The 45,083-nt window shown below is 66.5% G+C and carries 47 protein-coding genes (1 of these 47 cut by a window edge); 24 read left to right on the top strand and 23 right to left on the bottom strand.

Annotation, left to right across the window (positions count from 1 at the left end; all coding sequences use genetic code 11):
* From ilvC to apbC, 7 genes are all read right to left on the bottom strand, one after another.
* Positions 1-307 carry the 5' end (the start) of a ketol-acid reductoisomerase gene (ilvC, locus tag F623_RS0112120; protein ID WP_018862774.1) on the bottom strand. Its footprint begins 710 nt before the window's first position, so only the first 307 of its 1,017 coding nucleotides appear in the window; the start codon lies at positions 305-307; the stop codon falls past the left edge of the window.
* A 92-nt stretch (positions 308-399) separates the two neighbouring features.
* Entirely contained in the window at positions 400-894 is a 495-nt protein-coding gene (gene ilvN / locus F623_RS0112125; protein ID WP_012983148.1) for an acetolactate synthase small subunit, read from the bottom strand.
* Between the two features lie 22 nt (positions 895-916).
* Complete coding sequence (ilvB, locus tag F623_RS0112130; protein WP_018862775.1) at positions 917-2,635, bottom strand: biosynthetic-type acetolactate synthase large subunit; 1,719 nt, start codon at positions 2,633-2,635, stop codon at positions 917-919.
* A 155-nt stretch (positions 2,636-2,790) separates the two neighbouring features.
* The gene (locus F623_RS0112135; RefSeq protein ID WP_018862776.1) at positions 2,791-3,000 is read right to left on the bottom strand and encodes a hypothetical protein; all 210 of its coding nucleotides are present in this window, start codon (positions 2,998-3,000) and stop codon (positions 2,791-2,793) included.
* 110 nt (positions 3,001-3,110) lie between these two features.
* Complete coding sequence (locus tag F623_RS0112140) at positions 3,111-4,016, bottom strand: carbamate kinase (RefSeq protein ID WP_018862777.1); 906 nt, start codon at positions 4,014-4,016, stop codon at positions 3,111-3,113.
* 39 nt (positions 4,017-4,055) lie between these two features.
* Positions 4,056-4,622 carry a dCTP deaminase gene (gene dcd / locus F623_RS0112145; protein ID WP_012983152.1) on the bottom strand — a complete coding sequence of 189 codons (567 nt, stop codon included), beginning with the start codon at positions 4,620-4,622 and terminating at the stop codon, positions 4,056-4,058.
* 28 nt (positions 4,623-4,650) lie between these two features.
* Entirely contained in the window at positions 4,651-5,742 is a 1,092-nt protein-coding gene (gene apbC / locus F623_RS0112150) for an iron-sulfur cluster carrier protein ApbC (protein WP_018862778.1), read from the bottom strand.
* Between the two features lie 461 nt (positions 5,743-6,203).
* Here apbC and metG point away from each other — a divergent pair, with 461 nt between their 5' ends.
* From metG to F623_RS0112195, 9 genes are all read left to right on the top strand, one after another.
* Complete coding sequence (gene metG, locus F623_RS0112155; protein ID WP_018862779.1) at positions 6,204-8,240, top strand: methionine--tRNA ligase; 2,037 nt, start codon at positions 6,204-6,206, stop codon at positions 8,238-8,240.
* A gap of 69 nt (positions 8,241-8,309) precedes the next feature.
* Complete coding sequence (gene mtnB, locus F623_RS0112160; protein ID WP_018862780.1) at positions 8,310-8,930, top strand: methylthioribulose 1-phosphate dehydratase; 621 nt, start codon at positions 8,310-8,312, stop codon at positions 8,928-8,930.
* Positions 8,927-9,622, top strand: a complete 696-nt coding sequence (locus F623_RS0112165) for a hypothetical protein (RefSeq protein WP_018862781.1) — start codon at positions 8,927-8,929, stop codon at positions 9,620-9,622. The genes mtnB and F623_RS0112165 overlap by 4 nt, the downstream gene beginning before the upstream one ends.
* A gap of 220 nt (positions 9,623-9,842) precedes the next feature.
* Entirely contained in the window at positions 9,843-10,421 is a 579-nt protein-coding gene (rsxA, locus tag F623_RS0112170; RefSeq protein ID WP_018862782.1) for an electron transport complex subunit RsxA, read from the top strand.
* Entirely contained in the window at positions 10,418-11,002 is a 585-nt protein-coding gene (gene rsxB / locus F623_RS0112175; protein WP_018862783.1) for an electron transport complex subunit RsxB, read from the top strand. Before rsxA ends, rsxB begins: the two co-directional genes overlap by 4 nt.
* Before the next feature lie 32 nt (positions 11,003-11,034).
* Positions 11,035-12,660, top strand: coding sequence for an electron transport complex subunit RsxC (gene rsxC, locus F623_RS0112180; RefSeq protein WP_018862784.1), 1,626 nt, complete (start codon positions 11,035-11,037; stop codon positions 12,658-12,660).
* On the top strand, positions 12,660-13,721 hold the full coding sequence (rsxD, locus tag F623_RS0112185; RefSeq protein ID WP_018862785.1) for an electron transport complex subunit RsxD: 1,062 nt from the start codon (positions 12,660-12,662) through the stop codon (positions 13,719-13,721). Before rsxC ends, rsxD begins: the two co-directional genes overlap by 1 nt.
* Positions 13,714-14,412 carry an electron transport complex subunit RsxG gene (gene rsxG / locus F623_RS0112190; protein WP_018862786.1) on the top strand — a complete coding sequence of 233 codons (699 nt, stop codon included), beginning with the start codon at positions 13,714-13,716 and terminating at the stop codon, positions 14,410-14,412. The genes rsxD and rsxG overlap by 8 nt, the downstream gene beginning before the upstream one ends.
* Positions 14,409-15,101, top strand: a complete 693-nt coding sequence (locus F623_RS0112195) for an electron transport complex subunit E (protein ID WP_018862787.1) — start codon at positions 14,409-14,411, stop codon at positions 15,099-15,101. Before rsxG ends, F623_RS0112195 begins: the two co-directional genes overlap by 4 nt.
* A 106-nt stretch (positions 15,102-15,207) precedes the next feature.
* Here F623_RS0112195 and F623_RS0112200 read toward each other — a convergent pair whose 3' ends face one another.
* The 5 genes from F623_RS0112200 to F623_RS0112220 form a co-directional block, all read right to left on the bottom strand.
* A complete protein-coding gene (locus tag F623_RS0112200; RefSeq protein ID WP_018862788.1) occupies positions 15,208-15,420 on the bottom strand; it encodes a YjfB family protein in 213 nt (70 codons plus the stop codon).
* Positions 15,421-15,512: 92 nt separating this feature from the next.
* Positions 15,513-16,121 (bottom strand): class I SAM-dependent methyltransferase, encoded by a 609-nt coding sequence (locus F623_RS0112205; protein ID WP_018862789.1) that lies wholly within the window; start codon positions 16,119-16,121, stop codon positions 15,513-15,515.
* A 274-nt stretch (positions 16,122-16,395) separates the two neighbouring features.
* Positions 16,396-17,049 (bottom strand): GTP cyclohydrolase I FolE, encoded by a 654-nt coding sequence (gene folE / locus F623_RS0112210; protein WP_018862790.1) that lies wholly within the window; start codon positions 17,047-17,049, stop codon positions 16,396-16,398.
* A 283-nt stretch (positions 17,050-17,332) separates the two neighbouring features.
* Positions 17,333-18,133: a DUF3429 domain-containing protein gene (locus tag F623_RS0112215; protein ID WP_196799775.1), complete on the bottom strand. Its 801-nt coding sequence runs from the start codon at positions 18,131-18,133 to the stop codon at positions 17,333-17,335.
* Positions 18,134-18,150: 17 nt separating this feature from the next.
* Complete coding sequence (locus F623_RS0112220) at positions 18,151-18,609, bottom strand: glutathione peroxidase (RefSeq protein WP_018868741.1); 459 nt, start codon at positions 18,607-18,609, stop codon at positions 18,151-18,153.
* 244 nt (positions 18,610-18,853) lie between these two features.
* Here F623_RS0112220 and F623_RS0112225 point away from each other — a divergent pair, with 244 nt between their 5' ends.
* From F623_RS0112225 to F623_RS0112260, 7 genes are all read left to right on the top strand, one after another.
* Positions 18,854-20,239 carry an NAD(P)/FAD-dependent oxidoreductase gene (locus F623_RS0112225; RefSeq protein WP_018868742.1) on the top strand — a complete coding sequence of 462 codons (1,386 nt, stop codon included), beginning with the start codon at positions 18,854-18,856 and terminating at the stop codon, positions 20,237-20,239.
* 9 nt (positions 20,240-20,248) lie between these two features.
* Positions 20,249-21,019 (top strand): DUF1365 domain-containing protein, encoded by a 771-nt coding sequence (locus F623_RS0112230; RefSeq protein WP_018868743.1) that lies wholly within the window; start codon positions 20,249-20,251, stop codon positions 21,017-21,019.
* Positions 21,019-22,242: a cyclopropane-fatty-acyl-phospholipid synthase family protein gene (locus tag F623_RS0112235; RefSeq protein ID WP_018868744.1), complete on the top strand. Its 1,224-nt coding sequence runs from the start codon at positions 21,019-21,021 to the stop codon at positions 22,240-22,242. Before F623_RS0112230 ends, F623_RS0112235 begins: the two co-directional genes overlap by 1 nt.
* Positions 22,243-22,449: 207 nt before the next feature.
* Positions 22,450-22,902, top strand: coding sequence for a GNAT family N-acetyltransferase (locus tag F623_RS0112240; protein WP_018862796.1), 453 nt, complete (start codon positions 22,450-22,452; stop codon positions 22,900-22,902).
* Positions 22,903-22,996: 94 nt separating this feature from the next.
* Complete coding sequence (locus tag F623_RS0112245) at positions 22,997-23,299, top strand: nucleotidyltransferase domain-containing protein (RefSeq protein ID WP_018862797.1); 303 nt, start codon at positions 22,997-22,999, stop codon at positions 23,297-23,299.
* 860 nt (positions 23,300-24,159) lie between these two features.
* Positions 24,160-24,642, top strand: coding sequence for a hypothetical protein (locus tag F623_RS0112255; RefSeq protein ID WP_018862798.1), 483 nt, complete (start codon positions 24,160-24,162; stop codon positions 24,640-24,642).
* Positions 24,643-24,703: 61 nt separating this feature from the next.
* On the top strand, positions 24,704-25,444 hold the full coding sequence (locus F623_RS0112260; protein WP_026278792.1) for a secretin N-terminal domain-containing protein: 741 nt from the start codon (positions 24,704-24,706) through the stop codon (positions 25,442-25,444).
* A gap of 340 nt (positions 25,445-25,784) precedes the next feature.
* Here the strand turns inward: F623_RS0112260 and F623_RS0112265 are convergent, their stop codons facing one another.
* The 6 genes from F623_RS0112265 to F623_RS0112290 form a co-directional block, all read right to left on the bottom strand.
* Positions 25,785-26,873: a porin gene (locus F623_RS0112265; protein ID WP_018862800.1), complete on the bottom strand. Its 1,089-nt coding sequence runs from the start codon at positions 26,871-26,873 to the stop codon at positions 25,785-25,787.
* Between the two features lie 557 nt (positions 26,874-27,430).
* Positions 27,431-28,624, bottom strand: coding sequence for an FAD-dependent monooxygenase (locus F623_RS0112270; RefSeq protein ID WP_018868745.1), 1,194 nt, complete (start codon positions 28,622-28,624; stop codon positions 27,431-27,433).
* Positions 28,621-29,880, bottom strand: coding sequence for an FAD-dependent monooxygenase (locus F623_RS0112275; protein WP_018868746.1), 1,260 nt, complete (start codon positions 29,878-29,880; stop codon positions 28,621-28,623). Before F623_RS0112275 ends, F623_RS0112270 begins: the two co-directional genes overlap by 4 nt.
* Before the next feature lie 204 nt (positions 29,881-30,084).
* A complete protein-coding gene (gene pepP, locus F623_RS0112280; RefSeq protein WP_018868747.1) occupies positions 30,085-31,449 on the bottom strand; it encodes a Xaa-Pro aminopeptidase in 1,365 nt (454 codons plus the stop codon).
* Positions 31,446-32,048: a UPF0149 family protein gene (locus tag F623_RS0112285; RefSeq protein WP_018868748.1), complete on the bottom strand. Its 603-nt coding sequence runs from the start codon at positions 32,046-32,048 to the stop codon at positions 31,446-31,448. The genes pepP and F623_RS0112285 overlap by 4 nt, the downstream gene beginning before the upstream one ends.
* Entirely contained in the window at positions 32,048-32,335 is a 288-nt protein-coding gene (locus F623_RS0112290; RefSeq protein WP_018868749.1) for a hypothetical protein, read from the bottom strand. The genes F623_RS0112285 and F623_RS0112290 overlap by 1 nt, the downstream gene beginning before the upstream one ends.
* A 245-nt stretch (positions 32,336-32,580) precedes the next feature.
* Between F623_RS0112290 and zapB the strand changes: the two genes are divergently transcribed.
* A complete protein-coding gene (zapB, locus tag F623_RS0112295; RefSeq protein ID WP_018868750.1) occupies positions 32,581-32,805 on the top strand; it encodes a cell division protein ZapB in 225 nt (74 codons plus the stop codon).
* Positions 32,802-33,104 (top strand): cell division protein ZapA, encoded by a 303-nt coding sequence (locus tag F623_RS0112300; RefSeq protein WP_018868751.1) that lies wholly within the window; start codon positions 32,802-32,804, stop codon positions 33,102-33,104. Before zapB ends, F623_RS0112300 begins: the two co-directional genes overlap by 4 nt.
* A gap of 79 nt (positions 33,105-33,183) precedes the next feature.
* On the opposite strand, the gene lolA is transcribed toward F623_RS0112300, so the two are convergent.
* From lolA to F623_RS0112315, 3 genes are all read right to left on the bottom strand, one after another.
* Positions 33,184-33,843 (bottom strand): outer membrane lipoprotein chaperone LolA, encoded by a 660-nt coding sequence (gene lolA / locus F623_RS0112305; protein ID WP_018868752.1) that lies wholly within the window; start codon positions 33,841-33,843, stop codon positions 33,184-33,186.
* Positions 33,844-33,961: 118 nt separating this feature from the next.
* Positions 33,962-36,331, bottom strand: a complete 2,370-nt coding sequence (locus F623_RS0112310; protein ID WP_018868753.1) for a DNA translocase FtsK — start codon at positions 36,329-36,331, stop codon at positions 33,962-33,964.
* A 147-nt stretch (positions 36,332-36,478) separates the two neighbouring features.
* Complete coding sequence (locus F623_RS0112315; RefSeq protein WP_018868754.1) at positions 36,479-37,717, bottom strand: methyltransferase domain-containing protein; 1,239 nt, start codon at positions 37,715-37,717, stop codon at positions 36,479-36,481.
* 63 nt (positions 37,718-37,780) lie between these two features.
* Between F623_RS0112315 and F623_RS0112320 the strand changes: the two genes are divergently transcribed.
* The 3 genes from F623_RS0112320 to F623_RS0112330 are packed head-to-tail and all read left to right on the top strand — an operon-like array spanning position 37,781 to position 39,632.
* Positions 37,781-38,908, top strand: a complete 1,128-nt coding sequence (locus F623_RS0112320) for a transporter substrate-binding domain-containing protein (protein WP_018868755.1) — start codon at positions 37,781-37,783, stop codon at positions 38,906-38,908.
* A gap of 26 nt (positions 38,909-38,934) precedes the next feature.
* Complete coding sequence (locus F623_RS0112325; RefSeq protein ID WP_018862809.1) at positions 38,935-39,261, top strand: hypothetical protein; 327 nt, start codon at positions 38,935-38,937, stop codon at positions 39,259-39,261.
* 20 nt (positions 39,262-39,281) lie between these two features.
* Positions 39,282-39,632 (top strand): hypothetical protein, encoded by a 351-nt coding sequence (locus F623_RS0112330; RefSeq protein WP_018862810.1) that lies wholly within the window; start codon positions 39,282-39,284, stop codon positions 39,630-39,632.
* A 35-nt stretch (positions 39,633-39,667) separates the two neighbouring features.
* Here the strand turns inward: F623_RS0112330 and F623_RS0112335 are convergent, their stop codons facing one another.
* Complete coding sequence (locus F623_RS0112335; protein WP_018862811.1) at positions 39,668-41,461, bottom strand: potassium/proton antiporter; 1,794 nt, start codon at positions 41,459-41,461, stop codon at positions 39,668-39,670.
* A 188-nt stretch (positions 41,462-41,649) separates the two neighbouring features.
* Between F623_RS0112335 and lexA the strand changes: the two genes are divergently transcribed.
* The 3 genes from lexA (at position 41,650) to F623_RS0112350 (ending at position 44,519) form a co-directional block, all read left to right on the top strand.
* Positions 41,650-42,267: a transcriptional repressor LexA gene (lexA, locus tag F623_RS0112340; RefSeq protein ID WP_018862812.1), complete on the top strand. Its 618-nt coding sequence runs from the start codon at positions 41,650-41,652 to the stop codon at positions 42,265-42,267.
* Positions 42,268-42,271: 4 nt separating this feature from the next.
* Positions 42,272-42,895, top strand: coding sequence for a translesion DNA synthesis-associated protein ImuA (gene imuA, locus F623_RS0112345; RefSeq protein WP_018862813.1), 624 nt, complete (start codon positions 42,272-42,274; stop codon positions 42,893-42,895).
* A 157-nt stretch (positions 42,896-43,052) separates the two neighbouring features.
* Positions 43,053-44,519: a DNA polymerase Y family protein gene (locus F623_RS0112350; RefSeq protein WP_018862814.1), complete on the top strand. Its 1,467-nt coding sequence runs from the start codon at positions 43,053-43,055 to the stop codon at positions 44,517-44,519.
* Between the two features lie 4 nt (positions 44,520-44,523).
* Here the strand turns inward: F623_RS0112350 and F623_RS0112355 are convergent.
* The coding region (locus tag F623_RS0112355; RefSeq protein ID WP_019572185.1) for an NAD-dependent epimerase/dehydratase family protein at positions 44,524-45,083 on the bottom strand (560 nt) is incomplete at its 5' end.

Below are 45,083 nucleotides of genomic sequence, written 5' to 3' on the forward strand. Positions count from 1 at the left end.
GGGTCGCGCCCTGCTTCAGGTTGGGCTCCAGCACGTCACGGTACAGGGCCGCCTGGTACTCGTCCGGGGCCAACACCATGATCAGATCGGCACCGGCGGTCGCGGCATCGACATCGGCAACCTTCAGACCGGCCTCCTCGGCCTTGGCGCGCGAGCCGGAGCCCTCGCGCAGGCCCACGGTCACGTCCACACCGGAGTCCTTCAGGTTGTTCGCATGGGCGTGGCCCTGCGAGCCATAGCCGATGATCGCGACCTTCATGCCCTGGATGATGGAGAGGTCGGCGTCTTTGTCGTAGTACAGATTCATGGCAGTCATTTCCTTGGCAACAGGCCCCGCCAGGGGGCCGATGACGAATCAAAAAGCCCGTGCCTGGCCGGCACGAACAAAAGCGAAGGCGATTACAGTTGCAGCGCGACGTCGCCGCGGGCGATGCCCATCACACCCGAGCGCACGACCTCCAGCACCGGGAACGGCGAGACCGCCTCGAGGAAGGCATCCAGCTTGGAGCCTTCGCCGGTGATCTCGATCACGTAGGTCTGCTGGGTCACGTCGATGATGCGACCGCGGAAGATATCGGTCAGGCGCTTGACCTCTTCCCGATCGGCCGCCTCGCCGACACGCACCTTGATCAGGGCCATCTCGCGCTCGATGTGCGGGTGAGCGGTCATGTCCAGCAGCTTGATCACGTCGACCAGCTTGTTCAGCTGCTTGGTGATCTGCTCGACGATCTCGTCGGAACCACTGGTCACGATGGTCATGCGCGACAGCGACGGGTCGTCGGTCGGCGCGACGGTCAGCGATTCGATGTTGTAGCCACGCGCGGAGAACAGGCCGGCCACCCGCGAGAGGGCACCGGATTCGTTTTCCAGCAGGACACTGATGATATGACGCATACGGCTCTTCCCTGTACCCGGTTCAGACCAGGATCATTTCGTTCTGGCCGGCGCCGGCCGGGATCATCGGATAGACGTTCTCGGACTGGTCGGTGATGAAGTCCAAAAACACCAGGCGCTCCTTCTGCGCGAGGGCCTCCTTGATTGCGCCCTCGACATCGCCCGGCTGGTCGATGCGCATGCCCACATGGCCATACGCCTCGGCCAGCTTCACGAAATCGGGCAGCGCATCCATGTAGGACATCGCGTAGCGCCCCTGGTAGAAGAACTCCTGCCACTGCCGGACCATGCCCAGATAGCGGTTGTTCAGGTTCAGGATCTTGATCGGCAACTGGTACTGGTAGCAGGTCGACAGCTCCTGGATGCACATCTGGATGCTGGCCTCGCCGGTGATGCAGCCGACCGTCGCATCCGGATGGGCGAACTGCACGCCCATCGCGAACGGCAGGCCTACGCCCATCGTCCCCAGACCGCCCGAATTGATCCAGCGGTTGGGCTTGTCGAAGCCGTAGAACTGGGCGGCCCACATCTGGTGCTGGCCGACGTCCGAGGTCACAAAGGCTTCGCCCTGGGTCAGCTCCCAGAACTTCTGTACCACGTACTGCGGCTTGATCAGCTCGGAATCGCGGTCGTACTTCAGGCAGTCCTGCGACTGCCACTCGCGGATCTGCTTCCACCAGGCGTCCAGCGCCTCCGGGTCCGGCTTCGCGTTGGCGGCGTCCAGCGCCTTGATCAGCGCACGCAGCACCGGCTCCACCTCGCCGACGATGGGCACGTCGACCTTCACGTTCTTGGAGATCGAGGACGGGTCTACATCGACATGAACGATCTTCGCGTGCGGGCAGAACTTCTCGATGTTGCCGGTCACGCGGTCGTCAAAGCGCGCGCCGATCGCGATCAGCACGTCGGCGTGGTGCATGGCCATGTTGGCCTCGTAGGTCCCGTGCATGCCCAGCATGCCGAGGAACTGCTTGTCCGACGACGGATAGCCGCCAAGCCCCATCAACGTGTTGGTGATCGGGTAGCCGAGCTTGCGGGTAAATTCGGTCAGCGCCTCGGAGCCCTTGCCCAGGATCACGCCCCCGCCGGTGTAGATCATCGGCTGCTTCGCCGACAGGATCAGGTCCACCGCCTTGTCGATCTGGCCGGTATAGCCGCCAGAGGTCGGGTTGTACGAGCGCATGTGGATGGACTCGGGATACTCGAACTCGCAGCTCGCCGCCGTCACATCCTTCGGGATATCCACGACCACCGGTCCGGGGCGGCCGGTGGTCGCCACGTAGAAGGCCTTCTTGATCGTGGTCGCCAGGTCCTTCACGTCCTTGACCAGGAAGTTGTGCTTCACGCAGGGTCGGGTAATCCCCACGGTATCCACTTCCTGGAAAGCATCGTTGCCGATCAGGCTGGTCGGCACCTGGCCGGTGAAGACGACCAGCGGCACCGAGTCCATGTAGGCATCGGCGATCCCGGTAATCGCATTGGTCGCGCCGGGACCGGATGTGACCAGCGCGACACCCGGCTTGTCGGAGGACTTGGCATAGCCCTCGGCCGCGTGCACCGCGCCCTGCTCGTGTCGCACCAGTACGTGCGAAACCTTGTCCTGGCGATACAGCGCATCATAGATGTGCAGTACCGCCCCGCCGGGATACCCGAATACGACGTCGACACCCTCGGCCTGCAGGCTGCGGCAGAAGATTTCGGCGCCGGTGATGGCGGTGGAGGAGCTTGCGGTCTCGGACATGGTGGTCGACTTCCTTACCTTAAGGGCTCGCGCGTGATCGTCGCGGGATCACGCATCAGGAATCAAAATAGCCCAACATCCTAATATGAAATGACGATTTTTCCCAGCACGCAGCGAGCAGGAAATCGTCCAGGAGCAGGCGCAGACAGCCGGTTTCAGTCGTCCGACTTCTTCACGTCCGCCGCGGGCAGGCCGGGGTTGGTCGGGCGGCGGGCATCGTCACTGGACATGTCCTGCGGCGCCATCTGCTGTTCCAGACCCTGCGGCGGGTTCATCTCCTCTTCCTCGCCTCCGCAACCCACCAGCACAAACGTGGCGGCCATGGACAGAACGAGGAATCCAGTGATGCGGGTATGGCGATACATAGCATTCTTCCTTGCGAGACAGGGGCGTGAACGGGCGAGCTTGCCGCGAGACCAGTGGCTTGGCAACAATCCACCACGGCGAGACGCTGATTCCCGCGCGGGTCCGGACTCTACGACGCCCCCACCGGCAGGATCCGTGTCCCGGCCTGCCCCGCAACGATCGCGGCGGCGTCCTCGAGCGCCCCGATGCCGGCCCGGGCGCCCTGTCCGGCCACACGCCGGGCGGCCTCCATCTTCGGACCCATCGACCCGGCCGGAAACGTCGCGGGGTCGACCGCGCTCACCAGCAACGCCTTGAGTCGCGTAGCGTCGGGCTCGCCCCAATTCCAGTAGACACCATCAACATCCGTCAACATCAGGAGCCAGTCCGCCTCCAGCTCTACCGCCAGTCGCGCGGCGGTCAGGTCCTTGTCCACCACTGCCTCGATACCGTACAGGCGACCTTTGTCGTCACGCGCGACCGGCACGCCGCCGCCGCCCGCGCAGATCGCGAGGGATCCGCCGTCGACCAGGGTCCGCACCGCCTCGACGCCCAGCACCTTCTGCGGCTCCGGCGAAGCCACCACGCGCCGCCAGCCGTTACTGTCGCGGGCGATATCCCAACCGCGCTCCTCGGCCAGCGCATGCGCCCGGGATTCTTCCCAGGTCGGGCCGATGAACTTCTCGGGGCGGGCAAACGCCGGATCCTCCGGGTCGACTTCGGTCTGCGTCAGGAGGCTGGCGATCCGGTCATGGCCCAGGGCGTTGTGCAGTTCCTGCGCGAGGATGTAGCCGATCATCCCGTGGCTCTCGGCGCCGACCACATCCAGCGGCCAGTGGATGGAATCGGCCTCCGCCTGGCTGGCCAGCAACCCGACCTGCGGACCATTGCCGTGCGTTACCACGACCTCGTGCTCATTGGCTACATCGGCGATGGCCCGCGCCGCGGCACGGGCGTTGCGCCGCTGGCCCTCGGCCGACGGCGTCTCGCCGCGTTGCAGCAGGGCGTTTCCGCCCAGCGCGATCACGATGCGCATGGCGGCCTCCTCAGTAATGTCCTGGTGGAACGGTGGACGTCAGGTCCGGGGCAGGGTGACGCCACGCTGGCCCTGGTACTTGCCACCGCGGTCCTTGTATGAGGTCTCGCAGACCTCGTCGGACTGCAGGAACAGCATCTGCGCCACACCCTCATTGGCGTAGATCTTGGCTGGCAGCGGCGTGGTGTTGGAGAACTCCAGGGTCACGTGGCCTTCCCACTCGGGTTCCAGCGGGGTCACGTTCACGATGATGCCGCAGCGCGCGTAGGTCGATTTGCCGAGGCAGATGGTCAGCACGTCGCGCGGGATGCGGAAGTACTCGACGGTATGCGCCAGCGCAAAGGAGTTGGGCGGGATGATGCAGACATCGGAGTGCACGTCTACAAAGCTGCCCTCATCGAAGCCCTTGGGGTCGACGATGCTCGAGTTGATGTTGGTGAAGATCTTGAAATGGTCCGAGCAGCGCACGTCGTAGCCGTAGCTGGACGTGCCGTAGGAGACGATACGCTGCTCGTCGTGATAGCGGACCTGACCGGGCTCGAAGGGCTCGATCATGCCCTTCGTTTCGGCCATCTCCCGGATCCAGCGGTCCGACTTGATGCTCATCTGCCTGCCCCTGGTTGTGATCGCCGGATCAGTTGTTCTGGATGACGATGTTGGGGAACTTGCTGCTGTAGTCCTTCGCCTGCTCCGCGAGTTTGGCGCCCGTGCGACGCGCGATCTCGCGGTAAATCTCGGCAATCCGGCCGTCCGGATCCGCGATCACGGTCGGCTCGCCGCCATCAGCCTGCTCACGGATGTGAATGTCCAGCGGCAGGGCGCCGAGCATGTCCACGCCGTATTCCTCGGCCATGCCCTCGGCACCGCCCTGGCCGAAGATGTGCTCCTCGTGGCCACACTTCGAGCAGATGTGGATGCTCATGTTCTCGATGATGCCCAGTACCGGTACCTCGACCTTTTCGAACATGAGCAGGCCCTTGCGTGCATCCAGCAGGGCAATGTCCTGCGGGGTGGTGACAATCACCGCGCCGGAAACCGGGATCTTCTGCGACAGCGTCAGTTGCACGTCGCCGGTACCCGGCGGCAGGTCGATCACCAGATAGTCGAGGTCCTTCCAGTTGGTCTCGTTCAGCAGTTGTTCCAAGGCCTGGGTGACCATCGGGCCACGCCAGATCATCGGCGTGTCCTCGTCGATCAGGAAGCCAATGGACATCGCCTGCACGCCGTGGCGCTCCAGCGGCTCCATGGACTTGCCGTCCTTCGACTCGGGACGATCCTTGATGCCCAGCATGCGCGGCTGGCTGGGGCCATAGATGTCCGCATCCAGGATGCCGACCTGCGCCCCTTCGGCGGCCAGGCCCAAGGCCAGATTGACCGCGGTGGTGGACTTGCCCACCCCGCCCTTGCCGGAGGCCACGGCGATGATGTTCTTGATGCCGGGCATCGGCTTCAGGCTCTTCTGCACCGCGTGCGCGGTCACCTTCGTGCCGATGGTCACCTCGGAAGATTCGAGACCGGGGACGCCCGCCAGCGCGCCCTGGATCGCAGCACGCAGTTCGTCGTGATAGCCATTGGCGGAGTAACCCATCTCGATGCTGATGACCGCACGCGCGCCCTCCACGCGGATATCCTTGACCGCTCCGGCGGCCACCAGGTCCTGCTCCAGGTACTTGTCCTGAACGGTCTTCAGGGCGTTTTCGATCTGCTCGCGCGAGAGTTCGGCCATGGCGTTCGTTCCATCCAGCGGTTGGGAGTAATCGCGCGATTCTACTGGGCGCAAATCGACACGCCAATGGCACCACCCGTCGCCAGTCCTTTGCTCAATGCCGGGGGAGGGGTCCTCACCGTCCTGTCAACCCCTTGCGGCGATCTTTATGCACATGAATTCAGATCGCCTTGAAAAAGGCCACAGATAGCAACCAAACGGCCGAAACCACTGGACAAAGCACTCTTATCTATATGTTTTATAATAATAAAAATGAATTGAACGTTTTTTGACCAATCTGTACAGGGTCCTTGCGTGACAAGGCCTGGCGATGAATTCCACCCTGTTGCCCACAGAGTTATCCACAGCTTCTGTGGAAAACGCCGTGGCGGATGCAATGTGCCTCGACAACCTGGCTGGCAGCCCCGACAATAGCGCCCCTGCATTCCGCCGCCCGCCGCTACCGAGGCACGAGCCCGACGATGACTGACACGCCGCGCAAGATCCTGGTCACCAGCGCCCTGCCCTACGCCAACGGGCCGATCCATCTGGGGCACCTCGTCGAGTACATCCAGACCGATATCTGGGTGCGCTTCCAGCGTGCGCGCGGTCACGAGGTCGTCTACGTCTGCGCCGATGATGCGCACGGCACCCCGATCATGCTGAAGGCCCGCGCGGAAGGCATCGAACCCGAGGAGCTGATTGCGCGCGTGCGTCAGGAGCACGAGGCCGACTTCAGCGAGTTTCTGGTCGATTTCGACCACTACCACTCGACCCACTCGGACGAGAACCGCGAGCTGGCCGGGCGCATCTACACCGCGCTGCGCGACGCCGGCCACATCGAAACCCGCACCATCGACCAGGCCTACGATCCCGAGGCCGGGATGTTCCTGCCCGATCGCTTCATCAAGGGCACCTGCCCGAACTGCGGCGCGGAGGAACAGTACGGCGACTCCTGCGAGGCCTGCGGCGCGACCTACAGCCCGCTGGACCTGAAAGACTCGGTCTCCGCGATCAGTGGTGCCCGCCCGGAATCGCGTCAGTCCGAGCATTACTTCTTCAAGCTCGGCGACTTCGAGACCTTCCTGCGCGAATGGACCGGCTCCGGCCGCCTGCAGGATGCGATCCGCAACAAGCTGGACGAGTGGTTCGACGCGGGCCTGACCGACTGGGACATCTCGCGCGACGCCCCCTACTTCGGCTTCGAGATCCCCAATGCCCCGGGCAAGTACTTCTACGTCTGGCTCGATGCGCCGATCGGCTACATGGCGAGCTTTCGTGCGCATGCCGACCAGCAGGGCCTGGATTTCGACGCCTGGTGGGGCGCGGACTCCGAGGCCGAGCTGTATCACTTCATCGGCAAGGATATCGCATACTTCCATACGCTCTTCTGGCCGGCCATGCTGCACGGCGCAGGCTTTCGTACGCCCAGCGCGGTCTTCTGCCACGGCTTTCTGACCGTCAACGGACAGAAGATGTCCAAGTCACGCGGCACGTTCATCCGCGCCCGCGACTACCTGGACCACCTGAACCCGGAATCCCTGCGCTACTACCTGGCCGCCAAGCTGGGCGCCGGGGTCGACGATCTCGACCTCAACCTGGACGACTTCGTCCAGCGCGTGAACTCCGATCTGGTCGGCAAGCTGGTGAACATCGCCAGCCGCTGCGCCGGCTTCATCACCAAGCGCTCGAACGGCGAGCTGGCGGCCGAGCTGCCGCGCCCGGACCTGCACGAGGCCTTCGTGGCCGAGGGCGAGGCCATCGCGGCCGCGTTCGAGAACCGCGAATACGCCCAGGCCATCCGCCGCATCATGGCGCTGGCCGACCAGGCGAACCAGTACATCGACGAGGCCCAGCCCTGGGTGCTGGCGAAGCAGGAAGGCCGCGAGGCCGAGGTGCAGGCCATCTCCACCCAGGGCCTGGACCTGTTCCGCATCCTGATCGTCTACCTCGCCCCGGTGCTGCCGCGACTGGCGGCCGACGCCGCGGCCTTTCTCCGGCTGGACAGCCTGGCCTGGGACACGCGCGAGCCGCTGGTCGGGCGCGCGATCGAGAAGTTCAAGCCGCTGATGACGCGCATCGAGGGCGAGACCGTCGACAAGCTGCTGGAGGCCTCGAAGGCCACCCTGGCCGCTGCCGAGCCCGAACCGGCCGCCAGCACCGAAGCAGAACCCGACGCGGACCCCATCGCCGAAACCATCGACTTCGACACCTTCGCAAAGGTCGACCTGCGCATCGCGCGCATCACCAGTGCCGAGCATGTTGAAGGCGCAGACAAGCTATTGAAGCTCACCCTCGATATCGGCTCGGAGACGCGCCAGGTGTTTGCCGGGATCAAGTCGGCTTATTCCCCGGAGGACCTCGTCGGCCGCCACACCGTGATGGTGGCCAACCTCGCGCCGCGCAAGATGCGCTTTGGCGTATCCGAGGGCATGGTCCTGGCGGCCGGCCCCGGCGGCTCGGAACTGTACATCCTGAACCCGGACGACGGCGCTCGACCCGGAATGCGGGTCAAATAGGCCGCCCGCGTCATGGATTTGCACCCACGGCTCGCGTAAGCTGCCGCTCTTTTGTCGATACCCGGACGCATGGACCAAAGCCCCGAATTCCTGGCACAGGTACGCCTGCTGGCCGAAGCAGGACGTGATCTCTCGGCGCGCGGCTGGCTGCCCGCGCGCACCGGCCACTTCTCGGCGCGCCTGGACGACCGGCATATCGCCGTCACCGCGCCCAATCGCGAGAAGAGCTTTCTCGACCGCCATGACTTCCTGGTGGTCGATCTCGACGGCCACGTGGTCGCCGGCAGCGAGGAGCCGGCCCCGGAGACCTTCCTGCACATCATCATGTACCGCCACGATGCCCAGCTGGGCGCCGTGCTGCATACGCATTCCGTGCACGCGACCGTCCTGTCGCGCCAGTTCCCCGGCGCGCTCGCCCTGCGCGACTACGAGGTCCTGCGCGAACTGCCCGGCGTCGAGAACCCTGCCCGGGGCCTGGACCTCCCCGTGTTCGCGAACGAACCCGACGTTCAGCAACTGGCCGCGCGGGTCGACGCCGCGATGACCCGCGAGCCGAACCTCGCCGGGTTCCTGATCGGCGGGCACGGCCTGTATACCTGGGGTGCGAGCGTGGAGCTGGCGCTGCACCGCGTCGAGGCCTTCGAATTCATGTTCCAGTGCGAGACGCTCGCACACCAGATGAGCCGATGAACATGTCACCGAATCCCGCGCCCCAGGCCCTGATCCTCGCGTTCGAGGGGGTCCTGGCACCGCCCGGCGTGCTGCGAGACACACTTGAGCCCTATTCGCTGGAGGCCTTGGCGGGCTTTCTCGAGCGCCATGCAGAGAGCACCGCCGTGCAGCGCGTGCTCGCGGACATCCTCGCCTATTCCGGGCGCGAACTGGACGTTGACGGGCTACTTGCGCAGATCCGTGCCTGGATCCGCGGTGGGCAGGACATCACCCCCCTGCGCCAGCTCCAGGGGCTGATCTGGGCCGATGCCCTGGAGGCATCGATGCTGCGCCCGGAGCTGTCGGACGAAACGGCCAATGCCCTGATCGCGCTGGACGATGCCGGCGTGGCCCTGTACAGCTTTGGCGCGAGCCCGGCCCCGGTCCAGCGCGACTGGCTGCGCCACGGCCCGTATCCGGAGGTGGAACAACGCCTGACCGGGCTGTTCGATACCCGCATCGGTGGGCGGCGCGATGCCGGCAGCTACCGCCGTCTGGCGGACGAAATCGGCATCGCGCCGGAGGCGATCATGCTGCTGTCGGTGCGCGGCGAGGAGCTGGACGCCGCGCACCAGGCCTGGCTGCAGACCGCCCGTCCGTTCGACGACCCGGCTGCCGCAGACAATCACCCGCGATACAGCCTGGACACGCTCGTCCCGGCAAGCGACTAGACTCGGACCTGGTAAGGGGCGGTCAGTGTCGGCCTGGCAGGGCCCCTTCCGGGAGCGGGCCTTGTGGGAGAGGGCCTGCCCGCGAATGATTCCACCAAGGTCCAACAGCTGAAGGGACCCGGGCCGGCCCGCTCCCACGCAAAACCCGCGCCCCGCAAGGGTTGAGTCGGGATAAGCGGTCCCTGATACTATTTTGTTGACCTGAAGACTCGGAATTAACGTGGAATACGTCCTGATCCTCATCAGTACGATCCTCGTGAACAACTTCGTACTGGTGAAGTTTCTGGGCCTGTGCCCGTTCATGGGGGTCTCGCGCAAGGTCGAGACGGCCACCGGCATGGGCCTGGCCACGACGTTCGTGCTGACGTTGTCCGCGGTCAGTTCCTACGTAATCAACGAGTACCTGCTGACCCCGCTGGGGCTCGAGTACCTGCGCACCATCGCGTTCATCCTGGTGATCGCGGCCGTGGTGCAGTTCACCGAGCTGGTCGTACGCAAGACCAGCCCCCTGCTCTATAACGTGCTGGGCATCTTCCTGCCGCTGATCACCACCAACTGCGCGGTGCTGGGCGTGGCCCTGCTGAACGTCCAGGAGGCGCACAACTTCGTCGAGTCCGCACTCTACGGCTTCGGCGCCGCGGTCGGCTTCTCCATCGTCCTGATCCTGTTCTCCGCCATTCGCGAACGCATCGCCGTCGCTGACGTGCCCGTGGTCTTTCGCGGAAGTGCGGTGGCCATGGTCACCGCAGGGCTGATGTCGCTGGCGTTCATGGGCTTCTCCGGGCTGGTGCGGCTGTGAGCGTCGTCTATGCCATCCTCGCGATCGGCGGCCTTGCCGCCGCGTTTGGCCTGATCCTGGGCTTTGCCGCGCAGCGTTTTCGCGTCGAGCAAGACCCGGTCGTCGACCAGATCGACGCCCTGCTACCCCAGACGCAGTGCGGCCAGTGCTCCTATCCCGGCTGCCGCCCTTACGCCGAAGCGATCGCCGCGGGCGAGGCCGACATCAACCGTTGCCCCCCCGGGGGCCAGGCCACGGTACAGGCCCTGGCGGACCTGCTGGACCGCGAGCCGACACCGCTGGAAGAAGAGGAGCAGGAAAAGGCTGTCGCGGTAATCGACGAGAACATCTGCATCGGCTGCACGCTGTGCATCCAGGCCTGTCCGGTGGATGCGATCCTCGGCGCGGCCAAACAGATGCACACCGTGATCGAGGAGGAGTGCACCGGCTGCGAACTATGCGTCGAACCCTGTCCGGTCGACTGCATCAGCATGGTCCCGGTGCAAACCGACATCACCGAATGGCGCTGGTCGGAACCGGAACCCTCGCCCATCGAACGGCCCATACACGCCCTCGCAGAAGGCTCGCGGAGCTCCCGCTAAGCCGGGATTCCGCGAAACGTTAGAATACGCCGATGCAGCTGCACCGCTTCCATGGAGGCCTGAAACTGGCCGACGAGACCGACGCCAGTACCGCCGAGCCGGTGCTGGTGATGGGCGTGCCCGCGAAACTGACCGTTCCGCTCGGCCAGCATATCGGCGAGGCGACCGAGGCCTGTGTCCAGGTCGGCGATCACGTGACCAAAGGCCAGCGTATCGGCCAGTCCAAGGGCTACATCGCCGCGCACGTGCACGCCCCCACCTCGGGCGAAGTGGTGGACATCGACCTCCACCCCGTACCCCACCCCTCGGGCCTCAATGCCCCCTGCGTGGTGATCGAGCCCGACGGGCACGACGAGTGGGGCGATGCCCGCATGGAGCCCTGGCTGGACTGGGATACCCGCGATCTGCGCGCCCTGCGCCAGCGCCTGCGTGCCGGGGGGATCGTCGGGCTGGGTGGCGCGGCCTTCCCCACGGCAGTCAAGCTGAACCCGCGCACCGGCCAGCGCATCCACACACTGATCGTCAACGGGGCAGAATGCGAGCCCTACATCAGCGCCGATGACATGCTGCTGCGCACCGCCCCCGAGGCGGTATTCGAAGGCATCCGCATCACCGCCCGCCTGCTGGGGGTGGAGCGGGTCCTGTTCGCGGTCGAGGACAACATGCCCGAGGCCATGCGCTCCCTGACCGAGACCCTGCCACCCGAGCTGCGCGACCTGATCGAGCTGGTGTCGGTCCCCTCGCTCTATCCCACCGGAGGCGAGCGCCAGCTGATCAAGGTGCTGACCGGCCTGGAGGTGCCTAGCGGCGGACTGCCCGCGGACATCGGGATGGTCTGCCACAACCCGGGCACCTTCAAGGCGATCTGCGACACGGTCATCCAGGGCCGCCCGCTGCTGTCGCGCATCGTCACGGTCACCGGCCCCGGCGTAAAACACCCGCGCAACGTGGAGGCCCTGCTCGGCACCCCGTTCGCCGACGTGATCGAGGCGGCCGGGGGCTATGCCGAAGGCGTGGACCGGCTGGTGATGGGCGGACCGATGATGGGCTTCGCCGTCCACGACGACTCCATCCCGGTGATCAAGGCCACCAACTGCCTGCTCGCCACGCGGCCCCAGGACACGCCCTCGCCCGGCCCGCTCATGCCCTGCATCCGCTGCGCCGAGTGCGCAGCCGTGTGTCCGGCCCAGTTGCTGCCACAGCAGCTCTACTGGCAGGCGAAGGCAAAAGACTTCGACGCGATCCAGGACTACGGGCTGTTCGACTGCATCGAATGCGGCTGCTGCGCCTATGTCTGCCCCAGCAACATCCCGCTGGTGCAGTACTACCGCTATGCCAAGAACGAGATCTGGGCGCGGGAAAAGGAGCGCCACAAGTCGGATATCGCGCGCGAGCGCTACGAGTTCCGCCAGGAACGCATCGAGCGCGAGGAGCGCGAGAAGGCCGAACGCCTGGCGAAAAAGAAGGCCGCGGTGAAGAACAAGGAAAACGACGGCGACAAGCAGGCCGCGATCCAGGCGGCACTGGAACGCGCGCAGAAGAAAAAGGCCGCTCGCGCGGACGAATCCGCGAAGGGTCCGGACGAGGCGTCCGATTCGGACCAATCCGGCGAGGAAACCTCCTCGACCAGCGACAGCCGCGACGGAGACGATCGCTAATGCGCTTTCGCACGGAATCGTCCCCGCATGTAATCCCCGCTCACTCGGTGGGCGGCGTGATGCAGCAGGTCCTGATGGCGCTGGTGCCCGGCACCCTGGCGATGACCTGGTTCTTCGGCTGGGGGGTGCTGGTCAACGTGCTGCTGGGCGTACTGTTCGCGGTGGCCTTCGAAGCGGCGATGGTTGCCGCCCGCAAGCGGCCGGTCATGGCCACGCTGGCGGACAACTCCGCGATCGTTACCGGCTGGCTGTTCGCGCTGGCGATCCCGCCACTGGCCCCGTTCTGGGTCACGCTGATCGGTATCGCTTTCGCGATCATCGTCGCCAAGCACCTCTACGGCGGGCTGGGCTACAACCCGTTCAATCCCGCCATGGTCGGCTATGTCGTGGTGCTGGTCTCGTTCCCGCGCGAGATGGCGCTCTGGCCAGCCGCCACCACGCTGCCGGAATCCCCGCTCACCCTGCTGCAGAGCCTGCAGACGGTCCTGACCGGCAGCCTGCCCGGCACCCAGGAGTGGGACGCGGTCACGCGCGCCACACCACTCGACGCCATGCGCGAGGGACTGGTTTCCGGGCGCACCGTGGGCGAGATCACCGCCAGCCCGCTGTTTGGCACCTTCACGGAGACCGGCTGGGAGTGGGTGGGCAACTTCTTCCTGCTCGGCGGTCTGTATCTGCTGTTCCGTCGCGTCATCCACTGGCACATCCCGGTCGCGGTGATCCTGGGGGTGGCCATCCCGGCCGGCTTCTTCTGGTTGCTGGACCCGGACTCGTTCGCCTCCCCGGCCTTCCACGTGTTCTCCGGGGCGGTGATCATCGGGGCCTTCTTCATCGCCACCGATCCGGTCTCCGCGTCCACCACTCCACTTGGCCGTATCCTCTACGGGGCTGGGATCGGCGTGCTGATCTTCGTAATCCGTACCTGGGGCGGCTATCCGGACGCGGTGGCCTTCGCCGTACTGTTGATGAACATGGTCGCCCCCACGCTCGACCATCTGACGCGACCGCGTATCTTCGGCCGCACCCGCGGCGGACCACCGCCTGGGGACGGTCATGCTTGACCTGAAACCCCGCGACATCCTGATCGCCACTGTCCTGCTGGCCGGCTTCGCTGCCGCGGGCGCGGGGCTGGTTGCGCTGGTACAGGAAGGCACGGAGGCGCGCATCGCGGACAACCGCATGGAGGTCAACCGCAGCCGCATCGCGGAGCTGACCGGCGACCTCGATTATGCAAACGACCCGGTGCACGACACGATGGCGCTAAGCAGCGATCGACTGGGGGGAACCGACCTGCCCGCCTGGTTTGCTCGCGACGCCGACGACAATGTCATGGGTATCGTGTTTTCGGCCGTGGCACGCGACGGCTACAGCGGTGACATCCATCTGCTGATCGGCGTGAACCGCGACGGCGAGCTACTGGGCGTGCGCATCTCCAGCCACCGCGAGACGCCGGGTCTGGGCGATGCGATCGAGGCGGAGCGCTCCGACTGGATTCACGGCTTCGAGGGCCGCTCCCTGGGCGACCCCGAGCCCGGCGACTGGGCGGTGCGGCGTGATGGCGGCGTCTTCGACCAGTTCACCGGCGCCACCATTACCCCGCGTGCGGTGGTTCGCGCCGTGCGCCGCACACTGGAATACTTCGACGACTACCGCGACGATCTGCTCGCGAGCGCGCCGGGGGAAGATGAAGGCGCCATGGTCGAACCGATCGGGAAAGACTCATCTATGGATACGGAACAGGAAGCCCGATGAATCCGACCCTGACCGATATCATTCGCGACGGCCTGTGGAACAACAACCCGGGCCTGGTCCAGTTGCTCGGCCTGTGCCCGCTCCTGGCGATCTCCGGGACGATGGTCAACGCCATCGGCCTGGGCATCGCGACCACGCTGACACTGCTACTGTCGAACGTGCTGGTCTCGATGATCCGCCGCCACGCGCGCCCGGAGATCCGCATCCCGGTCTACGTGCTGATCATCGCCTCCATCGTGACCGCGATCGAACTGGCGATGAATGCCTGGTTCCACGGCCTGTTCCTGATCCTCGGCATCTTCATCCCGCTGATCGTGACCAACTGCGCGATCATCGGCCGCGCCGAGGCCTTCGCCTCGCGCAACTCCGTCCCGCGCGCCGCGCTGGACGGGCTGATGATGGGCCTGGGCTTTACCGGTGTACTGATCGCGCTGGGCGCGCTGCGCGAGATCCTCGGCCAGGGTACGCTGATGGACAACGCCCACCTGCTGTTCGGCGAGTGGGGCCATAACCTGACCATCCAGATCTACCCGTCCGAGCACGGCTTCCTGCTTGCCCTGCTACCGCCGGGCGCGTTCATGGCCATGGGCCTGCTGATCGCCGCCAAGAACTGGATCGACCAGCACACGGCGACCGAGCCGGAGCCCACCGCGGAGGAATCCCGCGCCGAGGCCTCCGAAACCTCCTGATCCCAGGTATTACACAGAACCCATAACGAAAAACGCCCCACCGGGGCGCTCCGGCGGGGCGTAACGGGAAGCACTGATCAGTGCTTCCCCAAGACCGTATGGGCAATCAGGCGGTCGTATCGACGTTATTGCCCACGTGGTCGGGCAGGCCCTGGGAGGTCGCCTGCATCTCGCTGATGTTCGGCATGGCCTGCAACAGGCCCTGTGCCGCCATCTCTTCCGATTCCATCGCCTTTTTCTGCACCGCCACATCCTTTTGTACGGCGATATTCTGCTGACTCATCTGCGTGGCCTGGCTGGCAATCGCACTGGCATCCATCGTTCGCTCCTGATTCGAATGTATAGCCGGCCCGCCGGGCGTCTCAAACGCGGATTCGGGCCCGGCTCATATCCGGTGACGGCCGCGCATGCTCAGACTTTAGGGCTCGCATCAAGATTTTTTTGACGGGCGGCGAAGCGCCGCATGACCCCGCGCGCCTCACGGTCCTCCGCCTCGATCACGAAGCCGGCGCGTTCCACCGCAGTCTCGGTGTCTCGGTTCGGGTGGCAGCCCCCGGTCACACAGGTCCAGGCCGGCTGCACCTGATCCTGCACCCAGGCCAGGCTCGGGCGTCTGTGCCGCACGTGCTCGAGCATGCGCAACTGCCCCCCGGCGCGCAGCACGCGGCGGATCTCCCCCAGGCCTCGGTCCGGATCCTGCACCGAGCAAAACACCAGTCCCGACACCACGGTGTCGAACTGCGTATCCGCGAATGGCAGGGCCTCGGCCCGCGCGACCACAAACAGCGCCCCCGGGGCGCGCTTACGTGCCCGGCTCAGGGCTTCACGATCCGGGTCCAGCGCGACGACCTGCGCCGCGTCCGGATAAAGCGGGAGGTTGCGTCCAGTACCGCAGCCGATCTCAAGCACACATCCGCGTGCACCTTCGACGAGACGACGGCGCCAGCCACGAAATCCAAGCCCGTCCGCCAGCCCCATCAGGGCGTCATAAAGCCAGGGAATCTGTTCCACTCCGCGCATAAGAACCATTGTACGCGGCACAAAATGTGAACGCGTTGGCGCGATACTCCGAGCGGAATGGAACCTGCGCGCCATACCTGTGTCCACGGGGGCAAGAGCGGAAAAAATCGGCTCTGGCAACGGCAGCTGTAGTTCCGCCGTTCAGACTCTTAGACTCCATCACACGGTTGTCTGAACGTTCGGCCCGGACTCCCACCGGGCCTTTTTTTTGCCCACCATCCGCTGCCCTGAGGGCCTCGGCCACCTGGCTAGCCATGCAAAACCGCCAGCGAACTCAGTCGCGGCTGCCGTGGATCAGGTTCAGGAACTCGCGGCGGGTGCGCGCATCCTGGCGAAAGGCACCCAGCATCACCGAGGTGGCCATCGAAGAGTGCTGCTTCTCCACCCCACGCATGGTCATGCACATGTGCTTGGCATCCACGACCACGCCCACCCCCTTGGCCTGGGTGACATCCCTCAGCGCCTCGGCGATCTGCCGGGTCAGGTTCTCCTGGATCTGCAGGCGGGCGGCGAACATGTCGACAATGCGCGCGATCTTGGAGAGGCCAATCACCTTGCCATTCGGCAGGTAGGCGACATGAACCTTGCCAATGATCGGCAGCAGATGGTGCTCGCACAGCGAGTACAGCTCGATATCGCGCAGCAACACCATCTCGTCGTTGTCGGAGCTGAACAATGCCCCGTTGACGATGGTGTCGAGATCCTGGTGATAGCCACGGGTCAGGTACTGCATCGCCTTGGCCGCCCGCATCGGCGTATCCAGCAGACCTTCACGGTTGGGATCTTCATTCAGGCCGGCGAGAATCTCGCGATAATGGCGGGCCAGGGCCTCGGGGGCCGGCAACGGCCGCCCATCGGCTGCGCTGGTCACGGGCTCGTCCGCGGTACGGGCATCTGCTTGCATCGATAGGTCCTTGTTCCGTGCCATGTTGGGCATTCCTTGGGGCATCAGCGCGCCATGGGAAGCACTGATTGATGTACGCGCTCGCGCTCGAGTCGCTTTTGCGTGCGAACAAGGCGCGGTGACCGCCGTGCAGTCATTCTGCACAAGGGAGGCGCAACGCCGTTCCCACGCAAAAGCGGCCGAGCCCCTTGGGGTTGGTACCCCAGGTCCCCCGATCCTGCGTTGCGGTCCTTGCCGGTAGAACCACTACCGGCTGCACACCGCGCCTTGTCTCGGAAAACCTGGGGTACCAACGCGAGCGTGTACATCAATCAGTGCTTCCCATGATAACGGCCAGCCCGGAAGCCAGCGACACAATCGCACCCGCGGTCAGCACCAGACGCAGGCTCATATAGCCGCGCGGCAGTGGCCGTTCCCGCAGGCTGAAGCGATCCACCCAGAGCACGCCCAGGAACAGTGCCGCGAGCGTCATCAGCGCCTCGGGCAGGGGCTGCAACAGTGCTAGCCACGCCAGGATCGCCGGGACAACCGCCCAGACCGGGGCCGCCAGCGGGCCTACGCGATGGCTGCGATCGGCCAGATACAGCCCCCAGTGGATCGCGCCGAGAAACGACAGTATCACCGCACCATAGAACGCCAGGGCCTCGAGTGCGAAAGCCTGCCATTCGGGCTGGGCCATCCAGGCACCCACCCCCAGTACGAGGAAGGGGACCAGGCCGGCATATCCGAGCACCTGCAGGATCGGGGCCGAGCCATCCGGGACCGGACGCGACAGGGAGGACGACTCGACATCGCCACGCGATCCCCGGTGGGCGCCAGCCGCCACGGCGCGCGCACCGAGATACTCGCGCAACTCCGGGAGACCACCGATGGCCCGATCCCGGGCGACAAAGAACGGCAACACATCGGCCCCGGTCGCCTCCCTCAGCGCATGAAACTGCGCACGGTTGTGCGCGGATGCCATCCCCCATTCCAGGCACACCCACCGCCCCGGGACCATCGCATCGAGCAAGGCTCGGGCATCGCGCATGTCGGACAGCCCGGAGGTAACCGCCACGATCTCGTGTTCCACGAGCGCATCGCGCACGTCCTGGGGCCAGTCTTCCATGTTGGTCACGTTGTCGTTCACAGCGCGGCCTCAATGGCCGCACGCAGGCGCCGATCATCTGGCGGGACCCGCGTACCAAAAGAGCCACGCACCTCGCCGTCGCGACCAATCAGGTACTTGTGAAAGTTCCAGGACGGGAACTCGCCGGTTGCCGTGCCAAGGTGGTGATAAAGCGTCCCGGAGGCCGCATGGCGTCGGGATGCGTGCACCTTCTCGTACATCGGGAACTGGATGCCGTAATTGGAGCGGCAGAACTCGGCGATGTCGGTCTCGTCTTCGTATTCCTGCCCCGCAAAATCACCCGAGGGGAAGCCCAGCACATGGAATCCCCGGTCCTGAAACTCCGCGTTCAATGCCTCCAGTCCTTCGTACTGGGGAGTAAAGCCACATTGACTGGCCGTATTGACTACCAGCAGTACCTGCCCGGCATGCCGGTCGCACAGGCGCACAGGCTCGGAAGCCGCCAGCGGACGCATTTCAAAATCGAGACTCGCGGGGCACGACGCACCAGCCTCCCCCGCCGCCACGTCAAACACCAGACCTGCCCAAGCCAGCAACACCACACCCAGGAACCGATTACCTGACCGCATCGCACACCCTCCATGCCCGGACTCGTTGGAACCCACCTTACGCCGTGTCCTGGTCGGTCACCATTTACAGACATTGTACAGGTACTGTATAAGATGTACATCACCCTGTGACCGAGCCGGAGTCGCCGCCATGAGTACCTCTCGTATCGCCGTAATCGGCGGCGGTATTGCCGGGCTGGCAAGCAGCTGGATCCTGCAGTCGCGGCACCAGGTACGCCTGTTCGAGGCGGCGCCCGAGCTGGGAGGGCATGCCCACACCATCGAGGTAACGGACCCGGAGGGCCCGACTCACCTCGACACCGGATTCGTGGTGTACAACGAGCGCAACTATCGGCTGCTGACCCGGCTCTTCCGCGAACTGGACGTGCCAACCCAGCCCACCGACATGTCGTTCTCCTGTTCCCGCCAGCCCCATGGGGTGGAATACGCCGGGAGCGATCTGAACACCCTGTTCGCGCAGCGACGCAACCTGCTCAGCCCGCGCTTTCTGCGCATGAGCGCCGACATCCTTCGTTTCAACCACTTGGGCCACCGGCTGTTTGAGCGCGGCGAGATCCCACAGGACACGCTGGGGTCCTTTCTCTCGCGGCACCGTTTTGGCCGCGGTTTCACCGAGGATTATCTGCTGCCAATGGCCGCCGCGATCTGGTCATCGCCCACGGATTCCATCCGCGAATTTCCAACGGCGAGCTTCCTGCGGTTTTTCCGCAACCATGGCCTGCTCGACCTGCGCGACCGCCCGCAGTGGCGCACGGTACGCGGTGGCAGCCGGGAGTACGTGCAACGCCTGGCGGCAAGGCTTGAACCGGGCAGCGTGATCCACCAGGCGGTGCGCGCCGTGATCCCCGAAGAAGGCCAGTGGCGCGTACTGACCGCCGACTGTTCCGAGGGCTTCGACCAGATCGTGTTCGCCTGTCATGCCAACGAAGCCCGCCGACTTCTGGGGCGGGCCATGCCCACCCTCGACCATCTGCTGGCCGACTTCCGGTTTCAGGAGAACCGTGCTGTCGCCCACACCGACCCGGCCCTGATGCCACGGTCACGCCGCGTCTGGTCCTCCTGGAACTACCTGAGCGGATGCACCACAGAGCCTGGTGCACGGGTCTCGGTCTCCTACTGGATGAACCGCCTGCATGGCCTGAAGCGACACCGCAACTACGTCACCAGCCTGAACCCCTGGCGCGAACCGCAGCCGGCCACCGTGCTTGGCGAACATCTCTGGGAGCACCCGGTCATGGATGGGCCCGCCGAAAAGGCGCGGCAGCGACTGATGGGCCTCCAGGGCCAGGACGGGCTGTATTTCGCCGGGGCCTGGACGGGCGACGGCTTTCACGAGGACGGCCTGCGCTCCGCCGTCTCCATCGGCGAGGCGATGGGCATCGTTCCCCCATGGCATTCCGTGCCGAGCACCCCGCCAACTGCTGCACCCGAACCCGTGTCTGAAGAACCAGAACCGGTTAACGGTGGCGGCGCGACACCCGCTGCGGCGCCGGCTGCCCGATCGGAGGATGCCTGAGGCACCACCATGGACGCGGCTCTGGCCTACACGTCGGTCATGCACCAACGCATCGCGGCGCCGGCGTACCGCTTTCGCTATCCGGTGATCGCCGCGCTCTTCGACATCGACCACCTTGAGACCACTGCGGCGCACTGCCGCACCTTCTCCCTGAACCGGTTCAATCTGTTCAGCCTGCATACCCGCGACCATGGCCCGCGCGACGGACGGCCCTGGCGGCCCTGGGTCGAGTCCCGACTGGCCGAATGCGGCATCGATCTCGCTGGGGGACCGATTCACCTGCTCGCCATGCCGCGCGTACTTGGACACGCCTTCAATCCGCTCAGTGTCTGGTTTGCCTATCACGCGGATGGCCGGCTGCGTGGCGTACTGCTGGAAGTCCGCAACACGTTCGGCGAGCACCACCACTACCTGCTGCACGATCGTGGTCGTGCACTGCCCGTTCCGGTGCGCCAGGAAAAGGACAAGGCCCTTCACGTGTCGCCGTTTATCGACATGAACGCACGCTATCGCTTCACGGTCGTGCCCGCACCAATGGAAGAAGGAGCGACCCTTCACATCGCGGTTCACGAGTCCCGGGAAGGTGCGCCGCTAATGGTGGCCACCCAGCACGGGCGCCTGCATGCCTTTACCGACCGCAGCCTGCTGGCCGCACTGCTGCGCCAGCCCTGGATGACCCTCAAGATCCTGCCACTGATCCACTGGCAGGCACTGAAGATCTGGCTGCGCGGCGGGCGCTACCACCCGCGCCCCGCCCCGCCGCAAAAGGAGATGCACTGATGTCCGTCGAACAAGGAAGCGCGACCACCGGGTTCGCGACCCGCCGGCACTGGGCCCTGCAACTGATCGCCCGGACCCTGCGCGGGCTCGAACAGGGACAATTGACGCTGGTCGGCCCTCGCGGTGAACGGGAGGTCGTACAGGGCATACAACCCGGACGCGAAGTGATCTGGCACCTCAAGCGGCCCTGGCGGACGCTGCTGCGCATCCTGCGCCACGGAGATCTCGGCTTTGCCGAGGGCTATATCGCGGGGGACTGGAACACCCCGGACCTGAAAGCCTTGCTGCATCTGGCCACCGACAACGAGGCAGCACTGGCCGATCTCGCGGCCCGGCCCATGGTCCAGCGCCAGTTCGACGCCCTGCGGCACTGGTGGCACCGCAACAGCCGACGCGGCAGCCGAGCCAACATCCGCTTCCACTACGATCTCGGCAATGACTTCTACCGGCTCTGGCTGGATCCGGGCATGAGCTACTCCGCGGCCCTGTTCAGTCGCGGCGACGAAGCACTGGAGAGCGCTCAGCAGCGAAAGTACGAGCGGCTACTGGACCAACTCGACGCCGCCCCAGGGTCCCACATCCTCGAAATCGGGTGCGGCTGGGGTGGCTTTGCCGAGCTGGCCGCGCAACGCGGCCACCGGGTCACGGCCATCACCCTCTCGCAGGAACAGCTCGACTACGCGCGCGAGCGGATCGAGCGCGCCGGCCTGTCCGACCGTGTCGAACTGCGCCTGCAGGACTACCGCGAGCTGCAAGGGCAGTTCGACCACGTGGTCTCCATCGAAATGTTCGAGGCGGTGGGGAAGCAGTGGTGGCCCACCTTCTTCGAAACCGTCCGCAACTGCCTGCGCCCCGGCGGGCGTGCCGCACTACAGGTCATCACCATCGACGAGGGCGCTTTCGACTACTACCGGCAGAACGCCGATTTCATCCAACTGTATGTCTTCCCGGGCGGGATGCTGCCCTCCGTCCCCCGCTTCAACGAGGCTGCCCGGAAGGCGGGCCTCGCGATCGGCGACCAGCGCTTCTTCGGCCTGGACTATGCCGAAACCCTGCGCCACTGGGAACGCGAGGTACGCCAGGCGGAACCGGTCATCGAGGCCCTAGGGCACTCTCCCACATTCCTGCGCATGTGGCGCTACTACCTCGCCTACTGTGAAGTGGGTTTCGAGCACCGTCGAGTCGACCTGATGCAGGTGGTACTCGAGCATGACAGCCACTGAAGACCCGCATCCCACTCAAGCCTCCAATGATCCAAGAATCTCAGGATTTATTCCCACTGATGAGCGGAATCTAGTACCCAATCACCAGTTTATTGGGACGCCATTCACAGGACGATCCTGCAACCGTCGTCTAGAATGCAAATTTCCGGTTTCGTGGAAAACGGGACGCGTTCACAGATGGTCCCGAATGGTCGAGGAGGTCCCCCCATGCAACATCGCATCCAGTTCCGCGAGGCCAGCTGGCCCGCCGACGCCGAAGCCATCTCCGCGGTTCGTCGCGAGGTCTTCATTGAAGAACAAGGCGTCCCCGAATCCATGGAATTCGACGGTCTGGATGCGACTGCCCTGCACTGGCTGGCCATCGGCCCCGGCGGGGAACCGATCGGCACCCTGCGCATGCTGCCCTCCGGTCAGATCGGGCGTATGGCCGTGCGCGAACCCTGGCGCGGCCACGGCATCGGCTCGCGCCTGCTCGACTACGCCGTCGAGGCCGCCATCCGCCACGGCTGGCGCGAGGTCTGGCTGAACGCCCAGAACACCCGTCTGGGCTTCTACGCCCAGCACGACTTCTTCATCATCTCCGACACCTTCGAGGACGCCGGCATCCCCCACCGTCGCATGCTCCGCCGCATCCGCCAGCCCCTCGCGCAGGCCGGTTGAGGAAACATTGATTTAGTCGCGCGCACACTCCTTACGCAAGCACATCCATGAATTAGCACCGCCGGCGGCCTACAATGGTCCTGGAGGTGCCCTCATGCGACTTAGCGAACATCAGCGCCATACGATCGAGACCATCGCCCACGAGCTTTTTGGCGACTGTACCGTTTATCTGTTCGGCTCACGCGTAGATGATTCAGCGCGCGGTGGTGACATCGACCTGCTCGTTGAGACGCCGCATCGCGTGTCAAACCGGGCTGCGATGGCCGCTCGCTTCTCGGCGCGCTTGCAGATGGCTCTGGCCGATCAGCGCATCGACGTCCTGATTCTCGACCCCGATACCCGGCACCAGCCCATTCATGACAAGGCGCGCGAACAGGGAGTCGCACTGTGGCATTGAACCCCGGCAAGGACCGCCTCCAGTTCCTGCTTGAAGCCACGCGAAAAGAAGCACGCCATCTGAGACAGACCGTTGATCGGCTTTCAGAGGAGCCGATATCGGCCCAGTGGGTTAGCCAACTCGAACACGAACCCGAACTGTCCGAAAGGCTCGATGCATTCGTCGCTCGCTTCGGCCGCCTTCAGGACACACTCGCGGACAAACTGATCCCCGAATTACTCGGAATCTCCTGGAAGACGTCGGCGCCACCCTCGATAACCTCGCCCGGATGGAACGGCTCGGCTACCTTCCTTCGGTAACCGACTGGGTTGAAGCACGGAATCTGCGTGATCGCCTGATCCATGAATACATGCGGGACCCCGAAGAGTTTGCGCAGGCGCTTCGTAGAGCGATGGACCTCACTCCAATGCTAGGGAAACACTGGTCAATGTACACACTCGCGTTGGCACCCCAGGTTTCCCGAGACAAGGCGCGGTGTGCAGCCGGTAGTGGTTCTACCGGCAAGGACCGCAACGCAGGATCGGGGAACCTGGGGTACCAACCCCACAAACCATTCAATGCAGGGGCTCGGCCGCCCGTTGTTATCAAAAACGGGCGCGCGCACGGCGTTGCGGCTCCCTTGTGCAGAATGACTGCACGGCGGTCACCGCGCCTTGTTCGCACGCAAAAGCGACTCGAGCGCGAGCGTGTACATTGATCAGTGTTTCCCTATAGCAGACCCGAGAGAAACTGGACAAAGCCGCGAAGCGTTTCACCAACGGCTGATCCCTGAGTGTGCTCGATGGCTGCCCCCTCAAAGCAGGTGCGCAATACGCGCTAGTTGCCTATGCTGAGTAGAGACCCTGCCCGGAGGCGACTGCATGGCCGACCCGACCACCGACCCCGTGATAGAAGATGCGGCCGCCCTGCTCGGGGAACTGCTCGAGGAGACGCGCAGGCGTTTCTGGCTGCATGCGCGGGTGGAACTGCTGGCGGAATTTCGCGGGCTGGAGCTGGGGTCGCAACTGGCGAACATCGCCCGGCGCCACCGCCATACCGATATCCGTATTCTGGTGGATGACGACCTGGCGCTGCGGGAGCGCATCCCGGGTCTGGTGGAAAGCATCAAGCGCCTGCCCACCGCCGTGACCGTGCGACGGCTCGATGCCGCCGAGGAAAGCCCCCTAACGCTGACTGCAATCGCCGATCACAGTGGATGGATGCAGCTTACACAGGCCGGCGGGCAACGGGTTCTGCGCGGGGATGTCGAAGATCGGGGGGGAACCCAGCGGGCCGCCCTCGATTTCGAGGCAAACTGGAGTCTAAGCGATGAAGCGATCGAACTACGCCGCCTCATGGTCTAGGCGCCACGCCCTGCGCATCCTTGCGGGGTCCCTCCTGTTTGGCGGGACCACGGCGGTCGGCATCGCCCGCGATCCGCAAACGGAGGTCGCCGTTCTCCCTCTCCAGAATCGCCCGGCCGCCGAGATCCTCCCCGAGCTACAGGGCCTTTTTGGCGATGCGGCCACGCTACGGGCCGACGGCTTCCGCCTCCTGGTGCGCGCCGACGCCCAGACCCTCGAACAGATCCGCGACGTCATAACCGAGCTCGACCACGCCTCCCAAGACCTGATCCTCTCGGTACGCCGCAGCAGCGAGCGCCCCCGCCGGGAGACCGGGACGGGTATCGACATCGAATCCGGCCCGGATGGAACCCGCGCCCGGGGTACTGCGCGGCGCTGGACCACCACCCGCCACGACGACCAGACCCAACAGGTCCGCCTGCGCGAAGGCACCGAGGCCGTCATCCTGGTCGGCGAGACCGAGGCCCACGGCTTCCGCGTATTCGCCGGACGCGCCGGCTTCGGCATGGAACCGCTCTTTCGCGACACCGCCCGCGGGTTCCGCGTACAGCCCCATGCCCAGCCCGACGGCCGCATACGCGTGGACATCTCCCAGCTCCACGAACAACCACCCGCCGCCACCATGGGCCGCGTGGAACGTCAGTCCGTCGAATCGTCTATCACCATCGAGCCCGGCGCGTGGAACGATCTCGCCGCAGTGGGCCGCACTATCGACCTCGACGAACGCGGCATTGCCTCCCGTCGCACCACCCGCGAACGCAACGCCCTGCACCTCGAAATTCGCGTCGACCACGTCGAGTAAACCCAACGACCACTGACTACCCATCCGAGGCGGCTTTACCAATCTGGTTCGCCACCTTGACGCACTATCCACGCAACGAAGCCGTCCAGCACGCCTGCGCCAACGGCGGGTACACCCTCAAACATATCGGCCACCAGTTCGGCCGGCACCCCTCCCGCATCAGCCGCTCGTAGCGGAAAGGCAAAAACAAGGTCTGCCCCCTTTGCACAAGACCCAAGAACGGCGGGCACAAAAAAGCCCCAAACGGGGCCGGATTTCGTGCATAAAAAACGGGGCCCCTGGGGGCCCCGTAAAACAAGCTAGTGCTTGTTGTTATACCGCTTTTAAGCAGTGCTCGGGCTTAGAAGGACACCCGCATGCCGGCACCCACACCCGTGAAGGAAGTGGAGCTGCCCATCCCGCCGGAGAAGTTATCAGAATCAACGCTGCGGCTGACCGCCGGGGTGTCATTGTCGTAATCGGAATACGACACGCCCGCGAAAGCCATCACACGGTTGCTGAAGTTGTGCTTAACAGCGATGGCGGCGTAGTCCACATTGCCGCTGTCACCATCGTTCTTGTTGCGGGTGTGCCCCAGGTTCAGCACGAAGTCGTTACGACCCATGGTGTAAGTACCGGACAGGAAGTAGGTATTGCCGTCCGCATAGTTGTTTCCGTCGACATCATCAGCCTTGAAGTCACTCACTTCGCCGACCAGGCGGAACGGACCGGCACGCCAGTCGACCCCGATCTTGGTGGCCCGGAAATCGCCACCTTCCAACTCGTTGCCTTGACCACCATAGTCATTCGCGTGGTTATGAGCGATGTAAAGTTCGACCGGATCCAAATCAAAGTTCAGGCGACCAGCAAAGGCGCTGTCGCTGTCGTCGGCGTTATCGACAAATGCAGCAACGTTCAGGCTGACAATGCCGAAGCTGTTGCTGTAGGAAAGACCTTGGTCCAGGTAGGAACCTTCACCCAAGCCACCGAAGGTCTGCGGGTTCAGACGACCACCGTTGGTACGAGCCTGCATAAAGGTCCCGTTCAGCGGGTCCTTGCCGGCGGTCACGTACGGGGAGGCCATGCGACCAGCCTGAATGCGACCGAAGTTGCCTTCGAGGCCAACGAATTGGTCACGGGCGCCACGGTTCAGGCCCTGTCGGGTATCGACATCCTGCTCGACCTTCAGGAAGGCCTTCAGGCCGTTACCCAGGTCATGGTTGGCCATGATGCCAATGCGGTTCGGGTTGCCGCCGTACAGGCGACCGTCCGTCGATCCGCCGGCGAAACCGCCGTCGTGCATACGGAAGCCGCTGTCGAGATCACCACCACTGTGGTGGACGATCTGCGTCTGCAGCTGACCGAACAGGGTCACGTTGGAGTCCGCGGCGGCGAAGGCCGGGACCGCGAAGGCGCCGGCAACGGCGACTGCGAGAATCTGTTTTTTCATGTTGCGTATCTCCCAGGAGAATTGGTGTGTTTCTACGCCTGCATTCGCTGGGCGTATCCCGCGAATGACAGGTGTTTTATATACACCACGGTGTCGCATTTCAACCCCTTGTGGCGAAAAAATGTCGATTGCGTTGGAAGTTTGCCCTGCCGCAACCGGGAAAAGGTGGTGGATACCGGCTGAAGGCAAAGCAAGAGGTGCTCCCAACCTATTGAATAACGTAGGGAATGGATGGCCTTGGCAACGCCGATAAATTGTTACGCAAGGCGCATATAAGGGCTTAGTTATATTGCAGAAATATAGGCCGTCAGGCGGTCTCGAGCATGACATTGGCCACCCGAAACGCTGTTGCATATGCGCGACAAGGGGTTGGCACGGATGCATCTCGGCAAGTTTGTTGCGGAAAGCCGACAGCTGAGGGAGAGCCGACGCCTGGGTTCACGAGGTCGGTGGCGTTGGCTGTAGGAGGCCAGCCCTCTGGCCGATATAGGGCGTCAGGTCAGGCCCAATCGGCCAGAGGGCTGGCCTCATACGGGGGTCCGGCCAGCGCCGGGCGGTTAGTCGAGGCCGAAGGCGCGCAGGGCGAGGCGGCGCTTGATGGGGGTGGCCTGGTCGACCAGGCGCAGGCCTAGGCCGCGCAGCTCGGGAAGGCCGGCGGCCTGGGTGCCGAACAGGAGCTTGAAGCCGTCCATCGCGCGTTGCATGAAGGCGTTTTCCGAGCGGCGGGCGCGAGTGTAGGCGCGCAGGACGGTCTCCGCGCCCGGGTCGCGGCGGGCGGGTCCGCGCAGCCCGTCGACCAGTGTACGGGCGTCGGCCAGACCCAGGTTCAGGCCCTGCCCCGCCAGCGGGTGAATGGTGTGGGCGGCGTCGCCGGCCAGCACCACGCGGCCCGCATGGTAGGTCTTTGCGTGCCGCGCGGTGAGCGGGAAGCTGGCGCGCGGGGACGTGGCGGTAATGGCCCCAAGACAGCCATCGGTCTCCTGCTCCAGTGCCGCGCAAAATGCCGCGTCGTCCAGGGCCAGCGTGTCCTCGGCGGCGGGCCACTCCGGCTGTGACCAGACGATGGAGCAGCGCCCGTCCGCAAGTGGCAGGAGCGCGATGATCCGGTCCTCGACGAAGCGCTGCCAGGCGGTGTCCTGGTGCGGGTGCTCGGTGGTGATGGTCGCGACAACGCCGCTCGCGTCGTAGTCATGCCCGGTAAACGGGATACCGACGTAGTCTCGAACATGGGAACGCGCCCCGTCGGCCGCGACCAGCAGACGGGCCGAGGCGATCGGCTGTCGGTGGTCACCGTACACATCGACCCGGTCCGGGCGGCGGTCGAGGGTTTTCCATTCGGTCTGCGGGTACAGGGCGACGCCCGCGGCCTCGAGTTCGCCCCATAGCACGGATTCAAGCGCGGCGAGCTCGACCGTCCAGCCGAGCGCCGGGACACCCAGCGCATCGGCCTCGAAGCGGATATGGCCGGGGCCGTTCGCATCCCATACGTACATGCCGGAGAACGCATGGGCGCGGCGCTGCTCCAGCGCCTCGCGCACGCCCAGCTCGTCGAGAAAGGCCATGGAGGCGGAGTTGAGCGTGGCAACCCGCGTGACCGGTGTCGTCTCCGGATCGAACTGGGGCGCGGCGTTGCGTTCCAGCACGCCAACCCGCAGGCCCTGCCGCGCGGCGCCCAGGGCAATCGCACCGCCGACGGCACCCGCGCCGACAACCAGTACGTCCAACGGTTCGTTGTGGCTGTCTTTCCTCATGGCGTGCCCTGCCCGGCTGCGGGTAGATGGGCGAGCGTATGGCGCGGCAGCGGTCCCAGCCCCATTGCGGAGCGGGCCAGCGCATCACGCGCCGGGCGCAGGCGATCGACCGCCATCATGCCGGCCCCCAGCCCGTGGCCGCGCAACCCGGCGGCATGCAGCAGACCCCGGGCGAGGAAATCCGTGGCCGCAACCACGCTACCCACATCCTGTCGCCGAACTTTCGCATAGGCCTCCAGCACGGCCGCCGCACCCGGGTCGGCGGCAAACGCTGGCGTGCCATCGGCTTGCTGCCCCGTGCGCAGCGCCCCAAGCAGGCCCGCCACGTCGCGCAGCGACAGGTTAAGCCCCTGCCCCGCCACCGGGTGCACGGAATGCGCGGCATTGCCCAGCAGCAGCGCGCGCTCGGCGACCGGCTCCGGTGCGTGGACGCGCTCCAGCGGGAAGCGCACGACCGGCCCGGCCGGACGCAGGCGCCCGAGGGTCCAGCCGAAGCGGGCCTGCAGCTCGCGCAGGCGCTCGGCCTCGTTCCTCTCCAGGCGCTGTTCGCAGGTCTGCGGCGGCGCCACCCAGACGACATTCATGCGGCCATCGGCCTGCGGCAGCAGGGCCAGCGGCCCCTCGTCGGTGAAGCGCTCGAAGGCCTGGCCGTTGTGCGGGCGGTCCGGGCGCACGTCGAATACCAGGGCGTCGGCGTCGTAGCGCAGACGCTGCACCGGCAGGCCCAGGGCCTTGCGGGTCGGGGAGCTCACGCCATCCGCGGCAAGGATCAGACGGGCGGACCAGACCGCCTCGCCCTTTGCTCCCTGGATGTGCAGCGTCCGCCGGTCGCCCTCGGCCGAATCGAGGCCGGCCAGGGTCGAGTCGTAGTGCAGGTCCACGCCGGCCGCGCGGCAGGCCTCGTTCAGCATCGGGTCCAGGGCGGCAGCCGGAACGACCTGGCCGAGCGCGGCGCGGCCATGGTCGCGCGCGTTCAGGTGGACCCGCCCCAGCCCGCCGCGACGGCTGACCACGATGGAGTGGATGGGGGTGGCCTGTTCGGCCACGGACGACCAGTAGCCGAGATCGTCCAGCAGCTGAACGGATCCGGCGGCCAGGGCGTAGCCGCGAGTGTCGGGGCGGGCGGCACCGGGCTTCGGCGCAGCGCCCCGCTCGAACAGGGCCACGGAGTAGCCGGCCCGGGAGAGGGTCGCGGCAGCCAGACTGCCGACCGGACCGCCGCCGATGATGGCGATGTCGGGGGTTTGGGTGCTCATGTCAGACCGGCAAGCCGTCGTGGGCGGCCGTTCGCGGGCAAGCCCGCTCCCACAAGGGTCGGCCCCACAGCGCCTTCGCAGGATGCCGATGAGCGCAGCGAATCGCATCAAAGGCGTGGCCACACCCCAGCGGCCGGTGCGTTTCGCGGGGCTCAACGCACCCTACGGTTTTGGGGTTGGCCGGGTTTGGGCGGGAGCGCATGATCAGGTCCAGCCCGGGAGGTCGCCGGCCATGCAGGCTTCGATGTCGTCGGGGGTCTTGGGGCAGGCGGCGGTGAGGACTTCGTGTCCGTCGCGGGTGACGGCGACGTCGTCCTCGATGCGGACTCCGATGCCGCGCAGGGCCTTCGGGGCCTCGGAGTACGGGCCGAAGTAGAGGCCCGGCTCCACGGTGGTCACCATGCCCGGCTCCAGCAGGCGCCAGGCGTCGCCGACGCGGTAGTCGCCGACGTCGTGCACGTCCAGCCCCAGCCAGTGGCCGGTGCGGTGCATATAGAAAGGCCGGTAGGCGTGGTCCTTGAGCAGCTTGTCGAGCCGGCCCTTGAGCACGCCCAGGTCCTTGAGCCCGCGGGTCAGCTCGCGCACGGCGGCGTCGTGCGGGTCGTTCCAGTGGTTGCCGGGGCGGGTCTGCTCGATGGCCGCGCGCTGGGCAGCCATCACGCACTCGTAGACCTCGCGCTGGGTGTCGCTGAAGCGCCCGGAGACCGGGAAGGTGCGGGTGATGTCGGAGGCGTAGCCATGCACCTCGCAGCCGGCGTCGATCAGCAGCAGGTCGCCGTCGTTCAGGACATCGCGGTTCTCGATGTAGTGCAGGATGCAGCCGTTCTCGCCACCGCCGACGATGGAGGGATACGCCGGTTCGGTGCCATGGCGGTAGAACTCGTGCAGCAGTTCGGCCTCGACCATGAATTCGGTCACGCCCGGGCGGGCCGCCTGCATCGCGCGGATATGGGCCTGGCAGGAGATCGCCGCCGCGTGGCGCATCATGCGCAGTTCCGGTGCCTTCTTGAACAGGCGCTGCTCGTGCACGTAGTGCTCGATCGCGACGTATTCATGCGGGGCCCGCACGCCGTTGCGCGCCTTCGCGCGGACCCGATTGACCCAGCCGAACAGCCGCTGGTCCAGCGCCTCGTCGCGCCCGAACGGGGCACACAGCACGCGCCGGTTCTCCATCAGGCCAGGCAGGATCTCGTCGATGTCCTCGATCGGGAACGCACATTCGGCGCCGTATTGCTCCATCGCCCCGTCCGGTCCGGCGCGCCGCCCCTGCCAGGTCTCCTGCGTGGGGTCGCGGTCGCGGCAGAACAGGATGTACTCCCCGGCCTCACGACCGGGGACCAACACAGCAACCGCATCCGGCTCGGGAAAGCCCGTTAGATAGAGAAAATCGCTGTTCTGGCGAAACGGGTAGTCGACATCGCGATTGCGCACCTGCTCGTGCGCCGCGGGCACCACGATGATCGAGTCGCCCCCCACGCCGCGCATCAGGCGCTGGCGCCGCCGGGCGAACTCGGCCAGGGTGATGGTCGGGGTCTTGCCGGGCAGCGGGGGGCGCGTGGGGGCATTCATTGCATCGGGATCCGTTTCGGGTCGTCCGGGGCGAGCTCGTCGGCGATCAGCAATACACCGACGCGCACGTATTCGTTGAGTTCCTCGAAGGCGGCGGCGTTGTCTTCGTCGTCCTCCGGCTCCAGCTCGATGCGCGCGATCTCGGCGAAGTCGCGCAGGATCTCGCTGGCCTCGGCCGAGGGCTTCATCTGCTGCAGCCGGGGCATCTGCCCGAAGCCGGAGATAAAGCCGTCGACCCACTCCGACAGCGCCTGGGCGCGCGCCTCGATCGGCTCGTCCTCCGGCAGCAGCGGCCCGAAGCCGAGCTCGACGTCGTACAGCTGCGCCAGCAGTGCCCGGCGGATCGCCTCCACCATCGCGCGGAAGTCGTCCGGCGCGGCATCGGTCAGTGGCAGGGCCTCGCCCAGGCTTTGTTCCAGCGCATCGACATCCGCGCCGGGATCGGCCACCACACAGCCAGTGAACAGCCCGTGGGCCGAGGCCGGCGTTTGCGCGAAGCCCATACGGCGCAGGCCATGGGCAAGCTGCTCCGCCAGGGCAGTCGGATCGGACTCGAGGCCGTCGCGTGCCTTGGGCGATTCGCCAGTGGGGGCGGCCATCAGAAGGACTCCAGACGGGCTTCATACGGAAACAGCAGGAAGCGGTAGAGGTCGTCACCCACCTGCAGGTGGGTGAACTGCGGCTCACCCAGCTTGATCGCGTTGGACCCGGTGGCCGACAGCGCATTCAGACCAAAGCGCTTCTCCTCAATCAGGTCCGCCAGCAGCTGTTCCAGCTCCGCGCGCGGGATCGACCCCGTGTTGTCCACGATGCGGCAGGGCTTGCCGTTGTGGGCGGTGCCCTCGATCACGGTGGCCTGCGGGTCGGGTTCGGGGGGCTGGGTCATGGGCGTGGCGGTTCCTGAGAAACGATATGCCGCCTATTGTGACCAGCCCGCCATGGAAGCCGCAACAAAGCGCCGTGTCCGCGCGCGTTTGGTCCTGTCGCCGCCGGCAGTCGCGGATGGCAAAAGTGAAGGAGCTCCCGCAAAAAGGTTACACAAGTTGACGATTTGCAGGGGTGCCTCCTAGACTCCATGGACTGCACCGCGCGCCGTGCGCGGTCGCCTTTACCGAACCGGGGCCTGTCGCCATGTCGTCCGAGGATTCCAGCCACGATCCCGTCGAGCGCCTTGAGACCGCGATTACGCGGCTGCTCGATGAACATGCCGCCCTGCGCGAGGAAAACCATCTGCTGCACGAGCAGGTGCGCCAGCTGAAAGGCGAGCGCGCGGCTTTCAAGGAACGCAACGAACAGGCCCGCCACCGGGTCGAGACGATGATCGCCCGCCTGCGGTCGATGGAGCACAGCGAATGAGCCAGTCCGAACCCGTACGCGTGTCGATCCTGGGCAAGGAATACCAGATCGCCTGCCCGCCCGAGGAACGCGCTGACCTGTTCGCCTCCGCCTCCCTGATCGACGAACGCATGCGCGAGCTGCGCGACACCGGCCGCGTGGTCGGCGCCGAGCGCATTGCCGTGATGGTAGCGCTGAACCTTGCCCACGAGATGCTCGAATGCCAGGAGCAGCTCAAGCGCGCCCAGCAGACCGGCCCGGCCCGCATCACCGCCATCGCCGACCGCATCGAGCAGTCGCTGGGCACACCCCGCTCCTGAACCCCCCACCCCCGCGCCGTAGGATGGGGTGAGCCAAGCGAATCCCATCAGGGGTTTGCACAGCGCGGCGAATGGTGCGTTACGGCCGGTAGATATCCACCCCGGACGGCGGATCAAAGGTAAACACGGACTCGTCGACCGGCGCATTGCGCTCGCTTCGCTCGAAGTGAATCTCGGTCTCCTGACCAAAGATGTCGCGGAAGGCCATGCGGGTCAGATCGCCATCCGGTGTCAGGTCCAGCTCGAGATGCGTAAAGTCCGCCTGCTCGTTGCGCGGGATCAGTAGCAGGCGCAGGGCCGAGGCATCGTCCACCGGCAGCACATCCATGCGGAAGTGCTCGTCCAGCCGCTCCGGCTGGGTGATCGCCGCGATCGGTGTCGCATCGAAGGCGTCTCCCAGCGGGCGCACGGTCGCCTGCGCCAGGTCCGGGTCATAGGTCCAGAGGTCCTCGCCGTCGGAAACAATCGTCTGCGGGAAGGGCTCGGTCACCTCCCAGCGCAGGCGGTTGGGCATTCCCAGCTGCATCGAGCCATCGGACTCCTGCAGCACGTACCCCGTCTCGTCGCGCACCGTCTGCGTGAACTCGGCGGTGAACGTCTCCAGTCCGTCGACAAAGCGATCCAGCGCCGCGCGCGCATCCGGCGCCGGGCCGCGCTCGGCCGCCAGCGGCCCGGCGAACAGGAACATCGTCGTCGCGGCCAGGGCGAGCAGCAGACGGGAAACAAGTCGTACAGTCATGCGGGCTCCAGTTGCATGTTTACGATGATCCTGCGCCCGGTCGCTTAACCGGGCGTGAATGCCACAACAGAAAGGGCGAGCAGGATCACAGGATCCGGTACATGGACCGGTCCGAACGTCAGTCGTTCGGCCCCGGGACTAGGACCTCGCGATTGCCATTGGACTGCACCGGGCTGACCAGTCCGGCGGCCTCCATGTCCTCGACCATGCGCGCGGCACGGTTGTAGCCGATCTTCAGGCGACGCTGGATGAACGAGATCGAGGCCTTGCGCGACTCGATCACGATCTGCACGGCCTGGTCGTAGAGCGGATCGGCCTCCGCCTCGCCCTCGCCCGGTGCCTCCAGGCCCGGGATCGCGGCGGCCCCGGCCTCCGGCTCGTCGAGGATCGCCTCGTTGTAGTCCGGCTCGCCGGTGGATTTCAGGTACTCCACCACCTGGTGGACCTCGTTGTCGCCGACGAAGGCACCATGCACGCGCTCCGGCATCGCCTTGCCCGGCGGCAGGTAGAGCATGTCGCCGTGACCCAGCAGGTGTTCGGCCCCCATCTGGTCGAGGATGGTGCGCGAGTCCACGCGCGAGGAGACCTGGAACGCGATGCGGCTGGGGATGTTCGCCTTGATCAGGCCGGTGATCACGTCCACCGACGGGCGCTGGGTGGCCAGGATCAGGTGGATGCCGGCGGCGCGCGCCTTCTGCGCCAGGCGTGCGATCAGCTCCTCCACCTTCTTGCCCACCACCATCATCATGTCGGCAAACTCGTCGACCACGATCACGATGAACGGCAACGGCTGCAGATCCGGCGCCTCGGTCTCGGTCAGCGCCTCCTCCGGCTTGAACAGCGGGTCCTTCAGCGGCTCGCCGGCGGCCTCGGCATCGCGCACCTTCTTGTTGAAGCCGCCGATGTTGCGCACACCCATCGCCGACATCAGCTTGTAGCGCCGCTCCATCTCCGCCACCGCCCAGCGCAGGGCGTTGGAGGCATCTTTCATGTCGGTGACCACCGGGCACAGCAGGTGCGGGATGCCCTCGTACACCGACAGCTCCAGCATCTTCGGGTCGATCAGGATCAGGCGCACGTCGTCCGGTGTGGACTTGTACAGCAGCGACAGCAGCATCGCGTTCACGCCGACCGACTTCCCGGAGCCGGTCGTCCCGGCCACCAGCAGGTGCGGCATCTTCGCCAGATCCGCCATCACCGGGCCGCCGCCGATGTCCTTGCCGAGCGCCATCGTCAGCGGCGACTTGTTCGCGTCGAACAGCTCGGAGCGCAGGATCTCCGAGAGCGCCACGATTTCGCGGTTCTCGTTGGGGATCTCCAGGCCCACCGTGGACTTGCCCGGGATCACCTCGACGATGCGCACTGCGATCACCGACAGCGAACGCGCCAGATCGGTGGACAGCCCGGAGATGCGAGAGGCCTTGACCCCGGCGGCCGGCTGCAGCTCGAAGCGCGTGATCACCGGGCCCGGCTGCACCGCGACCACCTCGACCTCCACGCCGAAGTCCTTCAGCTTCAGCTCGACCAGGCGCGACAGCGCCTGCAGCGACTCCTCCGAAAAACCATCCGGCGGGGGCGGCGGCTCGTCCAAGAGGGACAGCGGCGGACGCGGATCGGCCCCGGACCCTTCGGTGAACAGCGGGACCTGCTTTTCCTTCTGTACGCGCGGACTGGGCGCAGGCGCCTCGATGCGCGGCTCCACACGCGAGGGGGCACGCTTCTCGGTGCGCTTGCGCTCCTTCTCCACCCGCGTCTCGCGTTCGGCGCGTTCGCGCGCGCCGATGCGGCGATCCCGGGCCGAATCCAGCTGGGCGCGCAGCCGCTCGAAGCCACGAATGGTCAACTGCCCCAGTCGATCCATCAACAGGAACCACGACAGCCCGGTGAACAGCGTCACCCCGGCCAGAAACAGCGCCAGCAGCACCAGCGTCGCCCCGACCAGGCTCAGCCCGGCCACGGCCCAGCCGCCGAACAGGTCCCCGAGGATGCCACCCGCGTGCACCGGCATCCCGCCCGGGAGCAGGTGCAGCGCGGCCAGCGCCGCACCCGAGATCAACGCCACGATCAGCGCGACCCCGCGCACGGTCAGCTCCATCGGGCTGGCGATCCGCGCCTCGCGGCGATGCCGGAACAGCCACCAGCCGATGCCGCCGACCGCCAGCGGAATGAGGTAGGCCAGATAGCCCAGCAGGTGAAACGCGATGTCCGCAAACCAGGCGCCGGTGGTGCCACCCAGGTTGCGCAGGCTCTCGCCGTCGCCGGTAGTGGACCAAGCGGCATCGCCCGGGTGATAGCTCACCAGGGCGACCAGCAGATAAAGCGCCAGCATGCCGAAGATCAGCAGAGCACCCTCGCGCAGCCCGCGCAGCAACTGCCCGCTCAGGCTCGGTGCCGCGGCCGGCTCCGCCGTCTTCCTGCCCTTGCCCCCGGATTTGGCCTTGCTTGCGGCCATGCGCTCCCCATCGTGTTCGGCCCGCGACGCGGGCATTGCGAATCATCGCGCAGTTTACCGGTTAAAACAGCGTTCGTGGTGCCAGGCCAGCCAAGCCTGAGAACCGAGTCCGGTCCAGTTGCCTGTTTGCCCCCACACAGTGAGCCCTGCCATTGTGGGAGCGGGCTTGCCCGCGAAGCTCCCTCAGTCCCGCCGCCACCCCCAGACCGCGAACACCGGATCGGCATGCTCCAGCCGCCCGGCATACGGGTCATCCGGCGGGCGCGGCAGGCCGCGCAGTGAGAGCGTGGAAAGATCGTCGAATCCTGCACGCAGAAACAAATCGAGTACCAGCCCCATACGCTCGAAGTCGTACAACGGCTCCCAGACCGCGATCGCCTTGGTCGGAAAGCAGCGATCGGAGAAGGTCACCACGAACACCCCACCCGGGCGCAGAAGCTCGCGCACCGAGGCGAATACCGCCTGTGGGCGCGTCAGGTATTCCACCGAGGCGGTGCACACCACCGCATCGAAGCTCGCGGACGGCAGCGGAATCGCCGGCTGTCGGTTCAGGTCGTGCACCAGGCCCTGATCCAGGGCTTCGTTAGCGGCCAACTCGTCGTGGTTCATACCCAGTCCAGTGACCAAGTCGGGCTCTCGAACTTGATCGAGGTGCGATGCCCAGCTGCTCATCAGGTCCAGCACCCGCGCGCCCTGCGGGATCAGCGTGGCGTACAGCGCCGCGATCCGGGCACGGGCCGTGGCATCCAGGTGATGCACCATGCGCGGCCCGGCGTAGAAGTCGCGATCGGGCGCGGAATCCTCGCGCTCGCAGGCATCTCCCGACCAGAAGTCCGTCGGCCGCCCGTGCCAGCGCGCCTGCATCCCCGGCCCACGCGCCGTCAGAAGCCGTGCCACGTCCACCGCCCGATCGTCGTCGCGCCCCTGCTCGTGAAACGCAATTACTCGGGCGCGCAGTTGCAGGTCCACGCCCGCCAGCGGATGGTTCAGGTCCGCGACGAGCCGCGCGTCCTCCAGCGCACCGATGCGGAACAGTTCGCGGTCACCGGCCTCGACGCCGGCGTGGCCGGCGATGAACGCGCGCGGATAGAAACGCCCGGCACGGGGTTCCACCACCCGATGCCGCCGCAGACGTCTGTTGAACGCTGTCGACGGCAGCTCGACTTCCCCTGCCGGGTCCCGCCCTGGGGCCAAAGGTGCCCCCGGAACGTCTACTGCCTCGCCGACATCCGCGCCGGCCAGCTGCGACCCGATGGCGCCCGGCCAGACGTCGTGCGCCGGCATTAGCCACGGCAGGAAGAGACACTCGCGGTGCCGCGCCTCGGCACTGCTCCAGTCCAGGGTAAAGCCGACATCCAGCGCCGGGCGCGGCGTACCCATGGCCGCTGGCGCGCGTTCCGGGCAGGCAAAGGGGTCGTACATCGGTTGGTGTTTCCCTGTGGGCATTCCGGGTATGGTACGGCGAATCACCTTGAGGATATGCCCATGCCCCGTAGCGGTCGGCCCGTTGGCGCCCTGTTGTACCTGATCGTTCTGACTGTGCTCGCAGGGCTGCTGGCTGCCCCTGCCGCGGCCCAAGTCCCCGGGGCCGCGGCCGACTCCGATCTCAATGGGACTGAAACGCTGCGAGTCGGCACCCGCTTCGTACCGCCGTTCGTGATCCCGCCGGACAATGCCGAGGGCCACCCCACCGGCATCGCGATCGAACTGTGGGAGCGGGTCGCGGAACGCCTGGAACTGAACTACGAGTACCGCGAGACCAGCCTCAAGGGGCTGATCGACGGGCTGGGGGACGGACGTATCGATGTCTCGGTCGCCGCCCTGACCGCCACCGCGGACCGCGCCGAGCGGGTCGACTTCACCCATCCCTACTACACCACCGGGCTGTCCATTGCCGTGCCCCAGCAGGGCAACCCGGTGGCCGGGGCGGTGCGGGCCTTCATCTCCGTCCCCTTCCTGATGGTGGTGCTGGCCCTGGTCGGACTGCTCCTGCTGGTGGGCGCGCTGCTGTGGCTGTTCGAGCGCCGGCGCAACGCCGACGAGTTCGGCGGCAACGCCGCCCAGGGGCTCGGCTCCGCGTTCTGGTGGGCTGCGGTCACCATGACCACGGTCGGCTATGGCGACAAGGCCCCGCGCACCCTGCCGGGGCGGATGATCGCGCTGGTCTGGATGTTCGCCGCGCTGATCCTCGTCTCCACCTTTACCGCCGCGATCGCGACCACGCTGACAGTCAGCTCGCTGGATACGGGGATCCAGAATGTCTCCGACCTGGAGGGCCAGCGCATCGCCACCATCGGCGGCTCCAGCGCCGCCGCCTGGCTGAATGAACAGGGCTTTGCCTACCGGGACCACCAGGACCTGACGTCCGCCCTCACGGCGGTGGCCGAGGGACGCGCCGACGCGATGGTCTACGACGCCCCACTGCTGCGCTACCAGACACGCGAACACTTCGCCGGCGAACTGGAGGTCCTGCCGGTGGAGTTCCTGCGCCAGGACTACGCCCTCGCCCTACCCCAGGGCTCGCCCCTGCGCGCCCCGATGAACGTCGCTATCCTCGAGATTCTGGAATCCGACGACTGGCAGCGCGTGCTGCGCCGCTATCTGGGCAACTGACCGGTCTGGCAGGGAGTTAATACATCATGGCCGAAACATTTCTGGTAGCCATCGTTGACCAGGACCGCGAGGACCTGGCGCTGGCGATCGCCGCCGAGGAAGGCGGCGCGGACGGCACGGTGATGCACGGCGCGGGGCTCGGCTTTCCGGATCATATGACCTTTCTCGGCGTGACCTACCAGGGCCGGGAGTCGGTCTGCATCTGGGAGCTGGACGAGAAACGCGCCGAGCGCATCGCCCGCCGCCTGAACCTGGAACTGGACCTCCTGCAGCCGTACAACGGTCTGGCCTTCACGCTGGATGCCCAGGCCCTGACGGGCATGCAGTTCGTCGGTGCCCCTGCCCAATCCTAATCTCCTGCGCGAGGAACGCCATGCGATTCGTACTGCTCGCCGCCGTGGTCCCGCGCAACCGGGCCGACCGTGCCATCGAGACCGTCCGCCGCGAGGGCGCGGCCGGCCTGACGCTGTTGGAGGGCCAGGGCATTGCCCAGCTGCGCCGCGCACCGATCATGGACCTGAAGGACTCCGCGGCCCGCAACGTGCTGCTGATGGTCCTGGAGGCCAGCCTCGCCGAACGGCTGCTGAAGCGCCTGGATGAAGAACTCGCGCTTAGCGAGGTGGGGAACGGCTTCGCGTTCACCCTGCCGATCAAGGACATCGCCGGCATCAAGCCGGAGCAGATCGAACACCTGCGCAAGACACTGGAGCAGGGTTCACCGTAGAGGCCACTGCTCGGTACACAGGATTCCGAGTAGAGCTACCTCTTCTTCGGGTCACGCCGACCGCGCAACGCCCGCCACCAGCCGTACCACGGCAGGGTGAGCCCGTCGCCCCCGGCCCCGTGGCGCAGAAAGGCCAGACCCGCCTGTTTGACCTGCCCGGCCTCGTCGACCTCGCGCACGATCAGGTCCGCAGAACCGAAGCTCACCCGGTCGCCCACGATCGGCTCCCCCGGGAGTTCCTGCGCCAGGTATTCGGCGATGGTCCGCTTCGCGTCCACGCCATCGCAGGACACCCCGTACATCTCGCACAGATCGGCCAGCGGTTTCTCCGGGTGTAGCGGCAGTTCGCCGAAGAACTCCGAGTCTTCGTGGTCGGGGATGCGCGGGCTGGCGAACAGGCGGTCCAGCAACGGCACGTACTCCGGCACCACGAAGATGTAGACATAGTCCCCCGGCGTCAGATGCCCGGCCTGCTGATAGCGCACCGAACGCCCCTCGCGCACCACCAGCGACGGGCGCGCCCAGCGTGGCAGGCGGGCGCCGCGCAGCACCGGGCTGTCCTCGATCACGCGGTACACCGCCAGTTCATGCCGCGGGCTGCCGGGCAGTTCCAGTTGCACACGCTCGACGGGGCCCATCTCCGGCGGCACCACCAGCCCGAGCCGCTCGGCCACCGGGCGAATCGTCCAGCCCTGCACCAGCAGCGAGACCAGCACCATCATGAACACGATGTTGAAGAACACCTCGCCGCCCTCGACCCCGGCCACCATCGGCAGGATCGCCAGCAGGATCGACACCGCCCCGCGCAGGCCCACCCAGGAGACGAACGCGGTGCTGCGCCAGTCCTGGCGAAAGGGCAGCAGGCACAGCCAGACCGCCAGCGGCCGGGCAACCAGGATCAGCACCAGGCCCAGCGCCAGGGCCGGCAACGCCAGCGACGGAAACTCCGAGGGTGTGGCCAGCAGCCCCAGGATCAGGAACATGCTGATCTGCGCCAGCCAGGTCAGTCCCTGCTGCTGTCGGTGCAGCTTCGCCGCGCCCCGCATCTTGCGATTGCCCGCCACGATGCCCGCCACATAGGCGGCCAGGAACCCGCTGCCGCCCAGCCAGCCGGCCAGCGCGAACAGGCTGACCGCACCGGCCATTACCGCGATGGGATAAAGCCCCTCCTCCAGCGGCAGGCGGTTGACCAGTTCCACCAGCAGATAGCCACCCACCACGCCCAGCAGGAGGCCCAGCCCCATCTGCCACAGGAATTCCGTAGCAAACAGTGTGGCCAGGCCACCAACCGTGGTGCCGGACAGGATCCACTCGATGAAGACCACGGTCAGGAAGATCGCCATCGGGTCGTTGGAGCCCGACTCCACCTCCAGGATGGAGCGCACGCGGCGGTTGATCTTCACCCCGCCCACCCGCAGCAGGAAGAACACCGCCGCGGCATCCGTGGAACTGATCAACGCCCCCAGCAACAGCGCATAGCCCCAGGGCAGATCCAGCAACCAGTGGGCGGCCGCGCCCAGCAACAGCGTGGTCAGGGCGACCCCGACCGTGGCCAGCACGATGGCCGGGCCCGCCGCCCGGCGCAGGGTTCGCAGCCGAGTGCCAAAGCCGGAGTCGAACAGGATCACGGCCAGCGCAAGGCTGCCGATCAGGAACGCGGTATTGGGGTCATCGAACTCGAGCCCGAGGCCGTCTTCGCCGGCGAGCAGGCCGATCCCCAGGAACACAAGCAACAGCGGTGCACCCAGCCGGAACGACAACGCCGACGTCAGCACCGAGACCACGATCAGCCCGGCACCAATCAGGATCAGCTGGAAAATCCAGTCCATCGAAGCCCTTTATGTCCTTCGGACCCACGTGCGGCCCATCATCGCATGATCACCCCAGAACCGGCCTCCAGGGGACGCCCCCGGACAAGAATCAGCCGCTCTCAATGCGCTCGACAAGTCCTTGCACTTGCCTCGGCCCCGGCCACGGAATACTGTATTTATGAACAGTTACCCGTGGAGTATTCGCCGTGTCCCTGACCGCGCGCCAGCAGGCCATCCTCGACTACATCATCGAGACCGTCGCCACCCAGGGCACGGCCCCGACGCGCAGCGAGATCGCCCGTGCCTTTGGTTTCCGCTCGCCCTACGCGGCCGAATGCCACCTGAAGGCCCTGGAGAAAAAGGGCGCGATCGAACTGGTGGGCGGGGCCGCGCGCGGCATCCGCCTGGCCGGTGCGCATGCGGCCCGACCCGCCGAGCTGCCTCTGGTCGGGCGCGTGGCGGCCGGCTCGCCCATCCTCGCCACCGAGCACATCGAACGCCACTACCGAATCGACGAAAGCCTGTTCCGGACCCGCCCGGACTACCTGCTGCGCGTGCACGGCGAGAGCATGCGCGACGCCGGCATCCTCGATGGCGACCTGCTGGCCGTCCGCCAGACCCCGGAGGCCCGCGCCGGCCAGATCGTCGTGGCCCGCATCGAGGACGAGGTGACGGTCAAGCGTTTCGAGCAGGACGGTGCCCGCGTGCGCCTGCTGCCGGAGAACCCCGACTTCGCCCCGATCGAGATCAACCTGGAGCGTCAGGAGCTGGCGATCGAAGGCATCGGGGTCGGCGTACTGCGCGATCTTGAAGCGCAGGGCTAAGCCCGTGCCTTCCATTGATGCCCTGCTCGATCATCCGGCGCTGTGGCGCGGGCGCAGCGCCGCCCCTGCCGCGAATGCCCCGGTCTGGCCGAGCGGCCACCCGGCGCTGGACCGGGCCCTGGGGGGCGGCTGGCCGCGCGGCCAGCTGATCGAACTCCTGGGCACCCCCTTTGGCTGCGGCGAGACCCGCCTGCTGGTCCCCATGCTCGCCGCCTGCGGCCGCGAAGGCTACTGGATCGCGCTGCTGGCGCCGCCCGCCACGCCCTGGCTGCCCGGCTGGCAGCCGCTCGGCATCCCGCCGGAACGGGTGCTGATGATCCGCACCGAACACGACCGCGACACCCTCTGGGCCAGCGAGCAGTGCCTGCGTGACCCGGCCTTCGGCGTCCTGCTGGCCTGGCTGGGCGGCCCGGTGGAAACGGCACTTTTGCGCCGACTGCGCCTGGCCGCAGCCGAAAGCCAGGCCTGCACCATCCTGTACCGCCCGCCACGTGCCACGGAGCAGCCCTCCCCGGCCCACCAGCGCCTGCGCTGGAAGCCCGACACCGACGGCCTCGAGCTGCACTGCCTGAAGGGCGTCGGCGACTGGGCCCGTTCCGGCCAGCCCCTGCACATCCCGATGCCCTGAGATGGGCCATCCGGAGCGACCACAAGCCGTCCCGCACCCGCGTGCCTCGCGCCCGGCCCGCGCATGGCGCCAGCCAACCCTGATTCCGCCCTCGGAGCACCCAGCGGAGCCCGGTCCTGCCCCACGGGTCAAACCACGCTCGGCAAACGAACAGTGGATGGCAGTCGAGCTGCCGCACCTGGCGCTGGAGACCCTGGCGCGTGCCGAGGCGGACCGTTCACGGCTGACCGAGCGCCCCCTGCTGGTGGTCGAGGCCGGCGCTGCGCCGCGCGTGCATGCCGCCAATCGCGCCGCGCGCCGCGCCGGGGCCGGACCGGGCATGGCGCTGGCCGATGCCCTCGCCGTCCTCGACACCCCGGAACTCGTCGAGCACGACCCGCAGGCCCAGACCGCGCAGATCGCCATGCTGGCCGGCGTGCTGCTGCAGTTCTCCGATCACGTGCACCCGGAGCCGGACGCCCGGCGCATCCTGCTGGAGGTCGGCCGCAGCCGGCGCCTGTTCGGCGGGCTCGCCGCCCTGCGGGAACGGGTGCGGGACGCCCTGAAGGGGCTGGGCTTCCACCCGCGCATTGGCGTGGCGCGCAGCCCGGCCGCCGCGCGCCTGCTGGCCACCCTGCGTAATCCCGCGATCCCCGAAGATAGCGAGGCCCTGCGCCGCACCCTGTCACCGGTGCCGCTGGAGGCCCTGCCACTGTCCGCCGCGACCCGGGAGGGCCTGCAGGCCATCGGCCTGCGTCGGCTCGGTGACCTGCTGCGCCTGGCGCGCCCCGAACTCGCGCGGCGCCACGGCCCGAAGTTGCTGGCACTGCTGGATCGGCTGCTGGGGCGGCGCACGGAGACCCTGCCGCGCTTCGACCCGCCCCCGGAGCTGTACCTGACACTACGCCTGGAACACGAGATTCACGCGACCGGGGCCCTGGCCTTCCCGCTCAAGCGCCTGCTGCGCCGGGCCGAGGCCCAGCTGCGCGGCCTGAACCGCAGCCTGCAGGGGATGACGCTGGAGCTGAAACACCGCGAGGAACATACCCGGATTACCTCTACCCGAATCGCCCCTACCCGAATAACGCTGGAGCGCGGCCACCCCGGTATCCGCGCCGAGGACTGGCTGCCCCTGTGGCAGACCCGACTGGAACGCGAGGCCCTTCCCGCCCCGGTCATCGGCCTGCGCCTGCGGGCCACGCGGCTGCTCGATCCGCCCACGCAGGGCGCCAGCCTGCTGGCCGAGACCCCGGGCCATCCGCCGCCGGACTCGCAGTTGCCGGCCGTGCTGGCCCGTCTGAGCGCGCGTCTGGGCGAGCAGGCGATCGTCCGGCTCACCGCAAGCGGCATCCCGCGCCCCGAAGCTGCTCAGGGCACGCGACACGATCTCGACGCGGCGGCCTCGCCTCCGCCGCCGACACCCGCGCAAATGATTTGCGGCACAGCGCTGTGGCTACAGGACCCGCAACCGATCCCGCCCCCACTGCAGGCGCACGGGCTGGGTCGACTGGAGGATGGCTGGTGGGACCGCGGGCAGGATGTGCGCCGCGATTACGCGGTCACGCGCGACCGGCAGGGTCGCAGACTGTGGCTGTACCGCTGCCTGCGCAGCGGCCAGTGGTTCCGGCAAGGCTACTGGGGGTGACCCGTCAGACGCGGTAGTACTCGCGATACCACTCGACGAACCGGGCGATACCGTCTTCCACCGCGGTCGCGGGGGCATAGCCCACGTCCTCGCGCAGGGCCTCGACATCGGCGTAGGTGTCCGGCACATCGCCCGGCTGCAACGGCAGGAGATTCTTCTCCGCCTTCTTGCCCAGACAGTCTTCCAGCACCTCGATGTAGCGCATCAGCTCCACCGGCTCGTGGTTGCCAATGTTGTACAACCGGTAGGGCGCTGCACTGGTGGCCGAGTCCGGTGTCTCGCCACTCCAGTCCGGATTGGGCTGTGCCGGGCGATCCAGCGTGCGGATCACGCCCTCGACGATGTCGTCGATGTAGGTGAAGTCGCGCCGGTGGTGGCCGTAGTTGAAGACGTCGATCGGCTCGCCCGCCAGGATCTTCCGGGTGAACAGGAACAGCGCCATGTCCGGGCGACCCCAGGGGCCATAGACGGTAAAGAAGCGCAGGCCCGTGACCGGCAGGTTGTAGAGATGGCTGTAGGTGTGCGCCATCAATTCGTTGGCCTTCTTGCTCGCGGCGTAGAGGC

The organism is Thioalkalivibrio sp. ALD1, assembly GCF_000381245.1.
Lineage (GTDB): Bacteria > Pseudomonadota > Gammaproteobacteria > Ectothiorhodospirales > Ectothiorhodospiraceae > Thioalkalivibrio.

Bases quoted from the DNA above. Each gene is read 5' to 3' on its own strand.
- ilvN (WP_012983148.1), bottom strand. From the start codon at position 894: ATGCGTCATATCATCAGTGTCCTGCTGGAAAACGAATCCGGTGCCCTC.
- ilvB (WP_018862775.1), bottom strand. From the start codon at position 2,635: ATGTCCGAGACCGCAAGCTCCTCCACCGCCATCACCGGCGCCGAAATC.
- F623_RS0112135 (WP_018862776.1), bottom strand. From the start codon at position 3,000: ATGTATCGCCATACCCGCATCACTGGATTCCTCGTTCTGTCCATGGCC.
- F623_RS0112140 (WP_018862777.1), bottom strand. From the start codon at position 4,016: ATGCGCATCGTGATCGCGCTGGGCGGAAACGCCCTGCTGCAACGCGGC.
- dcd (WP_012983152.1), bottom strand. From the start codon at position 4,622: ATGAGCATCAAGTCGGACCGCTGGATCCGGGAGATGGCCGAAACGAAG.
- apbC (WP_018862778.1), bottom strand. From the start codon at position 5,742: ATGGCCGAACTCTCGCGCGAGCAGATCGAAAACGCCCTGAAGACCGTT.
- metG (WP_018862779.1), top strand. From the start codon at position 6,204: ATGACTGACACGCCGCGCAAGATCCTGGTCACCAGCGCCCTGCCCTAC.
- mtnB (WP_018862780.1), top strand. From the start codon at position 8,310: ATGGACCAAAGCCCCGAATTCCTGGCACAGGTACGCCTGCTGGCCGAA.
- F623_RS0112165 (WP_018862781.1), top strand. From the start codon at position 8,927: ATGAACATGTCACCGAATCCCGCGCCCCAGGCCCTGATCCTCGCGTTC.
- rsxC (WP_018862784.1), top strand. From the start codon at position 11,035: ATGCAGCTGCACCGCTTCCATGGAGGCCTGAAACTGGCCGACGAGACC.
- rsxD (WP_018862785.1), top strand. From the start codon at position 12,660: ATGCGCTTTCGCACGGAATCGTCCCCGCATGTAATCCCCGCTCACTCG.
- rsxG (WP_018862786.1), top strand. From the start codon at position 13,714: ATGCTTGACCTGAAACCCCGCGACATCCTGATCGCCACTGTCCTGCTG.
- F623_RS0112195 (WP_018862787.1), top strand. From the start codon at position 14,409: ATGAATCCGACCCTGACCGATATCATTCGCGACGGCCTGTGGAACAAC.
- F623_RS0112200 (WP_018862788.1), bottom strand. From the start codon at position 15,420: ATGGATGCCAGTGCGATTGCCAGCCAGGCCACGCAGATGAGTCAGCAG.
- F623_RS0112205 (WP_018862789.1), bottom strand. From the start codon at position 16,121: ATGCGCGGAGTGGAACAGATTCCCTGGCTTTATGACGCCCTGATGGGG.
- folE (WP_018862790.1), bottom strand. From the start codon at position 17,049: ATGGCACGGAACAAGGACCTATCGATGCAAGCAGATGCCCGTACCGCG.
- F623_RS0112215 (WP_196799775.1), bottom strand. From the start codon at position 18,133: ATGGAAGACTGGCCCCAGGACGTGCGCGATGCGCTCGTGGAACACGAG.
- F623_RS0112220 (WP_018868741.1), bottom strand. From the start codon at position 18,609: ATGCGTCCGCTGGCGGCTTCCGAGCCTGTGCGCCTGTGCGACCGGCAT.
- F623_RS0112225 (WP_018868742.1), top strand. From the start codon at position 18,854: ATGAGTACCTCTCGTATCGCCGTAATCGGCGGCGGTATTGCCGGGCTG.
- F623_RS0112230 (WP_018868743.1), top strand. From the start codon at position 20,249: ATGGACGCGGCTCTGGCCTACACGTCGGTCATGCACCAACGCATCGCG.
- F623_RS0112235 (WP_018868744.1), top strand. From the start codon at position 21,019: ATGTCCGTCGAACAAGGAAGCGCGACCACCGGGTTCGCGACCCGCCGG.
- F623_RS0112240 (WP_018862796.1), top strand. From the start codon at position 22,450: ATGCAACATCGCATCCAGTTCCGCGAGGCCAGCTGGCCCGCCGACGCC.
- F623_RS0112245 (WP_018862797.1), top strand. From the start codon at position 22,997: ATGCGACTTAGCGAACATCAGCGCCATACGATCGAGACCATCGCCCAC.
- F623_RS0112255 (WP_018862798.1), top strand. From the start codon at position 24,160: ATGGCCGACCCGACCACCGACCCCGTGATAGAAGATGCGGCCGCCCTG.
- F623_RS0112265 (WP_018862800.1), bottom strand. From the start codon at position 26,873: ATGAAAAAACAGATTCTCGCAGTCGCCGTTGCCGGCGCCTTCGCGGTC.
- F623_RS0112270 (WP_018868745.1), bottom strand. From the start codon at position 28,624: ATGAGGAAAGACAGCCACAACGAACCGTTGGACGTACTGGTTGTCGGC.
- F623_RS0112275 (WP_018868746.1), bottom strand. From the start codon at position 29,880: ATGAGCACCCAAACCCCCGACATCGCCATCATCGGCGGCGGTCCGGTC.
- pepP (WP_018868747.1), bottom strand. From the start codon at position 31,449: ATGAATGCCCCCACGCGCCCCCCGCTGCCCGGCAAGACCCCGACCATC.
- F623_RS0112285 (WP_018868748.1), bottom strand. From the start codon at position 32,048: ATGGCCGCCCCCACTGGCGAATCGCCCAAGGCACGCGACGGCCTCGAG.
- F623_RS0112290 (WP_018868749.1), bottom strand. From the start codon at position 32,335: ATGACCCAGCCCCCCGAACCCGACCCGCAGGCCACCGTGATCGAGGGC.
- zapB (WP_018868750.1), top strand. From the start codon at position 32,581: ATGTCGTCCGAGGATTCCAGCCACGATCCCGTCGAGCGCCTTGAGACC.
- F623_RS0112300 (WP_018868751.1), top strand. From the start codon at position 32,802: ATGAGCCAGTCCGAACCCGTACGCGTGTCGATCCTGGGCAAGGAATAC.
- lolA (WP_018868752.1), bottom strand. From the start codon at position 33,843: ATGACTGTACGACTTGTTTCCCGTCTGCTGCTCGCCCTGGCCGCGACG.
- F623_RS0112310 (WP_018868753.1), bottom strand. From the start codon at position 36,331: ATGCCCGCGTCGCGGGCCGAACACGATGGGGAGCGCATGGCCGCAAGC.
- F623_RS0112315 (WP_018868754.1), bottom strand. From the start codon at position 37,717: ATGTACGACCCCTTTGCCTGCCCGGAACGCGCGCCAGCGGCCATGGGT.
- F623_RS0112320 (WP_018868755.1), top strand. From the start codon at position 37,781: ATGCCCCGTAGCGGTCGGCCCGTTGGCGCCCTGTTGTACCTGATCGTT.
- F623_RS0112325 (WP_018862809.1), top strand. From the start codon at position 38,935: ATGGCCGAAACATTTCTGGTAGCCATCGTTGACCAGGACCGCGAGGAC.
- F623_RS0112330 (WP_018862810.1), top strand. From the start codon at position 39,282: ATGCGATTCGTACTGCTCGCCGCCGTGGTCCCGCGCAACCGGGCCGAC.
- F623_RS0112335 (WP_018862811.1), bottom strand. From the start codon at position 41,461: ATGGACTGGATTTTCCAGCTGATCCTGATTGGTGCCGGGCTGATCGTG.
- F623_RS0112350 (WP_018862814.1), top strand. From the start codon at position 43,053: ATGGCAGTCGAGCTGCCGCACCTGGCGCTGGAGACCCTGGCGCGTGCC.